Source organism: Pseudomonas sp. FR229a (assembly GCF_030209115.1).
GTDB classification, from domain to species: domain Bacteria; phylum Pseudomonadota; class Gammaproteobacteria; order Pseudomonadales; family Pseudomonadaceae; genus Aquipseudomonas; species Aquipseudomonas moraviensis_A.
In genome coordinates, this window is record NZ_JARVSP010000002.1 from 227,234 (window position 1) to 284,904 (window position 57,671).

The 57,671-nt window shown below is 61.1% G+C and carries 41 protein-coding genes and 1 other RNA gene (2 of these 42 running past the window's edge); 26 read left to right on the forward strand and 16 right to left on the reverse strand.

Annotated features, from left to right (window positions below):
• The 5 genes from prpB to prpD form a co-directional block, all read left to right on the forward strand.
• Positions 1 to 850 carry the 3' portion of a methylisocitrate lyase gene (gene prpB / locus QRN33_RS02425; protein WP_042608455.1) on the forward strand. The gene continues 41 nt to the left of window position 1, outside the view, so the window shows 850 of its 891 coding nt (coding positions 42-891); its start codon lies off the left edge, out of view; it ends in the stop codon at positions 848 to 850.
• 147 nt (positions 851 to 997) lie between these two features.
• Positions 998 to 2,125 carry a bifunctional 2-methylcitrate synthase/citrate synthase gene (gene prpC / locus QRN33_RS02430; protein WP_285406640.1) on the forward strand — a complete coding sequence of 376 codons (1,128 nt, stop codon included), beginning with the start codon at positions 998 to 1,000 and terminating at the stop codon, positions 2,123 to 2,125.
• Between the two features lie 204 nt (positions 2,126 to 2,329).
• Complete coding sequence (gene acnD / locus QRN33_RS02435; RefSeq protein WP_285406642.1) at positions 2,330 to 4,924, forward strand: Fe/S-dependent 2-methylisocitrate dehydratase AcnD; 2,595 nt, start codon at positions 2,330 to 2,332, stop codon at positions 4,922 to 4,924.
• Positions 4,925 to 4,979: 55 nt separating this feature from the next.
• On the forward strand, positions 4,980 to 6,170 hold the full coding sequence (prpF, locus tag QRN33_RS02440; protein ID WP_285406644.1) for a 2-methylaconitate cis-trans isomerase PrpF: 1,191 nt from the start codon (positions 4,980 to 4,982) through the stop codon (positions 6,168 to 6,170).
• A gap of 371 nt (positions 6,171 to 6,541) precedes the next feature.
• Positions 6,542 to 8,026: a 2-methylcitrate dehydratase gene (prpD, locus tag QRN33_RS02445; RefSeq protein WP_285406646.1), complete on the forward strand. Its 1,485-nt coding sequence runs from the start codon at positions 6,542 to 6,544 to the stop codon at positions 8,024 to 8,026.
• A 102-nt stretch (positions 8,027 to 8,128) separates the two neighbouring features.
• On the opposite strand, the gene ppsR is transcribed toward prpD, so the two are convergent.
• Positions 8,129 to 8,947: a posphoenolpyruvate synthetase regulatory kinase/phosphorylase PpsR gene (ppsR, locus tag QRN33_RS02450; RefSeq protein WP_016773826.1), complete on the reverse strand. Its 819-nt coding sequence runs from the start codon at positions 8,945 to 8,947 to the stop codon at positions 8,129 to 8,131.
• Positions 8,948 to 9,121: 174 nt separating this feature from the next.
• Here ppsR and ppsA point away from each other — a divergent pair, with 174 nt between their 5' ends.
• The 8 genes from ppsA to QRN33_RS02490 all read left to right on the forward strand — a co-directional run bounded on the left by ppsA (position 9,122) and on the right by QRN33_RS02490 (position 17,353).
• A complete protein-coding gene (ppsA, locus tag QRN33_RS02455) occupies positions 9,122 to 11,497 on the forward strand; it encodes a phosphoenolpyruvate synthase (RefSeq protein ID WP_285406650.1) in 2,376 nt (791 codons plus the stop codon).
• Positions 11,498 to 11,682: 185 nt separating this feature from the next.
• Complete coding sequence (locus QRN33_RS02460) at positions 11,683 to 12,672, forward strand: alpha/beta fold hydrolase (RefSeq protein ID WP_285406653.1); 990 nt, start codon at positions 11,683 to 11,685, stop codon at positions 12,670 to 12,672.
• Positions 12,673 to 12,882: 210 nt separating this feature from the next.
• Positions 12,883 to 13,374: a ribonuclease E activity regulator RraA gene (gene rraA / locus QRN33_RS02465; RefSeq protein WP_123418698.1), complete on the forward strand. Its 492-nt coding sequence runs from the start codon at positions 12,883 to 12,885 to the stop codon at positions 13,372 to 13,374.
• Positions 13,375 to 13,395: 21 nt separating this feature from the next.
• Positions 13,396 to 14,391: a divalent cation transporter CmaX gene (gene cmaX, locus QRN33_RS02470; RefSeq protein ID WP_065614908.1), complete on the forward strand. Its 996-nt coding sequence runs from the start codon at positions 13,396 to 13,398 to the stop codon at positions 14,389 to 14,391.
• A gap of 63 nt (positions 14,392 to 14,454) precedes the next feature.
• Complete coding sequence (locus QRN33_RS02475) at positions 14,455 to 14,703, forward strand: hypothetical protein (RefSeq protein ID WP_003223293.1); 249 nt, start codon at positions 14,455 to 14,457, stop codon at positions 14,701 to 14,703.
• 2 nt (positions 14,704 to 14,705) lie between these two features.
• The gene (locus QRN33_RS02480) at positions 14,706 to 15,530 is read left to right on the forward strand and encodes a mechanosensitive ion channel family protein (protein ID WP_016773831.1); all 825 of its coding nucleotides are present in this window, start codon (positions 14,706 to 14,708) and stop codon (positions 15,528 to 15,530) included.
• Positions 15,531 to 15,620: 90 nt separating this feature from the next.
• Positions 15,621 to 16,211, forward strand: a complete 591-nt coding sequence (gene sigX / locus QRN33_RS02485) for an RNA polymerase sigma factor SigX (RefSeq protein ID WP_016773832.1) — start codon at positions 15,621 to 15,623, stop codon at positions 16,209 to 16,211.
• Positions 16,212 to 16,318: 107 nt separating this feature from the next.
• Positions 16,319 to 17,353, forward strand: coding sequence for an OmpA family protein (locus QRN33_RS02490; RefSeq protein WP_016773833.1), 1,035 nt, complete (start codon positions 16,319 to 16,321; stop codon positions 17,351 to 17,353).
• A 69-nt stretch (positions 17,354 to 17,422) separates the two neighbouring features.
• Here the strand turns inward: QRN33_RS02490 and cobA are convergent, their stop codons facing one another.
• The 8 genes from cobA to QRN33_RS02530 all read right to left on the reverse strand — a co-directional run bounded on the left by cobA (position 17,423) and on the right by QRN33_RS02530 (position 29,216).
• Positions 17,423 to 18,193, reverse strand: a complete 771-nt coding sequence (gene cobA / locus QRN33_RS02495; RefSeq protein ID WP_285406663.1) for a uroporphyrinogen-III C-methyltransferase — start codon at positions 18,191 to 18,193, stop codon at positions 17,423 to 17,425.
• Between the two features lie 10 nt (positions 18,194 to 18,203).
• Positions 18,204 to 20,918, reverse strand: coding sequence for a nitrate reductase (locus tag QRN33_RS02500; RefSeq protein WP_285406666.1), 2,715 nt, complete (start codon positions 20,916 to 20,918; stop codon positions 18,204 to 18,206).
• Complete coding sequence (nirD, locus tag QRN33_RS02505) at positions 20,918 to 21,235, reverse strand: nitrite reductase small subunit NirD (protein ID WP_016773836.1); 318 nt, start codon at positions 21,233 to 21,235, stop codon at positions 20,918 to 20,920. Before nirD ends, QRN33_RS02500 begins: the two co-directional genes overlap by 1 nt.
• Positions 21,232 to 23,685: a nitrite reductase large subunit NirB gene (nirB, locus tag QRN33_RS02510; protein ID WP_285406671.1), complete on the reverse strand. Its 2,454-nt coding sequence runs from the start codon at positions 23,683 to 23,685 to the stop codon at positions 21,232 to 21,234. Before nirB ends, nirD begins: the two co-directional genes overlap by 4 nt.
• A 410-nt stretch (positions 23,686 to 24,095) precedes the next feature.
• Positions 24,096 to 25,766, reverse strand: a complete 1,671-nt coding sequence (locus QRN33_RS02515; RefSeq protein ID WP_285406674.1) for a bifunctional protein-serine/threonine kinase/phosphatase — start codon at positions 25,764 to 25,766, stop codon at positions 24,096 to 24,098.
• A gap of 7 nt (positions 25,767 to 25,773) precedes the next feature.
• Positions 25,774 to 26,985, reverse strand: coding sequence for a nitrate/nitrite transporter (locus QRN33_RS02520; RefSeq protein ID WP_065614911.1), 1,212 nt, complete (start codon positions 26,983 to 26,985; stop codon positions 25,774 to 25,776).
• Positions 26,986 to 27,414: 429 nt separating this feature from the next.
• Positions 27,415 to 27,990, reverse strand: coding sequence for an ANTAR domain-containing response regulator (locus tag QRN33_RS02525; RefSeq protein WP_192564117.1), 576 nt, complete (start codon positions 27,988 to 27,990; stop codon positions 27,415 to 27,417).
• A 14-nt stretch (positions 27,991 to 28,004) separates the two neighbouring features.
• Positions 28,005 to 29,216 (reverse strand): CmpA/NrtA family ABC transporter substrate-binding protein, encoded by a 1,212-nt coding sequence (locus tag QRN33_RS02530; RefSeq protein WP_252874146.1) that lies wholly within the window; start codon positions 29,214 to 29,216, stop codon positions 28,005 to 28,007.
• Positions 29,217 to 29,434: 218 nt separating this feature from the next.
• On the opposite strand from QRN33_RS02530, the gene QRN33_RS02535 reads away from it, so the two are divergent.
• Entirely contained in the window at positions 29,435 to 30,454 is a 1,020-nt protein-coding gene (locus QRN33_RS02535; RefSeq protein ID WP_285406686.1) for a quinone-dependent dihydroorotate dehydrogenase, read from the forward strand.
• A 256-nt stretch (positions 30,455 to 30,710) separates the two neighbouring features.
• Here the strand turns inward: QRN33_RS02535 and rmf are convergent, their stop codons facing one another.
• Positions 30,711 to 30,926, reverse strand: a complete 216-nt coding sequence (gene rmf, locus QRN33_RS02540) for a ribosome modulation factor (protein WP_003223300.1) — start codon at positions 30,924 to 30,926, stop codon at positions 30,711 to 30,713.
• A 530-nt stretch (positions 30,927 to 31,456) separates the two neighbouring features.
• Between rmf and rlmKL the strand changes: the two genes are divergently transcribed.
• The gene (rlmKL, locus tag QRN33_RS02545; RefSeq protein ID WP_285406689.1) at positions 31,457 to 33,727 is read left to right on the forward strand and encodes a bifunctional 23S rRNA (guanine(2069)-N(7))-methyltransferase RlmK/23S rRNA (guanine(2445)-N(2))-methyltransferase RlmL; all 2,271 of its coding nucleotides are present in this window, start codon (positions 31,457 to 31,459) and stop codon (positions 33,725 to 33,727) included.
• Between the two features lie 145 nt (positions 33,728 to 33,872).
• A complete protein-coding gene (locus QRN33_RS02550) occupies positions 33,873 to 36,257 on the forward strand; it encodes a sensor domain-containing diguanylate cyclase (protein WP_285406692.1) in 2,385 nt (794 codons plus the stop codon).
• A gap of 122 nt (positions 36,258 to 36,379) precedes the next feature.
• On the opposite strand, the gene dacB is transcribed toward QRN33_RS02550, so the two are convergent.
• The gene (dacB, locus tag QRN33_RS02555) at positions 36,380 to 37,840 is read right to left on the reverse strand and encodes a D-alanyl-D-alanine carboxypeptidase/D-alanyl-D-alanine endopeptidase (protein WP_039763007.1); all 1,461 of its coding nucleotides are present in this window, start codon (positions 37,838 to 37,840) and stop codon (positions 36,380 to 36,382) included.
• A gap of 234 nt (positions 37,841 to 38,074) precedes the next feature.
• On the opposite strand from dacB, the gene QRN33_RS02560 reads away from it, so the two are divergent.
• On the forward strand, positions 38,075 to 38,419 hold the full coding sequence (locus QRN33_RS02560) for a YggL family protein (protein ID WP_016773843.1): 345 nt from the start codon (positions 38,075 to 38,077) through the stop codon (positions 38,417 to 38,419).
• 240 nt (positions 38,420 to 38,659) lie between these two features.
• On the opposite strand, the gene QRN33_RS02565 is transcribed toward QRN33_RS02560, so the two are convergent.
• Entirely contained in the window at positions 38,660 to 39,850 is a 1,191-nt protein-coding gene (locus QRN33_RS02565; RefSeq protein WP_285406697.1) for a benzoate/H(+) symporter BenE family transporter, read from the reverse strand.
• 357 nt (positions 39,851 to 40,207) lie between these two features.
• Between QRN33_RS02565 and QRN33_RS02570 the strand changes: the two genes are divergently transcribed.
• Entirely contained in the window at positions 40,208 to 40,972 is a 765-nt protein-coding gene (locus QRN33_RS02570; RefSeq protein WP_039763010.1) for a GntR family transcriptional regulator, read from the forward strand.
• A 156-nt stretch (positions 40,973 to 41,128) separates the two neighbouring features.
• On the opposite strand, the gene guaD is transcribed toward QRN33_RS02570, so the two are convergent.
• From guaD to xdhA, 4 genes are all read right to left on the reverse strand, one after another.
• On the reverse strand, positions 41,129 to 42,433 hold the full coding sequence (guaD, locus tag QRN33_RS02575; RefSeq protein ID WP_285406701.1) for a guanine deaminase: 1,305 nt from the start codon (positions 42,431 to 42,433) through the stop codon (positions 41,129 to 41,131).
• A 13-nt stretch (positions 42,434 to 42,446) separates the two neighbouring features.
• Positions 42,447 to 43,304, reverse strand: a complete 858-nt coding sequence (xdhC, locus tag QRN33_RS02580; protein WP_042608435.1) for a xanthine dehydrogenase accessory protein XdhC — start codon at positions 43,302 to 43,304, stop codon at positions 42,447 to 42,449.
• Positions 43,305 to 43,422: 118 nt separating this feature from the next.
• A complete protein-coding gene (gene xdhB, locus QRN33_RS02585) occupies positions 43,423 to 45,822 on the reverse strand; it encodes a xanthine dehydrogenase molybdopterin binding subunit (protein ID WP_285406702.1) in 2,400 nt (799 codons plus the stop codon).
• Positions 45,815 to 47,269 (reverse strand): xanthine dehydrogenase small subunit, encoded by a 1,455-nt coding sequence (xdhA, locus tag QRN33_RS02590; protein WP_285406705.1) that lies wholly within the window; start codon positions 47,267 to 47,269, stop codon positions 45,815 to 45,817. Before xdhA ends, xdhB begins: the two co-directional genes overlap by 8 nt.
• A 268-nt stretch (positions 47,270 to 47,537) precedes the next feature.
• Between xdhA and QRN33_RS02595 the strand changes: the two genes are divergently transcribed.
• The 8 genes from QRN33_RS02595 to QRN33_RS02630 form a co-directional block, all read left to right on the forward strand.
• Positions 47,538 to 48,197, forward strand: coding sequence for a GntR family transcriptional regulator (locus QRN33_RS02595; RefSeq protein ID WP_039763015.1), 660 nt, complete (start codon positions 47,538 to 47,540; stop codon positions 48,195 to 48,197).
• Between the two features lie 2 nt (positions 48,198 to 48,199).
• Positions 48,200 to 51,688, forward strand: a complete 3,489-nt coding sequence (gene smc / locus QRN33_RS02600) for a chromosome segregation protein SMC (protein ID WP_285406710.1) — start codon at positions 48,200 to 48,202, stop codon at positions 51,686 to 51,688.
• A gap of 225 nt (positions 51,689 to 51,913) precedes the next feature.
• Positions 51,914 to 52,777 (forward strand): cell division protein ZipA, encoded by an 864-nt coding sequence (zipA, locus tag QRN33_RS02605; RefSeq protein ID WP_116658610.1) that lies wholly within the window; start codon positions 51,914 to 51,916, stop codon positions 52,775 to 52,777.
• Between the two features lie 183 nt (positions 52,778 to 52,960).
• Positions 52,961 to 55,318: an NAD-dependent DNA ligase LigA gene (gene ligA, locus QRN33_RS02610; RefSeq protein ID WP_285406713.1), complete on the forward strand. Its 2,358-nt coding sequence runs from the start codon at positions 52,961 to 52,963 to the stop codon at positions 55,316 to 55,318.
• A gap of 213 nt (positions 55,319 to 55,531) precedes the next feature.
• Positions 55,532 to 56,695, forward strand: coding sequence for a zinc-binding metallopeptidase family protein (locus QRN33_RS02615; RefSeq protein WP_042608430.1), 1,164 nt, complete (start codon positions 55,532 to 55,534; stop codon positions 56,693 to 56,695).
• Between the two features lie 134 nt (positions 56,696 to 56,829).
• Positions 56,830 to 56,926: signal recognition particle sRNA small type (gene ffs / locus QRN33_RS02620), an RNA gene on the forward strand.
• A 205-nt stretch (positions 56,927 to 57,131) separates the two neighbouring features.
• A complete protein-coding gene (locus QRN33_RS02625) occupies positions 57,132 to 57,617 on the forward strand; it encodes a hypothetical protein (RefSeq protein ID WP_285406716.1) in 486 nt (161 codons plus the stop codon).
• Between the two features lie 36 nt (positions 57,618 to 57,653).
• Positions 57,654 to 57,671, forward strand: partial view of a hypothetical protein gene (locus QRN33_RS02630; RefSeq protein WP_285406719.1) — the beginning only. 1,944 nt of this gene lie beyond the right edge of the window; the window shows 18 of its 1,962 coding nt (coding positions 1-18); its start codon is at positions 57,654 to 57,656; its stop codon lies off the right edge, out of view.

The following is a 57,671-nucleotide window of genomic DNA, read 5'->3' on the forward strand; positions in this document are numbered from 1 at the left end:
TGCGGTCGCCAGCGAGCATCCTTTGCAAGTGGTCGGCGCGATCAACGCCAACCACGCGCTGCTGGCCAAACGCGCCGGTTTCAAGGCGATCTACCTGTCCGGTGGCGGCGTGGCCGCGGGATCTCTTGGCGTGCCGGACCTGGGCATCACCGGGCTGGATGACGTGCTGACCGACGTGCGGCGGATCACCGATGTCTGCGACCTGCCGCTGCTGGTGGACGTGGATACCGGCTTCGGTTCATCGGCGTTCAACGTGGCTCGAACGGTCAAGTCGATGATCAAGTTCGGCGCGGCGGCGATTCACATCGAGGATCAGGTCGGCGCCAAGCGTTGCGGCCATCGCCCCAATAAAGAAATTGTCAGCCAGCAGGAAATGGTCGATCGCATCAAGGCGGCAGTCGATGCGCGCACCGACGACAGCTTCGTGATCATGGCGCGTACCGATGCGCTGGCGGTGGAAGGGCTGGAGTCGGCGCTCGATCGCGCGGCCGCGTGCATCGAGGCCGGCGCTGACATGATTTTCCCGGAAGCCATCACCGAACTGGACATGTACAAGCTGTTCGCCAACCGCGTGAAAGCGCCGATCCTCGCCAACATCACCGAGTTCGGTGCGACCCCGCTGTACACCACCGAGCAACTGGCCGGCGCCGATGTTTCCCTGGTGCTGTACCCGCTGTCGGCGTTCCGCGCGATGAACAAGGCAGCGGAAAATGTCTACACGGCGATCCGCCGCGATGGCACGCAACAGAATGTCATCGACACCATGCAGACTCGCATGGAGCTCTACGATCGTATCGATTACCACACGTTCGAGCAGAAGCTCGATGCGTTGTTTGCTGCGAAAAAATGATTGAAAGATCAAAAGATCGCAGCCTCGTTTCACTCGACAGCTCCTACAGGAACGCGGTCGATGTAGGAGCTGCCGAAGGCTGCGATCTTTTGCGAACGACACCGTAATTGCAGATTCCCTAACAAATTCAAAAAATTGGAGATAGCAATGGCCGAAGCAAAAGTACTCAGTGGCGCCGGACTCCGGGGCCAGGTTGCCGGGCAAACCGCTTTGTCCACCGTGGGCCAGGCCGGTGCCGGGCTGACCTACCGCGGCTACGACGTGCGTGAACTGGCCGCCGACGCGCAATTTGAAGAAGTCGCCTATCTGCTGCTGTACGGCGAGCTGCCGACAAAAGCGCAACTGGCCGACTACCAGAGCAAGCTGAGCAAGCTGCGCGACCTGCCGCAGGCGCTGAAAGAAGTGCTTGAACGCATTCCCGCCGACGCGCATCCGATGGATGTGATGCGCACCGGTTGCTCGTTCCTCGGCAACATCGAGCCAGAGAAAGACTTCTCCGAGCAGCGCGACAAGACCGACCGTCTGCTCGCCGCGTTCCCGGCGATCATGTGCTACTGGTATCGCTTCAGCCACGACGGCAAACGCATCGATTGCGTCAGCGACGAGCCGACCATTGGCGGCCACTTCCTGCATTTGCTGCACGACAGGAAACCGAGCGAACTGCACGTCAAAGTCATGAACGTGTCGCTGATCCTCTACGCCGAGCACGAATTCAACGCCTCGACGTTCACCGCGCGCGTTTGCGCCTCGACGTTGTCGGATCTGTACTCGTGCGTCACGGCGGCGATCGGTTCGCTGCGTGGCCCGTTGCACGGCGGCGCCAACGAAGCGGCGATGGAAATGATCGAGCGCTTCTCGTCGCCGGAAGAGGCGATCAAGGGCACCCTCGGCATGCTCGAGCGCAAGGACAAGATCATGGGCTTCGGCCACGCGATCTATAAAGACAGCGATCCGCGCAACGAGGTGATCAAGGGCTGGTCGAAAAAACTCGCCGACGAGGTCGGTGACAAGGTGTTGTTTGCGGTTTCCGAAGCCATCGACAAGACCATGTGGGAACAGAAGAAGCTGTTCCCGAATGCCGATTTCTACCATGCCTCGGCGTATCACTTCATGGGCATCCCGACCAAGCTGTTCACACCGATCTTCGTCTGCTCGCGCCTGACCGGCTGGGCTGCGCACGTGTTCGAACAGCGTGCCAACAACCGCATCATCCGTCCAAGCGCCGAGTACACCGGCGTCGAACAGCGCAAGTTCGTGCCAATCGAACGTCGCTGACCGGTGGGCTGACCCGATCCTTGAAACCACCGCAAATCCCTGTAGGAGTGAGCCTGCTCGCGATGACGGACTGACATTCAATATTGATGTCGACTGATCTACCGATATCGCGAGCAGGCTCACTCCTACAGGGGGACGGTGTGGATCTCAAGGTTGATGTCAGACCCCACCCTTTGAAACTACCGTGACCCGAGTCCTGACCCGATGAACACAGAATTCCGCAAAAACCTTCCCGGCACGCCGCTGGATTACTTCGACACCCGTGCGGCGGTCGAGGCGATTGCGCCCGGCAGCTATGACACCCTGCCGTACACCTCCCGCGTGCTGGCGGAAAACCTCGTGCGTCGCTGCGACCCGAGCACGCTGACCGCTTCGCTCAAGCAACTGATCGAACGCAAGCGCGATCTCGATTTCCCGTGGTTTCCGGCGCGGGTGGTCTGCCATGACATCCTCGGCCAGACCGCACTGGTCGACCTCGCCGGCCTGCGTGACGCCATCGCTCTGCAGGGTGGTGATCCGGCGCAGGTCAACCCGGTGGTGCCGACGCAACTGATCGTCGACCACTCGCTGGCCGTCGAGGCGGGCGGTTTCGATGCCCAGGCTTTCGAGAAGAACCGCGCCATCGAAGACCGTCGCAACGAAGACCGTTTTCACTTCATCAACTGGACCAAAAAGGCCTTCAAGAACGTTGATGTGATCCCGCCGGGCAACGGCATCATGCACCAGATCAACCTGGAGAAAATGTCGCCGGTGATTCAGGTGCGCGAAGGCGTGGCGTTCCCCGACACGTGCGTCGGTACTGACAGCCACACCCCGCACGTCGATGCGCTGGGTGTGATCGCCATCGGCGTCGGCGGCCTCGAAGCCGAGAGCGTGATGCTCGGCCGCGCGTCGTGGATGCGCCTGCCAGAAAGCGTCGGCGTCGAACTGACCGGCAAGCTGCAACCGGGCATCACCGCCACCGACATGGTCCTGGCCCTGACCGAGTACCTGCGCAAACAGAAAGTCGTTGGTGCGTGGCTGGAGTTCTTCGGGGAAGGCGCGGCAGCGCTGACCCTCGGCGACCGCGCGACCATCTCCAACATGGCCCCGGAATACGGCGCCACGGCGGCGATGTTCTACATCGACCAGCAGACCATCGATTACCTGAAACTGACCGGTCGTGAAGACCAGCAAGTGCAGCTGGTCGAGCAATACGCCAAATTGACCGGGCTGTGGGCCGACAGTCTGAAAGGCGCGCAATACGAGCGTGGCCTGACCTTCGACCTGTCCTCGGTGGTGCGCAACATGGCCGGCCCGAGCAATCCGCACGCCCGCGTTGCGGTCTCGGATCTGGCGGCCAAAGGCATCTCCGGCCAGTGGGATGATGTGCCTGGGCAAATGCCCGACGGCGCGGTGATCATCGCCGCCATCACCAGTTGCACCAACACTAGCAACCCACGCAACGTCATTGCTGCCGGCCTCTTGGCGCGCAACGCCAACAAGCTCGGGCTGACGCGCAAGCCGTGGGTCAAATCCTCGCTGGCGCCGGGTTCGAAAACCGTAGCGCTGTACCTCGACGAAGCGGGGCTGACCACCGAACTGGAGCAGCTCGGCTTCGGCGTTGTCGCGTTTGCCTGCACCACCTGCAATGGCATGTCCGGCGCCCTCGACCCGCTGATCCAGCAAGAGATCATCGACCGCGATCTGTATGCGACCGCCGTGCTGTCCGGCAACCGCAATTTCGACGGGCGCATTCACCCGTACGCCAAACAAGCGTTTCTCGCCTCGCCGCCGCTGGTGGTTGCTTACGCGATCGCCGGGACCATCCGTTTCGATATCGAGAAGGATGTGCTGGGCGTGGTCGATGGTCGGGAAATTCGCCTCAAGGACATCTGGCCGAGCGACGAAGAAATCGATGCGGTGGTGAAGTCGTCGGTCAAGCCTGAGCAGTTCCGTCAGGTCTATATCCCGATGTTCGCCGTGCATGAAGACACCGGGCCGAAAGTCGCGCCGCTGTACGACTGGCGCGAAATGAGCACCTACATCCGCCGTCCGCCGTACTGGGAAGGCGCACTGGCCGGCGCCCGCCCATTGAAAGGCATGCGCCCGCTGGCGGTGCTGCCGGACAACATCACCACCGATCACCTGTCGCCATCCAACGCGATCATGCTCGACAGCGCTGCCGGCGAATACTTGGCGAAAATGGGCTTGCCGGAGGAGGACTTCAACTCCTACGCCACCCACCGTGGTGACCACTTGACGGCCCAGCGTGCAACGTTCGCCAACCCGAAACTGTTCAATGAAATGGTCGTGGAAAACGGCAAGGTCAAGCAGGGTTCGCTGGCCCGCGTCGAGCCGGAAGGCAAAGTGATGCGCATGTGGGAAGCCATCGAAACCTACATGGAACGCAAGCAGCCACTGATCATCATCGCCGGCGCCGATTACGGTCAGGGTTCGTCCCGCGACTGGGCGGCGAAGGGCGTACGTCTGGCCGGTGTCGAGGCGATTGCCGCCGAAGGGTTCGAGCGTATTCACCGCACCAACCTGGTGGGCATGGGCGTGTTGCCGCTGGAATTCAAACCCGGCACCAACCGCCACACCCTGGCCATCGATGGCAGCGAAACCTACGACGTGATCGGTGCGCGCAAACCGCGTGCGGACCTGACGCTGGTGATTCATCGCAAGAACGGCGAGCGCGTGGAAGTGCCGGTGACCTGCCGTCTTGATACCGCTGAAGAAGTGTCGATCTACGAGGCGGGCGGCGTGTTGCAGCGCTTCGCTCAGGACTTCCTCGAAGGGTCGGCGGTAGCCGTTTAAACAGGTTCAGCGGCCAATGGGTGATCAGTCCCTTGGCCGCTTCAAAGGAGCAATCATGGCTCACGCACCACAGATCAAAATCCCTGCCACCTATATGCGCGGCGGCACCAGCAAAGGCGTGTTTTTCAGCCTCACTGATCTGCCCGAAGCCGCGCAGGTGCCCGGCCCGGCCCGCGATGCGTTGCTGCTGCGGGTGATCGGCAGCCCCGACCCGTACGACAAGCAGATCGACGGCATGGGCGGCGCGACGTCCAGTACCAGCAAAACCGTAATCCTGTCGAAGAGCACCCGCGCCGATCACGACGTCGATTACCTGTTTGGCCAAGTGTCCATCGACAAACCGTTCGTGGACTGGAGCGGCAACTGCGGCAACCTCTCGGCCGCAGTCGGCTCGTTCGCCATCAGCAATGGTCTGGTCGACGCCAGCCGCATTCCGCACAACGGCGTGGCGGTGGTGCGCGTGTGGCAGGCCAACATCGGCAAGACCATCATCGCCCACGTGCCGATCACCAACGGCGAAGTGCAGGAAACCGGTGATTTCGAACTTGACGGCGTGACCTTTCCGGCGGCCGAAGTGCAGGTCGAATTCATGGATCCGGCGGCAGAGGAAGAGGGCGGCGGTGGCTCGATGTTCCCCACCGGCAATCTCGTCGATGAGCTGGAAGTGCCGGGTGTCGGCACGTTCAAGGCGACCATGATCAATGCCGGGATCCCGACAATTTTCGTCAACGCCGAAGACATCGGCTACACCGGCACCGAGCTGCAAGGCGCGATCAACGGCGATCCGAAAGCGCTGCTGATGTTCGAGACGATTCGTGCCTATGGCGCGTTGCGCATGGGCCTGATTTCCAATCTGGAAGAGGCAGCGAAACGGCAGCACACGCCGAAAGTCGCTTTTGTCGCCAAGCCTGCGGATTACGTGGCGTCGAGCGGTAAAGCGATTGCCGCGGGTGATGTGGATCTGCTGGTACGCGCGTTGTCGATGGGCAAACTGCACCACGCGATGATGGGCACGGCCGCGGTGGCGATCGGCACAGCGGCGGCGATTTCCGGCACGTTGGTCAATCTTGCTGCGGGTGGGATTGAACGCACTGCCGTGCGTTTCGGCCATCCGTCGGGAACGCTGCGTGTGGGCGCTGAGGCGACGCTGGAAAACGGCGAGTGGGTGGTGAAGAAGGCCATCATGAGCCGCACTGCACGGGTGCTCATGGAAGGTTACGTCCGAGTGCCTGCTGACTCGTTCTGACTCGACATTTTACCCTCACCCCAGCCCTCTCCCAGAGGGAGAGGGGGCCGACCGAGGTGTCTTGCGTGGTACATCGACCTGAAAGACCGAGGCGATTATGGATTCAGCAGGAATCGGCGATCTGGGGCGAGGAAGAAGTATCTACTGTGATTCGTCGACCACGCAGGTTGGCGATTATGGATTCAGCGATGGACTTTCAGGCCGGTGAACCTCCACAGCATCCCCCAATCGGTCCCCTCTCCTTCGGGAGAGGGCTAGGGTGAGGGGCTACCCTCTGACACAACACATAGAAACCAGACATCACCAACCATAAACCAGCCAAGCCCTTGAGGAAGACCCAACCACTCATTTCCCCGAACAGGAGAACCACCATGAGCGCCAACGTCGACCTGAACAACCGCCCCGACTACGACCGTGTCCTGCAGGACATCGCCGATTACGTCCTCACCTTCAAGCCCGAATCCGCCGAAGCGCTGAACACCGCGCGCAACTGCCTGATCGACACGCTGGGCTGCGGTCTGCTGGCCCTGCGTTTTCCCGAATGCACCAAGCATCTTGGACCCATTGTCGAAGGCACGATCGTGCCGTTCGGTGCGCGAGTGCCCGGCACCAGTTATCGTCTCGATCCGGTCAAAGCTGCGTGGGACATCGGCTGCATCGTCCGCTGGCTCGATTACAACGACACCTGGCTCGCCGCCGAATGGGGCCATCCGTCGGACAACCTCGGTGCCATCCTCGCCGTTGCCGATCACCTGTCGCAGCAACGCATCGCCAACGGTGAAGCACCACTGACCCTTCGCGATGTGCTGGAAGCGATGATCATGGCCCACGAGATTCAAGGCGTGATCGCCCTGGAAAACTCTTTCAACCGCGTAGGACTCGATCACGTCATGCTGGTGAAAGTCGCCTCAACCGCCGTCAGCGCCAGACTGATGGGAGCCAATCGCGAGCAGCTGTTGGCGGCGCTGTCCCATGCCTTCGCCGACGGTCAGGCGCTGCGCACCTATCGGCATGCGCCCAACGCCGGCTCGCGGAAATCCTGGGCGGCGGGGGATGCGGCGAGTCGCGGTGTAAGGCTGGCCGACATCGCCATGCGCGGTGAGATGGGTATTCCCGGGGTGCTGAGCGCGAAGCAATGGGGCTTTTATGACGTATCGTTCAGCCACACCAACAACGATCTGGCGCTGAAGCCTGAGGGCAAACGCGCTTTCAGCTTTTCCCGGCCGTTCGGCAGTTACGTGATGGAAAACGTCCTGTTCAAGATCAGCTTCCCCGCCGAATTCCATGCGCAGACCGCCTGCGAGGCGGCGGTGACCTTGCATCCGCAGGTGCGCAATCGCCTGCACGAGATCGACCGCATCGTCATCACCACTCACGAATCGGCGATCCGCATCATTTCCAAGGTCGGCCCGCTGGCCAACGCTGCCGACCGCGATCATTGTCTGCAATACATGACCGCCGTGCCGCTGGCATTTGGCAACCTGGTGGCCGAGCACTACGAAGACGACTTCCACAAGGCGCACCCGATCATTGATGTGTTGCGCGAGAAAATGGTCATCGTCGAAGAACCACGGTTCACCCGCGAATACCTCGAAGCCGACAAACGCTCGATTGCCAATGCCGTGCAGGTGTTTTTCAAGGACGGCAGCAGCACCGAAAACGTGGTGGTGGAATACCCGATCGGCCATCGCCGCCGTCGCGCCGAAGGCATTCCGTTGCTGGAGTACAAGTTCAAGGCCAACCTCGCCACGCGTTTCGCTGGCCAGCGCTGCGCTGAGATTTTTGCGCTGTGCGAGGATCAGGCGCGGCTTGAAGCCACGCCGGTGAATCGATTCATCGACCTGTTTGTGCTCTGACAGACCTCGTTATCGTTCATCGCGAGCAGGCTCGCTCTCACAGTCGTTACGATGCAGGTCCATTGTGGGAGCGAGCCTGCTCGCGAAGGCGGCGACGCCGGACTACTTGAACCGCCGCTCAACCCCTTTCTCCACGAGAATCTTCGCCGAAATCTCTTCCACGGAAAAATGCGTGGAATTGATGTGCGGGATGTTCTCGCGACGGAACAGGTTTTCCACTTCGCGCACTTCGAATTCGCACTGGGCGTAGCTCGAATAGCGGCTGTTGGGCTTGCGCTCGTTGCGGATCGCGGTGAGGCGATCAGGGTCGATGGTCAGCCCGAACAGCTTGTGCTGGTGGGCGCGCAGGGCGGTTGGCAGGGTCAGGCGCTCCATGTCGTCTTCGGTGAGCGGATAGTTGGCCGCGCGGATGCCGAACTGCATGGCCATGTACAGACACGTCGGGGTTTTGCCGCATCGCGACACGCCCACTAGTATCAGATCGGCTTTGTCGTAATAGTGGGTGCGTGCGCCGTCATCGTTGTCGAGGGCGAAGTTCACCGCCTCGATACGCTCCATGTAATTGGAGTTGTGCCCGATGGAGTGGGACTTGCCCACGGTGTAGGAAGAGTGCTCGGTGAGCTCCTGTTCGAGCGGCGCGAGGAAGGTCGAGAAAATGTCGATCATGAAACCATTGGACGTTGCGAGAATCTCACGAATGTCCTGATTGACGATGGTGTCGAAGATGATCGGCCGAAAGCCGTCGGTTTCAGCGGCTTTGTTGATTTGTTGTACCATGGCCCGCGCTTTTTCCACGCTGTCGATGTAGGGCCGCGTGAACTTGCTGAAGGTAATGTTTTCGAACTGCGCCAAGAGGCTTTGACCCAGGGTTTCGGCGGTAATGCCGGTGCCATCGGAGATGAAGAAAGCAGATCGTTTCATTTGCACCTTGGGCCTTAGACTAATGAGCATTCTTGGATATGATAGGCGCGATTTGCCGGCCGCCATTGGCCCGCATTCTCACTTATTTTCCAGGTCCAGGCCATACAACCGGCCGAGGCTCCCCCGGGCCGCCGGTTTCTGAGCTTTTCCAACACAGTTAGTGGAGAGATCACCTTGGTAGAGTACGTAGTTTCCCTCGATAAGCTCGGCAAACACGATGTTGAGCATGTGGGGGGCAAGAACGCATCCCTGGGCGAGATGATCAGTAACCTGGCAGGCGCCGGTGTTTCGGTCCCCGGCGGCTTCGCCACGACGGCTCAGGCCTATCGTGACTTCCTCGAACTGAGCGGCCTGAACGAGCAGATCCACAAGGCCCTCGACGCGCTCGACGTCGACGACGTCAATGCCCTGGCCAAGACCGGCGCACAGATCCGCCAATGGATCATGGACGCCGAGTTCCCGGAAAAACTCAACACCCAGATCCGCACCGCGTTCGCCGCGCTGTCGGCCGGTAACCCTGACGTGGCCGTGGCCGTGCGTTCTTCCGCCACCGCCGAAGATTTGCCGGACGCTTCCTTCGCCGGTCAGCAGGAAACCTTCCTGAACATCCGTGGTGTGGAAAACGTTATCCGCGCCGCCAAAGAGGTGTTCGCTTCGCTGTTCAACGACCGTGCGATTTCCTACCGCGTGCACCAGGGCTTCGACCATAAACTGGTCGCCCTGTCCGCTGGCGTGCAGCGCATGGTACGTTCGGAAACCGGCACCGCCGGCGTAATGTTCACCCTCGATACCGAATCGGGTTTCCGTGACGTGGTGTTCATCACCGGCGCCTACGGCCTGGGCGAAACCGTCGTACAAGGCGCGGTCAACCCGGATGAATTCTATGTGCACAAGGGCACGCTGGAGGCCGGTCGTCCGGCCATCCTGCGGCGCAACCTGGGCAGCAAAGCCATCAAGATGATCTACGGCGACGAGGCCAAGGCCGGTCGTTCGGTCAAGACCGTCGACGTCGACAAGGCCGAACGCGCGCGTTTCTGCCTGACCGACGCCGAAGTCAGCGAGCTGGCCAAACAGGCGATGATCATCGAGAAGCACTACGGCTGCCCGATGGACATCGAGTGGGCCAAGGACGGTGACGACGGCAAGCTGTACATCGTCCAGGCGCGTCCGGAAACCGTGAAAAGCCGCACCCAGGCCAACGTCATGGAACGTTACCTGCTGAAAGAAACCGGCACTGTGCTGGTGGAAGGTCGCGCGATCGGCCAGCGCATCGGCGCCGGCAAAGTGCGGATCATCAAAGACGTTTCCGAGATGGACAAGGTCCAGCCGGGCGACGTGCTGGTCTCCGACATGACCGACCCGGACTGGGAACCGGTGATGAAGCGCGCCAGCGCCATCGTGACCAACCGTGGCGGGCGTACCTGCCACGCGGCGATCATCGCTCGCGAGCTGGGCATTCCGGCGGTGGTCGGTTGCGGCAACGCCACTCAACTGCTGAAGGATGGCCAGGGCGTGACCGTGTCCTGCGCCGAAGGCGATACCGGTTACATCTTCGAAGGCGAGTTGGGCTTCGACATCAAGAAGAACTCCGTCGATGCCATGCCGGAGCTGCCGTTCAAGATCATGATGAACGTCGGCAACCCGGATCGCGCTTTCGACTTCGCGCAGCTGCCAAACGCCGGCGTCGGTCTGGCGCGTCTGGAATTCATCATCAACCGCATGATCGGCGTGCACCCGAAAGCGCTGTTGAACTACGACGGCCTGCCGCAGGACATCAAGGACAGCGTCGACAAGCGCATCGCCGGTTACAGCGACCCGGTCGACTTCTATGTCGACAAACTGGTGGAAGGCATCAGCACCCTGGCTGCTGCGTTCACGCCGAAAAAAGTCATCGTGCGCTTGTCGGACTTCAAGTCCAACGAATACGCCAACCTGATCGGCGGCAAGCTCTACGAGCCGGAAGAAGAAAACCCGATGCTCGGCTTCCGTGGCGCTTCGCGTTACATCAGCGAATCGTTCCGCGACTGCTTCGAACTTGAATGCCGCGCGCTGAAGCGTGTGCGCAACGAGATGGGCCTGACCAACGTGGAAATCATGGTGCCGTTCGTCCGGACTCTCGGCGAAGCCAGCCAGGTGGTCGATCTGCTCGCCGAAAACGGCTTGAAGCGCGGCGAGAATGGTCTGCGCGTGATCATGATGTGCGAACTGCCATCCAACGCGATTCTGGCTGAGGAGTTCCTTGAATTCTTCGACGGTTTCTCGATCGGCTCCAACGACCTGACCCAGCTCACTTTGGGTCTGGACCGCGACTCGGGGATCATCGCTCACTTGTTCGACGAGCGTAATCCGGCGGTGAAGAAGCTGTTGGCCAACGCCATTCAGGCGTGCAACAAGGCCGGCAAGTACATCGGCATCTGCGGTCAGGGTCCTTCCGACCATCCGGATCTGGCCAAGTGGCTGATGGAACAGGGCATCGAAAGCGTGTCGCTGAACCCGGACACCGTGCTGGAAACCTGGTTCTTCCTCGCCGAAGGTCAGGCGCAGGCTTGATCAACATGTGAACGGGCCGCGTCCTCTGTAGGAGTGAGCCTGCTCGCGATAGCGTCATGACAGTCAGCAGTGATTCGAATGACACACCGCCATCGCGGGCAGGCTCACTCCTACAAGGGGCCGGGCCTTGAGATTGAAGTAGGGCGGGCTCCATTGGATGCCGCCCTTTTTTGTGCAAGAGCATTATGCAAAGCAGCAGCAACCTGTTTCCTGTCGCGCTGATCAGCGCCGAGCGGCGCGGCGATCTGAGCGAAGACGTCTATCGATTGAAACCCGGCAATAGTCCGGACTGGTCCGTGGAGATTGCTGTCACCCGCCTGGGCATGGCCGATGACTCGGCGCCACGCGGCGTGCCGGTGATCCTGTTGCATGGCAGCTTTTCCAATCGGCGCTTCTGGTTTTCCCCCAAAGGCCTCGGGCTCGGCGCGTATCTGACGCGGCTGGGCTTCGACGTGTGGATCCCGGAAATGCGCGGTCACGGCCTGTCTCAGCGTAACGAAGACTACCGGCGCAACCGCGTTGCCGATTATGCCCGCTACGACCTGCCGGCAATTGCCGCGTTTGTTCGCGAGCAGAGCGGACAGATCCCGCACTGGATCGGCCATTCTCTGGGTGGCATCACTCTGGCGGCCGCACTCGGTGGCGAATACCTTGGCGAACCGGCAGTGGCCTCGGCGGTGTTTTTCGGCACGCAGGTCAGCCGCACCTATTGGCCACTGAAGATTCCACCGGTGGAGTGGGGCGGGCGCTTTATTCTCAAGCGCTTCGCGCAATTGTCCGGCTCACGCCTCAAACGTGGCCCGGAAGATGAGCCGATCGGTCTGGCCATCGAAAGCATGCGCTGGTACGGCTTGTTCGGCCGCTTTGGCGACAAGGACAAGGATTGGTGGGCCGGGCTCGCCGAGGTTCAGGTGCCGGTGCTGGCCGTGACGGCAGCGGGGGATCATCAGGATCCGGCGTGGGCCTGCCGCAAGCTGTTCGAGCAGATCGGCTCCGAGCACAAGCAGTTCATCAACCTGGGCCGTGAGCAAGGCTTCTCGGATAATTTCGGCCACGTCGAAATGCTGGTAAGCAAAGCAGCGCAGGCTGAGGTGTGGCCGCTGGTGGCGCGCTGGCTGAGCGATCAGCAGACACTGTTGCCGGGGCAGGCAGCGAATCTGGCCGCTGCCGTCTGAGGGGCGTTCCGTTCGGCCTGGCTTGCGGCTAAGATATGACGCATTGTGCGGTTCCGGTCATATTTCGTGACTGTTTAGCGATTACGTTTCAGGGTTTGTTCAGGTTGCGTCAGCGACCATGGCATGGACTAAGGTAAACAGCGACCGCCGGAACTCGTCTCATCAGCATGCGGCATCCTTGATCGTCTTCCTTTTTACAGGAGTTTTTCGATGGAACATTACCTTACGCCTGATCTGTGCGACGCCTACCCGGAGCTGGTGCAGGTGCTGGAACCGATGTTCAGCAATTTCGGCGGCCGTGATTCCTTCGGCGGCGAAATCGTGACCATCAAGTGCTTCGAAGACAACTCGCTGGTCAAGGCGCAGGCCGAACTCAACGGTAAAGGCAAAGTGCTGGTGGTTGATGGCGGCGGTTCGCTGCGCCGCGCCCTGTTGGGCGACATGATCGCCGCCAAGGCCGCGCAGAACGGTTGGGAAGGGCTGGTCATCTACGGTTGCATCCGTGATGTCGACGTCATTGCGCAGACCGATCTCGGCGTGCAGGCGCTGGCCAGCCACCCGATGAAAACCGACAAGCGCGGCATTGGCGACCTCAACGTCCCGGTGACATTCGCCGGCGTGACGTTTCACCCGGGCCAGTACATTTATGCGGACAACAACGGCGTGATCGTTTCGCCGAGCCCGCTGAAAATGCCTGAATAAGATTTTCGACAAGGGATGCGGATGTTCGAGGAAGAAAACGCGCAGTGGGGGCTGGTGCATGCCCTGGTGCTGGACGGTAAGGGCGGTGCGCGTTCGATAGCCCGGACTGAACTCGACGATTTGCAACTGCAGGCCCATGAAAGCCTGTGGCTGCACTGGGATCGCAGCCATCCGCAGACCCGGACCTGGCTGCGCAAATCCAGCGGGCTCAATGAATTCACCTGTGATCTGCTGCTGGAAGAGAACACCCGGCCGCGGCTTTTGCCATTGCCGGACTCCGAGCTGCTGCTGTTTCTGCGCGGGGTCAATCTCAACCCGGGCGCCGAGCCGGAAGACATGGTCTCGGTGCGGATTTTTGCCTCCGCTCAGCGCGTGATTTCCCTGCGCTTGCGTCCGTTGCGCGCTACAGATGAGTTGCTGGCGCTGCTGGGGGAGGGCAAAGGGCCGAAAACGTCTTCTGAATTGATGCTGTATCTGGCGCAGTTCCTCACCAATAAAGTGCAGGATCTGGTCACGTGCCTGTCGGAAGTGGTCGATGAAGAGGAAGAAAAACTCGACGCCGACGAACGGTATACGCCCGAGCACGGGGCGATTTTGCACATCCGCCGCAGAGCGGCCGGGCTGAAGCGTTTTCTTGCGCCACAGCGGGATATTTTCGGACAGCTGACGCGGATAAAATTGCCGTGGTTCGTCGAAGACGACGCCGACTACTGGAACGAATTGAACAACAGCCTGACCCGCTATCTGGAAGAGCTCGAATTGACCCGAGAGCGCGTGGGGCTTGTGCTGGAGGCCGAAGACCGGCGTTTGAGCGTGCACATGAATCGCACCATGTACCGCTTCGGCATCATTACCTGCATCTTTTTGCCGATGAGTTTCATCACCGGTCTGCTGGGTATCAATGTCGGCGGTATTCCGTTCGCCGAAAGCCCTTATGGTTTCCTGATTGCCTGCCTGACGGTGCTCGCCCTGGCGTTCGGCCAGTGGTGGTTGTTCCGCCGTTTGCGCTGGGTGTGAACATGGCGCATGTGACCCGAGCAAATCTGCCCGCGTCTTTCACAGACATCACGAGAGGTGCGTATGCACGATCCGTTTGAACAGTCTCTACGCGACATGCTCAACGCTTCGCCGTCCAGCCGCGACGACGATGCGTGCCTGGGCCGCGTACTCAAAACCGCCAACCGCCAGGTCGGCGCCGGTGATCTGTTCAGCCTGCTGGGCCGCTGGCTGCCCGCGCTGATGATCGCCCTGAACAATGGCTCGGCGCATGTCTCGCCGGTTTCCCGTCTTCGTAAAACCACTGCTCGCACTGCTGATAAGGCTGATTGAATATGGAACTTGATCTCTGGACTCAGAGCCTCGTCACTGCAATGACTGCGTTGTGGACCAAAGTCGCTAATTTCATTCCGAACCTGTTCGGCGCACTGGTCGTGCTGCTGCTGGGTTTCGTCGTGGCCAAACTGCTCGACACCTTGCTCTCGAAATTGCTCGCCAAACTGGGCCTCGATCGCCTGATGGGCGGCACCGGATTGACCAAATTGATGTCGCGCGCCGGGCTGCAGGTGCCAATCTCGACATTGATCGGTAAAATCGTCTACTGGTTCGTTCTGCTGATTTTTCTGGTTTCCGCGGCAGAATCCCTTGGCCTTGAGCGAGTTTCAGCTACGCTGGACATGCTGGCGTTGTATCTGCCTAAGGTTTTCGGCGCCGCGCTGGTGCTGCTGGTCGGTGTCCTGCTGGCGCAATTGGCCAACGGACTGGTGCGCGGGGCGGCAGAAGGCGTAGGCCTGGACTACGCTTCCGGGCTGGGACGCATTGCGCAGGGGCTGGTGATCATCATCAGTATCTCGGTTGCGATCAGTCAGCTTGAGGTCAAGACTGACCTGCTGAACCATGTCATTGTCATCGTATTGATTACCGTTGGTCTGGCAGTTGCGCTGGCCATGGGATTGGGAAGCCGGGAAATCGCCGGTCAGATTCTTGCGGGAATCTATGTGCGTGAGCTGTACGAGGTTGGGCAACAAGTGCGTGTTGGCGAGGTCGAAGGCCAGATCGAAGAGATCGGCACGGTTAAAACCACATTGCTGACCGATGAGGGTGAGCTAGTCTCTCTCTCCAATCGGATCCTGCTGGAACAGCATGTGAGTAGCCGCTAAACCGGCAAACCCTGCTAATGTATGCCGCCGCAAAATGCCAGCCGAGGCTGGTTGTGGCGGACATTGACCTGACTGTCGGCACGACTTGTTTTGAATAAAGCCCAACCGCTATCCACGCGCTACGACCCCCGCGAGCTCTCTGATGAGGAGTTGGTCGCGCGCTCGCATACCGAGCTGTTTCACGTAACGCGCGCCTACGAAGAGTTGATGCGGCGTTACCAGCGAACATTATTTAACGTCTGCGCGAGATATCTTGGGAACGATCGCGACGCAGACGATGTCTGTCAGGAAGTGATGCTGAAGGTGCTGTACGGCCTGAAGAACTTCGAGGGGAAATCGAAGTTCAAAACCTGGCTTTACAGCATCACTTACAACGAATGCATCACGCAGTATCGGAAGGAACGGCGTAAGCGTCGCTTGATGGACGCTCTCAGTCTGGACCCTCTTGAAGAAGCGTCTGAAGAAAAGGCGCCGAAGCCGGAGGAGAAGGGTGGGCTTGATCGCTGGCTGGTGTATGTGAATCCGATTGACCGCGAAATTCTGGTGCTACGATTTGTCGCAGAGCTGGAGTTTCAGGAGATCGCAGACATCATGCACATGGGTTTGAGTGCGACAAAAATGCGTTACAAACGCGCTCTAGATAAATTGCGTGAGAAATTTGCAGGCATTGCTGAAACTTAGTTCAGCGCAAATATCTCTTACGTGTAGGCAAGTTCTGATAGACTTGCCGCCGAGTTGTCCCCCGGTTTGCGGGACTGCTTCACAATCACCAGATGGGGATTTAACGGATGAAACTGAAAAACACCTTGGGCTTGGCCATTGGTTCTCTGATTGCCGCCACTTCGTTCGGCGCTCTGGCACAAGGCCAAGGCGCAGTTGAAATCGAAGGCTTCGCTAAGAAAGAACAATTCGACAGCGCTCGTAACTTCAAGAACAACGGCAACCTGTTCGGCGGTTCGATCGGTTACTTCCTGACCGACGACGTTGAACTGCGTCTGGGCTACGACGAAGTGCACAACGTACGTGCCGACGATGGCAAGAACGTCAAAGGCGCTAACACCGCTCTGGACGCTCTGTACCACTTCAACAACCCAGGCGACATGATTCGTCCATACGTTTCGGCCGGTTTCTCTGACCAGAGCATCGACCAGAACGGTTCGAACGGTCGTAACCGTTCCACTTTCGCCAACGTTGGCGGCGGTGCCAAGCTGTACTTCACCGAGAACTTCTACGCCCGTGCCGGCGTTGAAGCTCAGTACAACATCGACCAGGGCGACACCGAGTGGGCTCCTAGCGTCGGTATCGGTGTGAACTTCGGTGGCGGCTCCAAACCAGCTGCTGCTCCAGTTCCAGCACCTGCTGAAGTCTGCTCCGACAGCGACAACGATGGCGTTTGCGACAACGTTGACAAGTGCCCGGACACCCCAGCCAACGTAACCGTTGACGCTGATGGCTGCCCAGCAGTTGCTGAAGTTGTTCGTGTTGAGCTGGACGTGAAATTCGACTTCGACAAGTCGGTAGTCAAGCCTAACAGCTACGGCGACATCAAAAACCTGGCTGACTTCATGAAGCAGTACCCATCCACCACCACTACTGTTGAAGGTCACACTGACTCCGTCGGTCCTGACGCTTACAACCAGAAACTGTCCGAGCGTCGTGCAAACGCCGTTAAGCAGGTTCTGACCAACCAGTACGGTGTTGAATCGTCCCGCGTTCAGTCTGTTGGCTACGGCGAATCCCGCCCAGTTGCTGACAACAAAACTGACGCTGGCCGCGCTGTAAACCGTCGCGTAGAAGCGCAGGTTGAAGCTCAAGCTAAGTAATTAGCTGCCGCTGATGGAAAAGCCCGGCTCAGGCCGGGCTTTTCTTTGTCTGCGATTTGGCTTGGACGATTAGAGCGCGTGCGCGCCGTACGCCGTGCAGGAGCTGCCGCAGGCTGCGATCTTTTGCTCTTGGGCAACAGCCGCCACAGCGCCGATGACGAGAATGGCTGGGCTTTTGAGTTCAAACCGGTAAGCATCCTCAGCCATCGCGCTCAGATCACTGCGACACTCCCGCTGATGCGCCAACGAGGCATTTTCGATCATCGCCACCGGCGTATCCGCCGCCATCCCCCCCGCCAACAGCTGGTCGCGAATCTCGCCCAGTTTGGCCACCCCCATATAGATCACCAGCGTCGTCCCGCCTTGCGCCAATGCCTGCCAGTTCAACTGGCTGTCATCCTGGGTGTGCGCGGTCACCAACGTCACCCCGCGCGCCACGCCCCGCAACGTCAGCGGAATATCGCACTGTGTCGCCCCGGCCAGCCCAGCGGTGATGCCGTTGACCAGTTCCACTTCAACACCGCGCTCGCGCAACCACTGCGCTTCTTCACCACCCCGACCGAAAATGCACGGGTCGCCGCCCTTGAGCCGCACCACGCATTTACCCTGACGGGCATAACGCAGCATCAACCGATGGATAAATGCCTGCGGTGTCGAGCGGCAGCCGCCGCGTTTGCCGACGGCAATGACCCGTGCACCGGGGCAGTGCTCGAGCACGGCCTCGTTGACCAGATCATCGATCATCACCACATCGGCTTCGCGCAGCGCGCGCACTGCCTTGAGCGTCAGCAATTCCGGATCGCCAGGGCCTGCGCCCACCAGCCAGACTTTCGCATTCATGGTGTTGTCCTCATTGAATGACCGCGACCGGCCGCGCTTCGGCAGCCAGCAGACGCTTGATTTCCGGCACGCAGGAACCGCATTGCGTACCGCATCGGAGAGTTTTTTTCAGGCCTTGTAGATCCAGGCCCTGGCGGATGCCGGCGCAGACTGCGTTGAGGCTGACGTTTTCGCAATTGCACAGCGTCTTGTCAGTCGCGATGGCGCCGACAATGCCCGGCGGTGCGCTCATCGGCGCGAGGAGCCAGCGCCGCAGTTGCTGGTCGGCGCGGCCCTCCAGCCAAAGGCTCTGCAGCCAGTGCTGCGCAAGGGTTTCGCCGGCCAGGCGAATGGCGGTGATACGGCCATTTTCGATGCGCACCCGCTTGCCAATGGCGCGACGCGGATCGTCGTAAGCCAGAACCGGGCCATCCAGCAGCGACAGGCACCGGTCGATCTCGCCCAGCAACAGTGGATCGGGCGCCTCGGCGTGTGCCGCGCGTATCAGCAACGCCGGCCGCTCCCGACCGACAAGGCTGAGGCTGACGTAGGAAAACGCCTCGCACAGCGGTCGTAGCGTCTCGAAATGCCGTTGAACATCACCCTCGATCAGAGCGAACAGTTGCCATGGCAGGTTGACTGCCTCCAGGCGCACGCCGCTGTGCTTGAGTTCGGGTTGCTTGGACAGCGGATCAAACGCCGGCAACGTCAGCTTGTTAACGCCGCCCTTGAGATAACGGTCACCCCAATGCATGGGCAGAAATGCCTGGCCCGGACGCACGCTGTCATCGCTGCCGACCGCGACAACCACGGCACCACGACGGCTTTTCAGATTGACCAGATCGCCGGGCTGCAAACGATGCCGGCGCATCTCGTCCGGGTGCAGGCTCAGCACGGCTTCGCTGACGTGACCGAACAACTGCGCCGCGGTGCCAGTGCGGCTCATGCCGTGCCACTGGTCGCGCAGGCGCCCGGTGATCAGGGTCAGCGGGAAGCGCGCATCGCGTTGTTCCCTGGCGGCGCGATACGGCTCGGCAATGAACTGCGCGCGGCCATTGGCAGTGGGAAAAATGCCGTCGCCGTACAAGCGTGGCGTGCCTTGGCGGGCGCCGGCGGGGAAGGGCCATTGCTGCGGGCCGATCTCGTCGATCAACGCATGACTGATGCCGGAAAGGTCCAGGTCGCGGCCCTGGGTCAGCCATTTGAATTCATCGAACAACTGCGAAGGCTGGTCGAAGGCGAACAGGCTCGGCTGCTGAGGACGCAGACGTTTCTCCAGACGCCGTGCGAAATCCACGGTAATTGCCCAGTCCGGCCGCGCTTCGCCCGGTGCGACAACCGCTTTGCGTACGTGGGAAATGCGCCGCTCGGAGTTGGTCACCGAACCTTCCTTCTCGCCCCAACTGGCGGCGGGCAATAACAGGTCGGCGAACGCGGCGGTCTCGGTGGTGCGAAAGGCTTCCTGCAATACCACAAAGGGACAGGCCGCAAGCGCTGCGCGAACTGCGTTCTGATCCGGCATCGATTGCGCCGGGTTGGTACAGGCAATCCACAGCGCCTTGATCTTGCCGCTGCGCAGGTTTTCGAACAGTTCGATGGCGCTCAGCCCCGGCGCCTCAGGCAAGCTTTCCACGCCCCAATATGCCGCCACCTCGGCGCGATGTTCGGGGTTGGCGGCGTCGCGATGGCCCGGTAGCAGGTTGGACAGACTGCCGGTTTCCCGCCCACCCATGGCGTTTGGCTGACCGGTGAGAGAGAAAGGTCCTGCACCGGGACGGCCGATTTGCCCGGTGGCCAGGTGCAGGTTGATCAGCGCGCTGTTTTTCGCGCTGCCGGCGCTGGACTGGTTCAGGCCCATGCACCACAGCGACAGGAAGCTCGGCGCGGTGCCGACCCATTCCGCGCATTGCTGCAACTGCTCGATGCTGATGCCGCACAGCTGCGAAACCATCTGCGGGGTGTAGTCGCGGACCAGCGTTTTAAGTTCGCCGAGGCCTTCGGTGTGCGCCTTGATGAAATCGCGATCGACCCAGTCTTCCCACAGCAGCAGGTGCAAAATCCCATGGAACAAAGCGACATCGGTGCCCGGAAGAATCGCCAGATGCAGGTCAGCCAAATCGCAGGTGTCGGTGCGACGCGGGTCAATGACGATGACTTTCATCTGCGGACGACGGGATTTGGCTTCTTCCAGTCGACGGAAAAGTACCGGATGGGCGTAGGCCATGTTACTGCCGACGATCATCACGCAGTCGCTCAGTTCCAGATCTTCGTAACTGCATGGCGGTGCGTCAGCGCCGAGGCTGCGTTTGTAGCCGACCACCGCCGAGGACATGCACAGCCGCGAATTGCTGTCGATATTGTTGGTGCCGACCAGCGCCCGCGCGAGTTTGTTGAAGGCGTAGTAGTCCTCGGTGAGCAACTGCCCGGAAATGTAGAACGCTACGCTGTCCGGGCCGTGTGCGGTGATGGTTTCGGCAAAGACGTTGGCGGCGTGTTCCAGTGCCGTATTCCAGTCAGTGCGGCCGCGCGCCAAGCCTTTGCCCAGACGCAGTTCCGGGTACAAGGCGCGGGCGGCGAGGTCGCCGGTCAGGTGCAGCGTCGAGCCTTTGCTGCACAGTTTGCCGAAGTTGGCCGGGTGCGCCGGATCGCCGCTGACGCCGAGGATGCGCTCGCCGTCATGCTCGATCAGCACGCCGCAGCCGACCCCGCAGTAACAGCAGGTCGAGGCGGTCGTCTGGCGGTTCATCAGATGGCGTCCCGCAGGGCCAGTTGCACCCGACCGTTCTCGACTCGCGCCGGATGGTGGTGGGCACAGCCGATATCCGGTGCCTGGGCTTCGCCGGTTTCGAGGTCGATCTGCCAGTTGTGCAGCGGGCACGCCACACGTTTGCCGTAGATCAGTCCTTGCGACAGCGGCCCGCCCTTGTGCGGGCAACGGTCATCAAGGGCGAAAACCTCATCGTCGCTTGTACGAAAAATCGCGATGTCACCTTTCGGCCCGGCAATGATCCGCGATCCGAGGGCGTTGATCTCTTCCAGCGCGCAGATATCGAGCCAGTTCATGCCGGCACCTCCAGGTTTTTCACAGGGATCACGTCGAATTCTTTCTTCAGTTGCGGCTGTGCCAGGCGTTCTTTCCATGGGTCCTGTTCGAACGACAGGGAGAATTGCAGGCGCTCGTTCAAGGCCTTGCGCCGCTCGGCGTCTTCGAGCACGTTTTTCTTGATGTGCTCCATGCCGACCCGTTGCAGGTAGTGCACGGTGCGCTCGAGGTAGAAGGCCTCTTCGCGATACAGCTGCAAAAAGGCGCCGTTGTATTCGCGGACTTCTTCGGCGGTTTTCAGTTTGACGAAGAACTCGGCGACTTCGGTCTTGATCCCGCCGTTGCCACCGATGTACATCTCCCAGCCGGAGTCGACGCCGATAATTCCTACGTCCTTGATGCCCGCTTCCGAGCAGTTGCGTGGGCAACCGGACACAGCCAGCTTCACTTTGTGCGGCGACCACATGTTGAACAGGTCGTGCTCGAGCTCGATGCCCAGTTGCGTCGAGTTCTGTGTACCGAAGCGGCAGAATTCGCTGCCGACGCAGGTTTTCACCGTGCGGATGGATTTGCCGTAGGCGTGGCCGGACGGCATGTCGAGGTCTTTCCAGACGCCGGGCAGGTCCTGCTTCTTGATCCCCAGCAAGTCAATGCGCTGACCGCCGGTGACCTTGACCATCGGCACGTTGTACTTATCGGCCACATCAGCGATGCGCCGCAGTTCCGACGGGTTGGTCACGCCGCCCCACATGCGTGGCACCACCGAATAGGTGCCGTCCTTCTGGATGTTGGCGTGGGCGCGTTCGTTGATCAGGCGCGATTGCGGATCGTCCTTGGCTTCGCCGGGCCAGGTGGAAATCAGGTAATAGTTGAGCGCCGGGCGGCAGGTCGCGCAGCCGTTCGGTGTGCGCCAGTTGAGGTAGCTCATGGTCTCGGCGATGGTCAGCAGGTGTTCCTGACGAATCGCCTGGCGAATCTGCCCGTGGTTGAGATCGCTGCAACCGCAGATGGCTTTTTCGCTTTTCGGTTTGACGTCCGCCGCGCCACCTACCGTATTGATGAGGATCTGCTCGACCAACCCGGCGCAGGAACCGCAGGAGCTGGCGGCCTTGGTGTGTTTTTTCACTTCATCGACGCTGAACAGACCGTGTTCCTGAATCGCCTTGACGATGGTGCCCTTGCACACACCATTGCAGCCGCAGACTTCGGCGCTGTCGGCCATGACCATGGCTTTGTCCTGGCCCTGATGTCCTACGTCGCCTAAAGCGTTGTCGCCGAACATCAAGTGATCGCGGATCTCACCGATGGCGTGATTCTCACGAATCTGCCGGAAATACCAACCGCCATCTGCCGTATCGCCGTACAGACAAGCGCCGACCAGCACGTCATCCTTGATCACCAGTTTTTTGTACACGCCGCCGATCGGGTCCGAGAGGGTGATGGTCTCGGTGCCTTCGCCGCCCATGAAGTCGCCGGCGGAAAACAGGTCGATACCGGTGACTTTCAATTTGGTCGAAGTCACCGAACCTTGATAGCGAGCGAAGCCGAGTTGAGCGAGGTGGTTGGCGCAGACCTTGGCCTGTTCGAACAACGGCGCAACCAGGCCGTAGGCGATGCCGCGATGGCTGGCGCATTCGCCGATCGCGTAGATGCGCGGGTCGTAGGTTTGCAGGGTGTCGTTGACCAGAATCCCGCGATTGCACGGGATGCCGGCCTTTTCCGCCAGTTCTGTGTTGGGGCGGATGCCAGCGGCCATCACCACCAGATCCGCAGGGATGATGTCACCGTTCTTGAACTGCACCGAGCCGACCCGGCCATTGCCGGCGTCGTGCAGGGCCTGGGTCTGTTCGCACAGGCGGAAATGCAGGCCACGGGATTCCAGCGCTGATTGCAGCAACTGGCCGCTGGTCTTGTCCAGTTGCCGCTCCAGCAGCCATTCGCCGAGGTGCACCACGGTGACGTGCATGCCGCGCAGCATCAGGCCGTTGGCCGCTTCGAGGCCGAGCAGACCGCCGCCGATGACCACGGCGTGTTTGTGGGTCCTGGCGGTGTCGATCATGGCCTGGGTATCGGCGATGTCGCGGTAGCCGATCACGCCCTGCAAAGTGTTGCCGGGGATTGGCAGAATGAACGGGGTCGAGCCGGTGGCGATCAGCAGGCGATCGTATTCGGCCTCGGTGCCGTCCTCGGCGATTACCCGGCGTTTGACCCGGTCGATCTCCACGACTTTGCGGTTGAGCAGCAACTTGATGTTGTTTTCCAGGTACCAGTCGAGGTCGTTGAGGACGATCTCTTCGAATGTCTGCTCACCGGCCAGCACCGGCGACAGCAGGATGCGGTTGTAGTTGGTGTGCGGTTCGGCGCCGAAGACGGTGATGTCGTAGAGTTCGTCGCTCAGCTTGAGCAGTTCTTCCAGGGTACGCACCCCGGCCATCCCGTTGCCGATCATCACCAGTTTGAGTTTTTTCATCAGGTTCTCCGGGAGCTGCGGCTGGCCTCTGGTGGGCCGTCGGGCCTTGCTCGACAAATTTCGCGCAAACAAAAAAAGGCGTCCCGCTAGTTGCCTAGCGAGGACGCCTTTGTCCTGGTCCCGTTCTCTCGGGAAGCGCAGCCTTCGTCGTTGAAGGTTGGGCTTTATGTGTGGTGATTGGGGTAATGCAGTGGTTGTGCCAACTTGGGGATGCGCGGATTTATTGGGCTTTTCCTACAGCTCACGTACGTTTTCTGCACCGAATCGAGGCGTGTTGCTCGTTCGTGGCGCGTTATCTATGGAGGGTTTGCGCTGCCAGGTCTGGCGCCATCGCGAGCAGGCTCACTCCTACAGGGGAACGCATTCCAAATTGTAGGAGTGAGCCTGCTCGCGATCGCCGCAACACGGTCTCAGCCATGAAACAACAAAACCAGCAGCACGATATTCCCCAGCAACGCCACCAAAGCCATGCTCCGCCAGACCTTCAACGGCTCCCGCTCCAGTAAAGGCCGGGGTCGCACACTCAGGCTGCGGCGCTCACCCTGTTCCAGCACCAGCAACCACTCTTCAGCGGTTTCAAAGCGTTGCTGCGGATCGGCTGCGACACCGCGTTCCAGACTCTGCGCCAGCCATTCCGGCAAGTCCGGTCGATAGCGACTGGCACTGACCGGCACGCCAAACCGGGGCCGCTGGAAAGCTTCGATCTCGCCGTAGGGAAAATGCCCGGTGAGCAGGTAATAAAGGGTGACGCCAACTGAATACAAATCCTGCTGTGCATTCGGTGGTTCGCCGCGAAACGCTTCCGGAGCAATGAAGCTTGGCGTTCCCGGCAATGTCGCCGGCGCGTCTTCCGACAAGCCCGGGCAATAAGCCAGGCCGAAATCCAGCAAGCGCAACTCGCCGTCATCACCCAGCAGGAGATTTTCCGGTTTGATATCGCGGTGCAGAATCTGCCGCCGATGCAACAGCCCCACCGCGCGCAGCAGGCGCTCGGCGATGTCCTGCCATTGCGCCAATGGCAGCGGGCCGCCGTGTTGAAACGCTACGGCCAACGTCGTCCCGGCATATTCGCGCATCACGTAGTACAAATGCTGGCGCTGGGTGCAGGCATGGATTTGCGGAAAATGCCGGCCGGCCACGCGCTTGAGGAACCATTCCTCGGACAGCAGCGCTTGCCCGGCCTGTGGATCGTCGGCCAGGCGCGTCGGCAAGGTCTTCAACAGCCACCGCTGGCCGTGGCCATCGAGCACGCGATACAGCAGCGATTGCTGGCTCTGGCCGACGATGCTCTGCACCTGCCAGCCTTCGAACGCTTGTCCGGGTTTCAGCGCTGGCGGCAGCGGCCATTGCTGCAGTTGCACCAGCGCATCGCCGATGTTCGATTCGCCCAGCGCATCCACGCGCACCAGCAGGGCACTGGCGTTGTCCTGACTGCCGGCCAGATGCGCGGCGTTGACCAGAGTGTGCGCCGCGCTGTGCAGATACGGCTGATCACGCAGAACCGCCGCGATTGCGGTATCGCCCAAGGTCGACCAGACGCCGTCGCTAAGCAGCACGAAGCTTTCGCCCTCACGCAGTTCGCCGTCGAGGAAGTCCAGCACCAGATGCTGATCGAGCCCGAGCGCACGTTTGAGCACATGCTGCATGCCCGGTTGCTCCCAGACGTGATCCTCGCTGATGCGCTTCAACCGCTCGGCATGCCAGCGATAGACCCGGCAATCGCCGACATGCGCGAGGGTGAAGCGCCGACCGCGCATCACCAGCGCGCTGACCGTGGTCAGCAGCGGTTGCCCGCCGCCATTGGCCTGCAGCCAGCGGTTTTGCGCGAGCAGCAATCGATCCAGCGCCTGGGCCACGCTCCAGGTTTCCGGCGTGGCGTAGTAGTCCAGCGCCAGCGCCTGCAAGGTCGAACGCGCGGCGAGGCCGCCGTCGGCGCATTGACTGACGCCGTCGGCGATGGCGAACAGAAAACCCTTGCTCAGCGCCAAGGCCGGCGCCGGTGTCACCGAACGCAGGGCGTCCTGATTCTCCGCGCGCGGGCCGATGGCGCTGGCTTCGGCGAAACTCAGTTGCAGGGCCATTGAAGCCTCAGACTCGCGCCGCCGTTACTGCCGCCGAACCCCAAGTGGTTCTCCAGCGACGTTTGACGCCGTGCAGGCCAAACCACGCCAACACACCGAGGCTGGCGAACAACCACAGCGCCAGTTGATAGCTGCCGGTGCTTTGCTTGATCGCGCCCATGCCCGCCGCCAGGGCGAAGCCGCCGATACCGCCGGCCATGCCGATCAGCCCGGTCATCACGCCGATCTCCAGACGAAAACGCTGCGGCACCAGTTGGAAAACCGCACCGTTGCCCGCGCCTAATCCGAGCATGGTGCAGACGAAAAGCGCCAGCGCCGCGTAGGAACTTGGCAGGTTGAAGCCGACCGCGGCGATGCAGATGGCGGCAACGGTGTACATCGCCAGCAAGGTGCGGATACCACCGAAGCGATCGGCCAGCGCACCACCCAACGGCCGCATCAGGCTGCCGCCGAACACGCAGGCCGCGGTGTAGTAGCCGGCGGTCACCGGGCTCAGACCGTATTGATCGTTGAAGTAACCGGGCAGGGCGCTGGCCAGGCCGATGAAGCCGCCGAAGGTGACGCTGTAGAAAAACATGAACCACCAGCTGTCGCGATCACCGAGGGCCTTGAAGTAGTCGGCCATGGCTTTCGCTTTCGGCCGTTGCGGAGCGTTTTTCGCCAGCCAGGCAAACAGCACCAGAGTCAGGACCAGCGGGATCAGGGCAAATCCGAAAACGTTGCTCCAGCCGAACGCTGCAGCAATTACCGGCGCGAGCAGTGCGGCGAACACAGTGCCGGAGTTGCCCGCGCCGGCGATGCCCATGGCTTTGCCCTGATGTTCTGGCGGGTACCATTGCGACGCCAGCGGCAGGGCCACGGCAAACGACGCGCCGGCCATGCCGAGGAACAGGCCGAGGATCAGCGCCTGTTCATAACTGTGGATACCCAGTTTCCACGCGCCGAACAGTGCGCAGATGACGATGACCTGACCGATCAGCCCGGCGGTCTTCGGCGACAGGCGATCGGCGAGCATGCCCATGGCAAAGCGCAACACCGCACCGGCCAGAATCGGCGTAGCGACGACGAGGCCGCGTTGCTGGGTGGTCAGGTGCAGATCGGCGGCAATTTGCACGGCCAGCGGGCCGAGCAGGTACCAGACCATGAAGCTCAGGTCGAAATACAGGAAGGCCGCGAACAGGGTCGGGGTATGGCCGGATTTCCAGAAGCTTGAATTCATCGCGCACCTCGGCTGAAAAGAGTCTCGAAAGGAGTCATGCACAGCAGGTGGAGCGCCTCACGGCCGCACCACCGGCCCCGTTTTCTGGGGCCAAAACGCAAAAACGCCGCTACCTGATTCGCCGGAGGCGAACGGGGTGAGCGACGTCTTTGTCGTAGGTGGGGCAACCGCCGTTGGTTACCTGTGCGGATTACATAGCGAGATTTGTGCCAAAAGCTGAAAAGCAAAAGCCCCTCACCCTAGCCCTCTCCCAGAGGGAGAGGGGACTGACCATGTTGTTCCAACGAATACAGCGACCTGAACGACCGAGGCGATTATGGATTCACAAAAGAAATTGCAGGTCGGCGTATTTCCCGAGCATCCCCCAATCGGTTCCCTCTCCCTCCGGGAGAGGGCTAGGGTGAGGGGCTCTTCAGCGGAGAGAACGCCTCAGCCCAGCAACTCACTCATGGCAATAATCTGCTCCGCCACCTGAATCAGTTTCTGCTGGCGGCTCATGGCCTGGCGGCGCATCAGGGTGTAGGCCTCTTCTTCGTTGCAGTCCTTCATTTTCATCAACAAACCCTTGGCCAGTTCGATGCGCTTGCGCTCGGCCAGTTGCTGGTCACGGGCCTGCAATTGCGCGCGCAAGGCCTGGTCACTCTCGAAGCGTGCCATCGCCACATCGAGAATCGGCTGCAGACGCTGGGCGTGGATGCCTTCGACGATGTAGGCGCTGACCCCGGACTTGATCGCCTGACGCATCACGCCCGGGTCATGTTCGTCGGTAAACATCACGATCGGCCGTGGCTGGTCGCGGCTGACCAGCACCACTTGCTCCATGACATCACGGGTCGGTGACTCGGTATCGATCAGGATCACGTCCGGGCGCACCGTTTCGACGCGCGCCGGCAGGTCGATGGTCAGCCCTGACTCGTCGATCACCTCGAAGCCGGCCTCGGTCAGCGCCGCTTTCAGGCGGCCGACTTTTTTCGCGGTGTCGTTGATCAGCAGAATGCGCAACATGTTGGCGTCTCCTGTCAGCGCTGGGCGAGAAGGGGGGCGGCGTCGTTCAGGGCATGCAGTTTGAAACTGCGCGCATAGCCCGCCGGATCGCTGCCGTCCCAGACCTTGCCGTCGAGCAACTGGCTGCTGCGCAGGTCTGCATGGGCAGCTGCCACACCGACAGCGCTGGCGGCCTCGCGGTACAGATCCAGACGCTGAACCTTCCGGGCGACGGCCAGATAATCCGGATCCTCGCGCAGCAGACCCCAGCGGCGGAACTGGGTCATGAACCACATGCCGTCGGAGAGATACGGCAGATTGACCTCGCCTGCGCCATGAAAGCGCAGCGCGTGCGGGTCCTGCCAGCGATTGCCGAGGCCGTCGGCGTAGTCACCCATGAAGCGCGGTTCGATGCACGCGGCCGGGGTGTCGAGGTATTCGGCGGCACTGAGCAATTGCGCGGTGCTGCGGCGATTCTCCGGGCTTTGTTCGATAAAGCGGCTGGCCTCAAGAATGGCCATGACCAGCGCCCGCGCGGTGTTCGGGTATTGCTCGACGAATTCACGGGTGCAGCCGAGGACTTTTTCCGGGTGGTCGGGCCAGATGCTCTGGCTGGTGGCTAAAGTGAAACCCAGATCCTGCTGCACCGCGCTGGCTGCCCACGGTTCGCCGACGCAAAAACCGTCGATGCGCCCGGCTTGCAGGTGCGCGACCATTTGCGGTGGCGGCACCACCACGCTGTCGACATCCTGCAACGGGTGAATGCCCTGGCTCGCCAGCCAGTAATAAAGCCACATCGCGTGGGTGCCGGTTGGGAAGGTCTGGGCGAAGGTCAGTTTTGCGCGGCTTTGGTGCACATGCCGATCCAGCGCTTCAGGACTGTTCACGCCAGCCTGCTGTAGACCATGCGAGAGGTTGAGGCTCTGGCCATTCTGGTTCAGGCCCATCAGCACTGCCATGTCGGTCGGGGCGATCCCACCGATGCCCAGGTGCACCGCATAAATCAGCCCGTACAGGCTGTGGGCGGCATCCAGTTCGCCGCTGACCAGTTGGTCGCGCAGGTTGGCCCACGACGCCTGCCGCTTGAGGTTCAGCGTCAGCCCGTAGGGCTGGGCGAAGCCCTGGGTGGCGGCGACCACCACCGAGGCGCAGTCGCTCAGTGCCATGAAGCCGAGATTGATCGCGCTCTTTTCCGGCGCATCGCTGCCATTGACCCAGGCCAGATGCCCCATGGACGTTTCGTTCATACGCTACCTCAAAAAAAACGTCGTCCCGGATTCTGCGCAGGCAAAACCCGAGGACGACGCCATTGTCCTGGTCTGCGCGCCGTCATTGGTCGGCAGACTGATGAACAGGGCGGTGCAAGGCATATGCCAGTCACCTGATTCGTGCAGGCGCCTCGCGCCGGGGGACGATGCCCGGCTATAATCGCCGCCTCTTTTCGCCGCCCGAGTCATTGCCGCCCATGTACACCCTGGCCCGTCAGCTGTTGTTCAAACTTTCCCCGGAAACCTCCCACGATCTGTCGCTGGATCTGATCGGCGCGGGCGGACGTTTGGGTCTCAACGGCTTGCTGAGCAAGGCACCGGCGAAGATGCCAGTGACCGTCATGGGGCTCGAGTTCCCGAACCCGGTGGGGCTGGCGGCAGGTCTGGACAAGAATGGCGCGGCCATCGATGGCTTTGCGCAACTGGGTTTCGGTTTCGTCGAAATCGGCACCGTGACCCCGCGTCCGCAGCCGGGTAATCCGAAACCGCGGATCTTCCGCCTGCCGGAAGCCGAGGCGATCATCAACCGCATGGGTTTCAACAACCTCGGTGTGGACAACCTGCTGGCGCGGGTCGCTGCGGCGAAATACCAGGGCGTGCTGGGGATCAACATCGGCAAGAACTTCGACACCCCGGTCGAGCGTGCGGTCGACGACTACCTGATCTGCCTGGACAAGGTCTACGCCCACGCCAGCTACGTCACCGTCAACGTCAGCTCGCCGAACACTCCGGGCCTGCGCAGCCTGCAGTTCGGTGACTCGCTCAAGCAATTGCTTGCGGATCTGGCCACGCGCCGCGCCGAACTGGCGTTGCGTCACGGCAAGCATGTGCCGCTGGCGATCAAGATTGCGCCGGACATGAGCGACGAAGAAACCGCGCAGGTGGCCCAGGCGCTGCTCGAAACCGGGATGGACGCGGTGATCGCCACCAACACCACCCTGAGCCGTGTCGGCGTCGAAGGCATGGAACATGGCGACGAGGCGGGCGGTCTGTCGGGCGCGCCGGTGCGTGAGAAGAGCACCCACACCGTGAAAGTGCTGGCGGGCGAGTTGGCCGGGCGTTTGCCGATCATTGCCGCGGGCGGGATTACCGAAGGCAAGCACGCGGCGGAGAAAATCACTGCCGGCGCGAGCCTGGTGCAGATCTATTCGGGCTTCATCTATAAAGGCCCGGCGCTGATTCGTGAATCAGTGGATGCGATCGCCGCATTGCGCTGATCCATAGACACCACTGTTCCCTTGTAGGAGTGAGCCTGCTCGCGATGGCGGTCTGTCAGTCGCTGATGAAGTGACCGAAAGAAAGCTATCGCGAGCAGGCTCACTCCTACAGGTTATGTGTTCAGCCGGATGATTTTGCGGGCAATAAAAAGGGCTCCTCGAAGGAGCCCCTGGGCCGTAGCCCGCCGTCCGGGAGGGACGTGCGTGGTTAATTCAGTGCAGATTCAGATTGTCGTGTCGGAATAAATGCCCTGTGTCAGCCGACGGCGTGAAGTTCGTTGAGTCTGTGGATTCCCGCAGTGCCGGTCATACCGTCCCAGTTGTCGCCGCGTCCTTCTCGCCAGCCGTTGATCCAGGCTTGACGTACCGACGGTAGAGTAAATGGGCAAAGCTCACGGGATTTGCCACCAACGCCATATTGATATCCGCGCAAAAATGCTCTTTCCAACGGATCACGCTTAAGTCTTCTCATAGGGTGTTTCCCTCACTTGTTGACTGTAGTGTCGCGTTGACCTCAATTGAGGTCTGGCAGAAAAAACCTGCCATCGTTCGGCTCGCTGCCGGCGTGGCGAGCCAAGGTGTTGACGCCGTTGCGACGTCAACCTGTGCTCAGTTCTAACCAATGAGTCACATCGAGGGAATGATCGTTTTGTCATAAGCACGTAACGGAAAGGATGCTATGGCGATAAGTAACCGCGTATTTATTCAACGATCAACGCGCAAACCCCGGTATGATCGGCGCCCCGCTGACCCGGCGGGTTAATCTTCAAGTGAGAATGACCCACGTTTGCGCTTGGGTACTATTCGACGAAGGGTCGCTTTCAGTCTTTTTGTTTCACCAACTTTTTTATCTGTCCCGGCATCTAAGCTCTTTTAACCCGAGCAGCGGGGATGGAACGGCACACCTTCGTGCCACGCGGGCGCTCTTTCAGAAAAGCGCCTGATTGAAAACCGGGTCGGCAATGCGTTGCCGGCCCACTAGCCAAAGGCTCTGGAATTACCATGTCCGATCGTTTCGAACTCTTCCTCACTTGCCCCAAAGGCCTTGAAGGCCTGCTCATCGAGGAAGCCGTCGGGCTTGGCCTTGAAGAAGCGCGCGAGCACACCTCCGCCGTGCGTGGCATGGCAACCATGGAAACCGCCTACCGCCTGTGCCTCTGGTCGCGCCTGGCCAACCGTGTGTTGCTGGTGCTCAAGCGTTTCCCGATGAAGGACGCCGAAGACCTCTACCACGGCGTGCTCGACATCGACTGGCAGGATCACATGCTCAGCGACGGCACCCTGGCCGTCGAATTCAGCGGCCACGGCTCGGGCATCGACAACACCCACTTCGGCGCGCTGAAAGTCAAAGACGCCATCGTCGACAAACTGCGCACGCCGCAGGGCGACCGTCCGTCGATCGACAAACTCAACCCGGACTTGCGCATTCACCTGCGTCTGGATCGCGGCGAAGCGATTCTGTCCCTCGACCTGTCCGGCCACAGCCTGCACCAGCGCGGCTATCGCTTGCAGCAGGGCGCCGCGCCGCTGAAGGAAAACCTCGCCGCCGCCATCCTCATTCGTTCCGGCTGGCCGCGTATTGCCGCCGAGGGCGGCGCGCTGGCTGACCCGATGTGCGGTGTCGGTACGTTTCTCGTTGAAGCCGGGATGATCGCCGCCGACATGGCGCCGAACCTGCGCCGCGAGCAGTGGGGCTTTACCGCGTGGCTCGGCCACGTGCCGGCGCTGTGGAAAAAACTTCACGAAGAAGCCGTCGAGCGCGCTGCTGCCGGTCTGGCCAAGCCACCGTTGTGGATTCGTGGTTATGAAGCCGATCCTCGACTGATTCAGCCGGGTCGCAACAACGTTGAGCGCGCCGGCCTCAGCGAGTGGATCAAGATCTACCAGGGCGAAGTGGCGACCTTCGAGCCGCGTCCGGACCAGAACCAGAAAGGTCTGGTGATCTGCAACCCTCCGTACGGCGAGCGTCTGGGTGATGAAGCCAGTCTGCTGTATCTCTACCAGAACCTCGGCGAGCGTCTGCGTCAGGCCTGCCTTAACTGGGAAGCGGCGGTGTTCACCGGTGCGCCGGATCTGGGCAAGCGCATGGGCATTCGCAGCCACAAACAGTATTCGTTCTGGAACGGCGCGCTGCCGTGCAAGCTGTTGCTGATCAAGGTCCTGCCGGATCAGTTCGTCACTGGCGAGCGGCGCACCCCGGAACAGCGTCAGGCCGAGCGCGAGCAAGCGGCCTACGACCAGACCCCGGACGAGCCGCAGGAACGCAAGTTCAACAAGAACGGCAACCCGATCAAGCCGACCCCAGCCCCGGCGCCGGTGATCGAGCAACCGCGCCTGAGCGAAGGCGGGCAGATGTTTGCCAACCGTCTGCAAAAGAATCTCAAGGCGATGGGCAAGTGGGTCAAGCGCGAAGGCATCGATTGCTACCGCGTTTACGATGCCGATATGCCGGAATACGCGATGGCCATCGACCTGTACCACGACTGGGTGCACGTTCAGGAATACGCCGCGCCGAAATCCATCGACCCGGAAAAAGCCTCGGCGCGTATGTTCGATGCGCTGGCGGCCATTCCGCAGGCGTTGAACGTCGACAAGAATCGCGTAGTGGTCAAGCGCCGCGAGCGGCAGAGCGGCACCAAGCAGTACGAGCGTCAGGCCGCCCAGGGCAAGTTCGTCGAGGTCAATGAAGGCGGCGTGAAGTTGCTGGTCAATCTCACCGACTACCTCGACACCGGCCTGTTCCTCGATCACCGTCCGATGCGCATGCGCATTCAGAAAGAGGCCGCCGGCAAGCGCTTTCTCAATCTGTTCTGCTACACCGCGACCGCCAGCGTGCACGCGGCCAAGGGCGGTGCGCGCAGCACCACCAGCGTCGATCTGTCGAAAACCTATCTGGACTGGGCTCGTCGCAACCTGTCGCTGAACGGGTTCTCGGACAAGAACCGCCTGGAGCAGCGCGATGTGATGGCCTGGCTGGAAAGCAGCCGCGACGAATACGACCTGATCTTCATCGACCCGCCAACGTTCTCCAACTCCAAGCGCATGGAGGGCATCTTCGACGTCCAGCGCGATCAGGTGCAGCTGATCGACCTGGCGATGGCGCGTCTGGCACCGGGTGGCGTGCTGTATTTCTCCAACAACTTCCGCAAGTTCCAGCTGGAAGAGAACCTCGCCGAGCGCTATGCGGTGGAGGAAATCAGCGCGCAGACCATTGATCCGGATTTCGCCCGCAATACCAAGATCCATCGCGCCTGGAAAATCACGGCTCGTTGACGTTTTGTCCCATTGGATCCACAGAGCCTTGATTTTTAAAGGCTCCGTGGATCCTGCGGTGCTGGCTAAATTAGTGGCTAATAGCTATAACTCACACACCGCCAATGGGGTTTTTCCCGGGAATCTGGCGTAGTGAGTTGTGCTTATGCCGTTGCACCCCGTGCGCCCGAAAATTCTCGGTTTTATCAGCGAAGACGTCTCAGCCTGGCTGGTCGCTTTGCTGGTATTGCTTGCCGGCGGGATTCTCACCGGGTTGCTTGCCTGGGGCACCCACAATCAGTTCCAGCAACAATCGCGTCAGCGCTTTCAGCTGCTGGCCAACGAACGCTACAGCCGCATCGCCGAACGCTTTCAGGACCAGGAGCAACGTCTCGATGGCCTGCGCCGGTTCTTTACCAACTCCGAATCGGTGTCCCGCGCCGAATTCGACGGTTACTCCCGACCTTTATTACTGCGCACCCAAGCCTATACCTACGCACCGAAAATCAGCGGCGCTGAGCGGGAGGCGTTCGAACAGCGTGTGCGTGACGAAGGCCTGAGCAATTTCACCATCCGCGAGCTGGACGCCAAGGGTGATCTGCAGCTGGCAGCACCACGCGACGCATACGTGCCGGTGCTGTACACACAGACTCAGAGTCGACTGGCGCCGCCGCTGGGCTACGACTTGCTCGCCCAACCCTTGCGCCGTGAAACCCTTGAACGCGCCGACCGTCTCGGCAACCTGGTCGTGTCGCAACCGATGCATCTGGTCGGGATCGAGCCGGCCTATGCGCGTGGGGTGTTGTTGCTGGCGCCGGTCAATCGATCAGGCGAGTCACAGCCATTCGGCTATGTGATGGCGGTGATCAGCATGCGCCAGTTGCTTGCCGACGGTCTGCCCGATGCCCTGCACGATTACCTGTCGGTGCGCATTCTGGATATGTCGACCCCTGATCAACATGAGGAACTGTTCGAATCGACCAACGAGGCGGTGCCCGGCGATCTGGCGGCGACGCGTTTGCTGCGCATGGCCGATCACGACTATCAGGTCGATATCCTGCCAAGCTACGCGTTCATGCAGGCCAACCATTCTTCGGTGGGCAGTGTGATCATTCTGGGCGGCTTGCTCAGCGCGCTGCTCAGTGCCTTGCTATACGTGCTGGTCAGCCAGCGTCAGCGCGCGGTGCGTCTGGTCGAGGTGCGCACCCAGGAATTGCATGAGCGCGAGCAGGAACTGCGCGGCACCCATGGGCAGTTGCGCGGCGTGCTGAATGCCGCCACCCAGGTCGCGATCATCGCCACCGATCTGCGCGGAGTGATCAACACCTTCAACCCCGGCGCTGAACAGATGCTCGGCTACAGCAGCGCCGAAGTGGTCGGACGCATGACCCTGGAAAACCTGCATTTGCCCCGAGAGCTGGCGGCGCGTTCGGCGGAGCTGAGCGCGCGCTACGGCAAAAGCATTCCGACCTGCCACGCGATGCTGGTCGAGGGCGGCGAAGTCGGCGGTCATGAAGCACGCGAATGGACGCTGGTGCGCAGCGATGGCAGTCATCTGCCGGTCAACATGCTCGCCACCCCGGTGCTCGACGAGCAGGGCTTGTGGGTCGGCCATCTGGCAATCTGTATCGACATCACCGAGCGCAAGCGCGTGCACGAAGTGCTGGCAGCACGCGACACGTTGCTGAAGAAGCTCAGCGCCCATGTTCCCGGTGGCATCTACCAATTCAAGATGGAATTCGATGGGCGCTTCAGTGTGATCTACGCCAGCGATGGCATCCGCGAGATCTATGAACTGGAGCCGGATGTCCTGCTGCTCGACTCCGAGGCGATTTTCAGCCGCATCCACCCGCAGGACGCGATTCGCGTGCGCTCATCGATCCGCGAATCGGCGGAGAATCTCAGCCCGTGGCGCGAGGAATACCGCGTGCAACTGCCTGAGCGCGGCCTGCGCTGGGTGCGCGGCGAGGCGACACCGGAGGAGCTACCGGGTGGCGGGGTGCTGTGGCACGGCTACATCTCGGACATTTCCGACCTCAAGCGCGTGGAAGAAGAATTGCGTGCGTTGTCGATCACCGATTCGCTGACCGGCATTCACAACCGCCGCTATTTCCAGGAGCGCCTGACCACGGAAATGGCCCGGGTCGAGCGGGGCGGCGGCGAGTTGTCGGTGATCATGCTCGACATCGACCACTTCAAACGCATCAACGATCATTACGGCCACGCCGTCGGCGACCGGGTGCTGCAAGCGGTGTGCGAGCGCATTGGCCATCGCCTGCGCCGCACCGATGTGTTCTGCCGCTTGGGCGGCGAAGAGTTCATGGTGCTGTGCCCGGACATCGACGGCGAGCACGCGTACATGCTGGCAATGGAATTGTGGGAAGGCCTGCGCAGTACGCCGGTGGACGTGGTTGGCGTGGTCACCGCCAGTTTCGGCATCGCCAGCTGGCGCCCGGGGGAGGGCGCGGATGCGTTGCTGCTGCGTGCGGACTCAGGGGTTTATGCGGCCAAGCAGAATGGCCGGGATCGGGTTGAGCGGGAGATGAGCTGAGTCGTCACATCGATCCCTTGTAGGAGTGAGCCTGCTCGCGATAGCGTCCGTCCAGACACATGTCAGCGTCTGATACACCGCTATCGCGAGCAGGCTCACTCCTACAGGGGTTTCAGCGTCGGTCAGAGGACCGAAGCGGTCTGCGGCAATTTCGGCTGTTTGTACAGATCCAGCAGCACCTGATCGAGCACCGACGAAGCACCGAATGGGGCCTTGTCGTTGAGGATCGCCACCACCGCCCAGGTATTGCCGTTGACGTCACGGCTGAAACCGGCGATTGCGCGCACGGTGTTCAGAGTACCGGTCTTGACGTGGGCTTCGCCGCGCATCGCCGTGGTTTTCAGACGTTTGCGCATGGTGCCGTCGGTACCGGCAATCGGCAGCGAGCTGATGTATTCGGCGGCGTACGGGCTGTGCCAGGCGGCCTGAAGCATATTGGCCATCTCCCGCGCACTGACTCGCTCGGCCCGCGACAGACCAGAGCCGTTCTCCATCACCAGATGCGGCGCGGTGATGCCTTTCTTCGCCAGCCATTGACGGACCACGCGCTGCGCCGCCCGCGCGTCATCACCGTCGGCGTCGTTGCGGAAACGCTGGCCAAGGCTGAGGAACAGCTGCTGAGCCATGGTGTTGTTACTGTATTTATTGATGTCGCGGATGATCTCGGCCAGATCCGGCGAGTAAGCGCGGGCGAGCAACTTGGCGCTGCTCGGCGTCGGCGCCAGACGGTCCTTGCCCTGAATGCTGCCACCCAGCTCCTTCCAGATCGCGCGCACGGCGCCGGCGGTGTAGGTGGCGTGGTCGAGCAGCGACAGGTAGGTCTGCGAGCTGCAACCTTCACCCAACTGGCCGCCAACGGTCACGGTCACGCTGCCATCGGCCTGCGGCACCGGGTTGTAGCGCACGCCGCCGGTGCATTGCTTGGAGGGCAGCGCCTTGACGGTGTTTTCGATACGAATGCTGGCAATCGGCGGCTCCACCGAAATCAACACGCGGCCACCATCATTGCGTGCAACGAAGCGCAGGGCCTTGAGGTTGACCAGCAACGAATCGGGCTTGACCAGGAACGGCTTGTTGTCGTCGTTGCCGTCATCGTTGAATTCCGGCAATTGCGGCTGCACGAAGAAGTTGCGGTCGAGGATCAGGTCGCCGGTGATCTGTGTGACGCCGTTGGCGCGCAGGTCGCGCATCAGCAGCCAGAGTTTCTCCATGTTCAGCTTCGGGTCACCGCCACCCTTGAGGTAGAGATTGCCGTTGAGAATGCCGCCGCTGAGGTCGCCATCGGTGTAGAACTCGGTTTTCCACTGATGGTTGGGGCCGAGCATTTCCAGCGCCGCGTAGGTGGTGACCAGTTTCATCGTCGAGGCCGGGTTGACCGACACATCGGCGTTGAACACGGTCGGCGTGCCCGGACCGTCGAGCGGCACCATCACCAGCGACAGCGCGGTAGGCTGCAGCTTGCTGGCCTTGAGGGCTTTTTCAACGTTCGGGGTGAGGGAAGTGTTGATGGTGGCAGCGGAAACGGGCAGGGCCAAAGGCAGAAGAAGGCCAGCGAGAAACAGTGGACGCAACGATTTGATCATATGCAATAAAACCCTGCTGAAGAGGGGGAAAAAGACGAGGACATGGATGAAAAGGCCCTCAGTGGTCATGAAAGTGTCGGCATTATGCCCCAAGCTGTAACAGCTTGTGCCGTGTCAGGGCCGGCCAAGGGGTTATTTTTTTACAGGCGGTCGGCCGCAGCGGCCAGAGAGTCGGGCAATCGCCGGCTTAAACTGGTAAAGTGCCGGCCGTTATTACTTAAGAGGATTGTTCCAATGGCGACTAACCGTTCCCAGCGTCTGCGCAAAAAACTGTGCGTTGATGAATTTCAAGAGCTGGGTTTCGAACTGAACCTGGACTTCAAAGAAGACTTGTCCGAAGAAGCCATTGACGCTTTCCTCGAAGCATTCATCAAAGAAGCCATGGAAGCCAACGGTCTGGGTTATGTAGGCGGCGACGACTTCGGTCTGGTATGCCTGCAGAAGCGTGGCTCGGTCAACGAAGAGCAGCGCGCTGCCGTTGAAGCCTGGCTGAAAAACCGCTCCGAGCTGACCAAGTACGAAGTCAGCCCGCTGCTGGACGTGTGGTATCCGGAAAAGCCGATCAACGCGGCCAAGTGATACTGAAAAAACGGCGACCTTCGGGTCGCCGTTTTTTTTCGTCTGGGGTTTGGGTGTTCGACTTGGATTCAGTGGTGGATTCACCCCTCACCCCAGCCCTCTCCCGAGGGAGAGGGAGCCGATTTTTGGGCTTTTCAAGATGTGAGTTCGACTCGGTACCTCATGTGGCGCACCTCTTCCACACACCACGGTCAGTTCCCTCTCCCTCCGGGAGAGGGCTAGGGTGAGGGGCTTTTGATCTTAAGCTTTACGCCAATTCAAAATCACCAGCGTCACCACCCCCGCAACAATCCCCCAGAACGCCGAGCCAATGGAAAACAGCGTCAGCCCCGACGCGGTGACCATAAAGGTGATCAGTGCAGCTTCCCGTTCCTTCGCCTCGCTCATGGCGATGCTCAAACCATTGATGATCGAGCCGAACAGCGCCAGTGCGGCAATCGACAGCACCAGTTCTTTCGGCAATGCGGCAAACAGGGCCGCCAATGTGGCGCCGAACACCCCGGCAATCCCGTAGAACACCCCGCACCACACCGCGGCGGTGTAGCGTTTGTTGCGGTCTTCGTGGGCATGCGGGCCAGTGCAGATCGCCGCGCTGATCGCCGCGAGGTTGATGCCGTGGGAGCCGAACGGCGCCAGTAACAACGAGGCGATGCCGGTGGTGGTGATCAGTGGCGAGGCCGGGACGTTATAGCCATCGGCACGCAGCACCGCGATGCCGGGCATGTTCTGCGAGGTCATCGCCACCACGAACAGTGGAATGCCGATGCTGATGGTCGCCGCAAGAGAGAAATGCGGCGTAGTCCAGACTGGCGTCGCCACTTCCAGATGAAAGCCGCTGAAATCCAGCAGCCCCATGAAGCCCGACAGCGCGGTGCCGATCAGCAGCGCAACGAGCACGGCATAACGCGGCGACAGGCGTTTGACCAGCAGATAGGTGAAGAACATCCCCAGCACCAGCCCGGTGCGGTGTTGCGCGGCGACAAAGATTTCGCTGCCGATCTTGAACAGAATCCCGGCGAGCAATGCCGCCGCCAGGGAAGCCGGGATCTTTTTCACCAGCCGTTCGAAGCTGCCGGTCAGGCCGCAAATCGTCACCAGTAACGCGCAGGTAATGTAGGCGCCGATCGCCTCGCCGTAGCTGACACCGCCCAGGCTGGTGATCAGCAACGCCGCGCCGGGGGTCGACCAGGCGATGGTGATCGGAGTGCGATAGCGCAGCGACAGGCCGATCGAGCACACCGCCATGCCGATCGAGATCGCCCAGATCCACGAGGAAATCTGCCCGCTGCTCAGCCCGGCCGCTTGCCCGGCCTGGAACATCAGCACCAGCGAACTGGTGTAGCCGGTCATCATCGCGATGAAACCGGCGACGATGGCGGAAGGCGAAGTATCGGCCAGCGGGCGCAGGCGGGCGTGGGTGGCGTCGGTCATGACGGCGGTGTTCCTTATACCAATGGAGAGGTCCCCTTCGACGCAATCCCCCTGTAGGAGTGAGCCTGCTCGCGATGGCGGTGTGTCAGTCGAATTATCTCTGAATGACACACCGCCATCGCGAGCAGGCTCACTCCTACAGGGGATAGTGCGTAGAAGGCGGATTCTGCGATCAAGCCTAAACTCAAACGTAACCTGCCGTTGCAATACAGCCGATGTCGCAAACAGCCGTACAGTCGTGTTGCCACCATTCATTGTGTACAATCGCGCTGTTTTTTACGCGATACTTGCCAGCGACCTACTGTGCCGTATTACAGTCACGGTCTATTCGCCGCAGTTTTCCCGACTCGAGTGCCCATGAACGAACAGTTGCAACCCCTCAAGAAACAACCGCGAGCAGGCAAAGCCGGCCGCAGCGGGACCCAGGACGATATTGTCTACGCGCATATCTTCGAGGCCATCCTCGAACAGCGTCTGGCGCCCGGCACGAAATTGAGCGAAGAAGCGCTGGGGGAAATCTTCGGGGTCAGCCGCACCATCATTCGCCGCGCGCTGTCGCGTCTGGCCCATGAAGGCGTGGTGCTGTTGCGGCCAAACCGTGGCGCGGTGGTCGCCAGCCCGAGCGTTGAAGAGGCGCGTCAGGTTTTCCTCGCCCGGCGTCTGGTCGAACGCGCCATTACCGAATTGGCCGTGCAACACGCCACCGCCGAGCAGATCGCCGAACTGCGGCAGATGGTCAATGACGAACGCGACAGTTTCTCCCGTGGCGATCGCGGCGCCGGTATTCGTCTGTCGGGCGAATTCCACCTGAAACTGGCGGAAGCGGCGATGAACGCACCGTTGATCAGCTTCCAGCGCAGCCTGGTTTCGCAGACTTCGCTGATCATTGCCCAGTATGAAAGCGGCAACCGTTCGCACTGCTCGTATGACGAACACACTCAACTGATCGACGCGATCGAGAAGCGCGACGGCGAGTTGGCGGTGAACCTGATGATGCATCACATGGATCACATCGACAGCAAGCTCAATCTCGACGAGGAAGGTGCGTCGGATGACCTGCATGCGGTGTTCTCGCATTTGTTGCAGACCAAGAAGCCGGGTCGCTCGAGCGCCAAGCTCTGATCTGAAACCGAGTCGCGGCTTTCGCGAGCAGGCTCGCTCCCACAGGGGAATGCATTTCAAAGGTGGGAGCGAGCCCGCTCGCGAAGACAATCTGACCGCCAACAAAAATCCCCCGGGGCGTCCACCACCGGGGGATTTTTTATGCTTTGAAAAAACTCAGCGCTGATGCACCAACGCCCCCGCCGCATACGTCTGCGCAACCGTGCGGTCATCCCCCAGCGTCATCAACACGAACAACGTTTCGGCAATGTTCTTGGACTGCTTCAAGCGATAGCTGAGCAGCGGCGTGGCGTTGTAATCCAGCACCAGGAAGTCGGCATCCGAGCCCGGCCGCAGATTGCCAATCCTGTCTTCCAGACGCAGCGCCCGCGCGCCACCCAGGGTCGCCAGATACAGCGACTTGAACGGACTCAGCCGTGCGCCCTGCAGTTGCATCACCTTGTAGGCTTCGTTGAGGGTTTGCAGCAGCGAGAAACTGGTGCCGCCGCCGACGTCGGTGCCGAGGCCGACATTGAGCTTGTGCTTTTCGGCCATCGGCAGGTTGAACAGGCCGCTGCCGAGGAACAGGTTCGAGGTCGGGCAGAACGAGATCGCCGAGCCGGTTTCCGCCAGTCGCGCGCATTCGTCGTCACACAGGTGCACGCCATGGGCGAACACCGAGCGCTCGCCGAGCAACTGGTAGTGATCGTAGACGTCGAGGTAGCCCTTGCGCTCCGGGAACAGCTCCTTGACCCATTCGATTTCCTTGAGGTTTTCGCTGATGTGGGTCTGCATGTACATATCCGGATACTCCGTCAGCAGTTGCCCGGCGAGGGTCAGTTGTTCCGGGGTGCTGGTGGGGGCGAAGCGCGGCGTCACTGCGTAATGCAAACGGCCCTTGCCATGCCAGCGCTCGATCAGCGCCTTGCTGTCGACGTAGCTGGATTCGGCAGTGTCGACCAGATAGTCCGGGGCATTGCGGTCCATCATGACCTTGCCGGCGATCATGCGCAGGTCAAGCTTCTCGGCGGCTTCGAAAAACGAATTCACCGATTGCGGATGCACGCTGCCGAACACCAGCGCCGTGGTGGTGCCATTGCGCAGCAGTTCCTTGATGAAAATATCCGCCACTTCGTCGGCGTGGGCCTTGTCGCCAAACTGGCTCTCGCAGGGGAAGGTGTACGTGTTCAGCCAGTCGAGCAGTTGCTCGCCATAGGCGCCGACCATGCCGGTTTGCGGCAGGTGAATGTGCGTGTCGATAAAGCCCGGGGTGATCAGCGCATCCTGATAATGGTTGATCTCGATATCCGTCGGCAGGGTTGGCAGCAGTTCGCTGGCGTGGCCGACGGCGCTGATCTTGCCGTCATCGACCACCAGCAGGCCATCCTCGAAATATTCATAGGAGGCTTCGATGCCGACCTCGGCAGGGTCGGCAATGCTGTGCAGGATGGCGGCGCGGTAGGCTTTGCGAGTCAGAGGCATGAGGGTTCTCTAATCAGTTTGAGGCTTTGAGTTTGGCCGCCTGACTGCGGCGCGAGGCGGGCAGCAGTCGGGCAATCGGTTCGGCGCGGGCACTGTGCTGGCCGAAACTGGCGTTGTAGGTGGCGATGATTTCGCCGGCGATGGAGATGGCGATTTCCACAGGCAATTTGCCTTTGACTTCGCCGATGCCCATCGGGCAACGCATGCGTTGCACCACGCTCGGGTCGAAACCACGATCACGCAGGCGGTGTTCGAATTTGGCGCGCTTGGTTTTCGAACCGATCAGGCCGAACCAGGTGAAATCGTTGCGCTTGAGAATCGCCGCTGTCAGCTCCAGATCGAGCTGATGGTTGTGGGTCATGACGATGCAGTAGCTGCCGGCAGGCAGGTCATCGATTTCATCCACCGGCTCTTCGCTGACGATTTTACGCACGCCGTGGGGGATGTGTTCGGGGAACTCGGCCTCGCGCGAGTCAATCCAGCGCACCCGGCAGGGCAGGCTGGCGAGCAGCGGCACGAGGGCGCGGCCGACGTGGCCGGCGCCGAACACGGCAATCTGCGCCTGCACCTGGCCCATCGGTTCGAACAGCAACACCGTGGCGCCGCCGCAGCATTGACCGAGGCTGGCGCCGAGGCTGAAGCGCTCCAGATGCGTGTCCTGCTTGCCGCTGGCGAGCATCTCGCGGGCGATCTGCATGGCTTTGAATTCCAGATGCCCGCCACCGATGGTGTCAAACAGGCGGTCGGCGCTGACGACCATTTTCGAGCCGGCGTTGCGTGGCGTCGAGCCGAGTTCTTCGATGATCGTCACCAGCACACAGGGCTCGCCCTGGTTCTGCAGGTCGGCGAGGGCGTCGATCCAGTTGTACATATGTCACCCCTACAACATCGTTGTCTGTTCGGGCCTCTTCGCGAGCAGGCTTGCTCCCACATTGGCAATGCATATCCCTGTGGGAGCGAGCCTGCTCGCGAATGGCCGCGCCTCGGTACTAGAGCGGAGCCAGCTCGGTCTCAGCTTCTACAGCCTTTACCGCCTTCAACTGACGCATCTGCTCGCATCCCCACAACACTCGCTCCGGCGTGGCCGGTGCGTCGATTTTCGGCTGATGCTGATAATCACCGAGGCTCGCCACCGCATCCTTGATCGCGCACCACGCGGCGATGCCGAGCATGAACGGCGGTTCACCGACAGCCTTGGAATGGAACACCGTGTCTTCCGGGTTCTTGCGGTTTTCCACCAGTTTCACCCGCAGATCGAGCGGCATGTCCGCCACGGCCGGGATCTTGTAGCTGGCCGGGCCGTTGGTCATCAGCTTGCCCTTGTTGTTCCAGACCAGCTCTTCCATGGTCAGCCAGCCCATGCCTTGAATGAAGCCACCCTCGACCTGACCGATATCGATCGACGGGTTCAGCGAGGCGCCGACGTCATGCAGGATGTCGGTGCGCAGCATCTTGTATTCGCCGGTCAGGGTGTCGACGATCACTTCGCAGCAGGCTGCGCCGAAAGCGAAGTAATAGAACGGACGGCCACGTGCCTGACTGCGGTCGTAGTAGATTTTCGGCGTCTTGTAGAACCCGGTGCTCGACAGCGAGACCTGATTGAAATACGCCTGCTGGATCAGCGCTTCGAACGTCAGGATCTGCTCGCGCACACGCACGTGGCCGTTGCGGAATTCGACGTCTTCTTCGCTGACCTTGTAGTGCCGCGCGGCGAACTCGACCAAGCGTTGCTTGATGGTCTGCGCTGCGTTCTGCGCAGCTTTGCCGTTCAGGTCGGCTCCGCTGGAGGCAGCGGTCGGCGAAGTGTTCGGCACCTTGTCGGTGTTGGTCGCGGTGATCTGCACACGGTCGATTTCCACCTGGAACACTTCCGCCACGACCTGGGCGACTTTTGTATTCAGGCCCTGGCCCATTTCCGTGCCGCCATGATTCAGGTGGATGCTGCCGTCGGTGTAAATGTGGATCAGCGCACCGGCCTGATTGAGGAAACTCGCCGTGAAGGAAATCCCGAATTTCACCGGAGTCAGCGCCAGGCCTTTCTTCAGGATCGGGCTGTTGGCGTTGTAGCGACGGATCGCTTCGCGCCGCTCGGCGTACTGGCTGCTTTCTTCCAGTTCGGCGGTCATCTCTTCGAGCATGTTGTGCTCGACGGTCTGGTAGTAGTGGGTGACATTGCGCTCGGTCTTGCCGTAATAGTTGGCCTTGCGCACCGCCAGCGGGTCGAGCTTCAAGTGACGGGCAATCGCGTCCATCACTTCCTCGATGGCGACCATGCCCTGCGGGCCACCGAAACCGCGATAAGCAGTGTTCGACGCGGTGTTGGTCTTGCAACGGTGACCGTTGATGGTGGCATCGCCGAGGTAGTACGAGTTGTCCGAGTGGAACATCGCCCGGTCAACGATCGACGCGGACAGATCCGGCGAGCAGCCGCAGTTGCCGGCCAGCTCCATATTGATCCCGTGCAGACGGCCGCTGCTGTCGAAACCAACGTCGTACTCGACGTAGAACGGGTGACGTTTGCCGGTCATCAGCATGTCTTCGACCCGTGGCAGACGCATTTTGGTCGGCTGGCCGGTGAGGTGCGCCACCACTGCGCACAGGCAGGCCGGGCTCGCGGCCTGGGTTTCCTTGCCGCCGAAACCACCGCCCATGCGGCGCATGTCGACGACAATTTTGTTCATCGACACGTCGAGCACTTCGGCGACCAGTTTCTGTACTTCGGTGGGGTTCTGCGTCGAGCAATAGACGATCATGCCGCCGTCTTCGGTGGGCATGACTGAGGAGATTTGCGTCTCCAGGTAGAAGTGTTCCTGGCCGCCGATGTGCAACGTGCCTTGAATGCGATGCTCTGCGGTGGCCAGCGCCGAGGCCGAATCGCCGCGCTGGTGGGTGTGGCTGTCGAGCACGAAGTGACGTTTGCGCAGGGCTTCGACGACATCCAGCACCGGTTCGAGATCTTCGTATTCGATGATCGCCGCCATCGCCGCTTTGCGTGCGGTTTCCAGGTCTCTCGCCGCGACCGCCAGCACCGGCTGGCCGACGAACTGCACATCATCGATGGCCAGCAACGGATCGCCCGGCATCAGCGGGCCGATGTCTTTCAGGCCCGGCACGTCTTCGTGGGTAATGACGATGCGCACGCCTTCGAAGGCGTAGCAGGGCTGCGTGTCGATGCTGAGGATTTTCGCGTGGGCGCGGTCCGACAGGCGTGCATACAGGTGCAACTGGTTGGGGAATTCCAGGCGATCATCGATGTACTGCGCTTCACCGGACACATGCTTGGCGGCGCTGTCGTGCTTGACGCTGCGGCCGACACCGGTGGTCAGGTCCTGGGCGAACAATTCGGCCAGCTCAGCCTGGGTCTTCTCTACGGCGTGATGGTTAGACATAAGCGGTCACCCGAGTCTCGATGTGCGGTGTTTGCAGTTCGATGAAGTATTTGCGCAGCAGATTCTGCGCGCTGAGCAGGCGATATTCCTTGCTGGCGCGGAAGTCCGAGAGCGGTGTGAAATCTTCGGCCAGCGCGGCGCAGGCACGCTCGATCACCGCGTTGGTGAACGGCGCGCCTTGCAGCACGGCTTCGCAATGCGCGGCGCGTTTGGGGGTCGCCGCCATGCCGCCGAAGGCCACGCGCGCGTCGGCGATCACCCCGTTTTCCACGCGCAGGTTGAACGCGGCGCAGACGGCGGAGATATCGTCGTCGAGACGCTTCGACACTTTATAGGCGCGGAACAACTGCTCGGCGCTGGCGCGCGGGACGATGATTTTTTCGATGAATTCGCTTTCCTGGCGCGCGGTGACGCGGTAGTCGATGAAGTAATCTTCCAGGTTCAAGGTGCGGCGGGTTTCGCCTTTGCACAGCACGATCTGCGCGCCGAGGGCAATCAGCAGCGGTGGCGAGTCACCGATCGGCGAGGCGTTGCCGATGTTGCCGCCGAGGGTGCCCTGGTTGCGGATCTGCAACGAGGCGAAGCGGTGCAGCAGTTCGCCAAAGTCCGGATACTCGGCGTTCAACGCTTCGTAGCAGTCGGAGAGGGCAGTGGCGGCGCCGATTTCGATGCGGTCGGCGAAGGTCTCGATGCGCTTCATTTCGGCGACGTTGCCGACGTAGATCATCACCGGCAGGGTGCGGTGGAACTGGGTGACTTCCAGCGCCAGATCGGTGCCGCCAGCGAGCAGCCGGGCTTGTGGGTAAGCATCATAGAGATCGGCCAGATCGGCCACGGTCAGCGGCACCAGGCAACGCTTGTCGCCGCTGTTGAGTTCTCCGATATCGGTCGGCGCGATGGACTTGAGGCGGGCGATGGTTTCGGCTTCGCGGGCGTCGAACTGATCCGCTGGTTTGGCGCAGCAGGATTGTTCGGCGGCGGCGAGGATTGGCCGGTAGCCGGTGCAGCGGCAGAGGTTGCCGGCCAGTGCTTCGTGGGCCTTGGCCTGGTCCGGTGCATCGCTGTTCTTTTGCAGGGCGAACAGCGACATGACGAAGCCGGGAGTGCAGAAACCGCACTGCGAGCCGTGGCACTCGATCATGGCTTTCTGCACGCTGTGTAGCTCGCCCTTGTGCTTGAGGTCTTCGACGCTGATCAGTTGTTTGCCGTGCAAGGACGAGACGAAAGTCAGGCACGAATTGAGGCTGCGATAGCGGATGTGTTCACGCCCCGTGTCATCGGTCTGCAACTCGCCAACCACCACGGTGCAGGCGCCGCAGTCGCCGCTGGCGCAACCTTCTTTGGTGCCGGGCTTGCCCACGTGTTCGCGCAGGTAGTTGAGCACAGTCAGATTCGGGTCCAGGGCGTGCTCGCTACGGAGTTCCTGGTTAAGTAAAAACTGGATCACGGAAGGCCTCGCAGACTCATTATTGTTGTTAACCGACGTGGACCGAATTTAGCAGGTCTGACTTTTCGGTCAATGGTTTTCTGACTTAAAGGTCAGGAAAATCCGTTTCGTCGATCACCAGCGTGTCTATTCAGTATTGACCTTCATCGGTCACCGCGCTTTTTTGCGGGATTCGTGCCAAAAACCGCTGAGTGGGCACTCCGCCATGACCGTGCATTTGCGCTACACTGCGCCGCTTGTGCAGATCGATAGAGTTTGAAGGACAACCATGACGTTCAAGGCGCCGGACAGCCTCGCCGAGCAAATCGCTCACCACCTCGCCGAACGCATCATTCGTGGCGAAATGAAGCCGGGAGAGCGCATCCAGGAACAGAAGGTCACGCTGGCGCTCAACGTCAGCCGCGGTTCGGTCCGCGAAGCCTTGCTGATCCTCGAGCGCCGTCACCTGATCGCGATCCTGCCGCGTCGTGGCGCCCACGTTACCGAGCTGACGCCGCACAAGGTGCAGAGCCTGTGCACGCTGATGAGCGAGCTGTACATCCTGCTCGGCAATTCCGTGGCCAACGGCTGGCAAGTGCAGTCGGACATGGCGCCGTTCGTACAGATCCAGCAGCGCCTGACCGCCAATTACGAGCGCGGCGATATCCGCAGCTTCGTCGACGACAGCTTCGCGGTGATGCGCGCCGCCTATCCGTTTGCCAACAATCCGTATCTGCAGGAAACCGTCGAGAACCTCCAGCCGGCGATGAGCCGCGCCTACTTTCTCGCCCTCGAACAGCGCAAAGCGGAAATGAGCGAGTTCCTCGAGCTGTTCGAACGCTTGCTCGCTGCCGTGCTCGCCCGAGATTTGCCGCAGATCCGCATCGTGCTCACGGCGTACGCCCAGCGCAGCTGCGATCTGGTGGTGTCTGCGCTGACGGTTGCCTGAGCGTGCGGCTAAAGTGCATCAAACTGGCGGGGTTCAAGTCCTTCGTCGACCCGACCACGGTGAACTTCCCCAGTAACATGGCGGCGGTCGTCGGGCCGAACGGTTGCGGCAAGTCGAACATCATCGACGCCGTGCGCTGGGTGATGGGCGAAAGTTCGGCGAAGAACCTCCGTGGCGAGTCGATGACCGACGTCATCTTCAACGGCTCGACCAGCCGCAAACCGGTGAGTCAGGCGAGCATCGAGCTGGTGTTCGATAACTCCGACGGCACGCTGCTCGGCGAATACGCCGCCTACGCGGAGATTTCCATCCGCCGCAAAGTCACCCGCGACAGCCAGACCACTTATTACCTCAACGGCACCAAGTGCCGTCGGCGCGACATCACCGATATCTTCCTCGGCACCGGCCTCGGCCCGCGCAGCTACTCGATCATCGAACAGGGGATGATCTCCAAGCTGATCGAGTCCAAGCCTGAAGACCTGCGTAACTTCATCGAAGAAGCCGCCGGCATCTCGAAATATAAAGAGCGCCGCCGCGAAACCGAAAACCGCATCCGCCGCACCCACGAGAACCTCGCACGCCTGACCGACCTGCGCGAAGAGCTGGAGCGCCAGCTCGAACGTCTGCACCGTCAGGCCGAGGCGGCGAAAAAGTACCAGGAGCTCAAGGCCGAAGAGCGTCAGCTCAAGGCGCAACTGTCGGCCCTGCGCTGGCAGGATCTCAACGAGCAGGTCGGCCAGCGCGAGTCGATCATTGGCAACCAGGAAGTCAGCTTCGAAGCGTTGGTCGCCGAGCAGCGTAACGCCGATGCGGCCATCGAACGCCTGCGCGACGGCCACCACGACCTGTCCGAGCGCTTCAATCTGGTGCAGGGCCGCTTCTATTCGGTCGGCGGCGACATCGCCCGGGTCGAGCAGAGCATTCAGCACGGCCAGCAGCGTTTGCGCCAGTTGCAGGACGATCTGAAAGAAGCCGAGCGCGCGCGTCTGGAAACCGAATCGCACCTGGGCCACGACCGCACCTTGCTGCTGACCCTCGGTGAAGAGCTGGACATGCTCACCCCCGAGCAGGAAGTCACCAGCGCCGCCGCCGAAGAAGCCGCCGCTGCGCTTGAAGAAGCCGAAACCACCATGCACGGCTGGCAGGAGCAGTGGGACGCCTTCAACCTGACGGCTGCCGAACCGCGCCGTCAGGCCGAAGTGCAACAGTCGCGGATCCAGCAGTTGGAAAGCAGCATGGAGCGCCTGGCCGACCGGCAGAAACGCCTCGGCGAAGAACGTGCGTTGCTTTCAGCCGATCCGGAAGATGCGGCGATCATGGCGCTCAACGAGCAGCTCGCCGAGTCCGAAGCGACCCTGGAAGATTTGCAGACCAGCGAAGAAGCGCAGGTCGAAAAGCTCGAACAACTGCGTCAGGAATTGCAGCAGGCCTTGACCGCCCAGCAGCAGGCGCAGGGCGATCTGCAGCGGCTCAACGGGCGTTTGGCGTCGCTGGAAGCCTTGCAGCAGGCCGCGCTCGATCCCGGCACCGGCACTGCTGAGTGGTTGAAGGAACACAACCTCGCCGAGCGTCCGCGTCTGGCCGAGGGCCTGAAGGTCGAGGCCGGTTGGGAGCTGGCGGTGGAAACCGTGCTTGGTGCCGATCTGCAAGCGGTGCTGGTCGACGATTTCAGCGGCTTCGATCTGTCCGGTTTCACCCAAGGCGATTTGCGCCTGCTCAGCCCGGCCAGCGATGGCGTGCGGGTGGCGGGCAGCCTGTTGGATAAAGTCGAGGCGCAGATCGATCTGTCGCCGTGGCTTGGTCAGGTCAAACCGGTCGACAGCCTTGAACAGGCGCTGGCGTTGCGCGGTCAGTTGAGCACCGGGCAAAGCCTGATCAGCCGCGACGGCTATTGGGTCGGACGACACTTTTTACGCGTACGTCGCGCCAGCGAAGCGGAAAGCGGCATGCTCGCCCGTGGCCAGGAAATCGAAGACTTGCAGCTTGAACGCGAAGAGCGCGAAGCCACGGTCGAGGCCATGGAAACCCGTCTGCAAACCTTGCGTGCGCAACAGCGCCAGCAGGAAAACGGCCGCGAACATCTGCGTCGCTTGCTGCAAGACGAAGCGCGCCAGCAAGGCGAATTGAAAGCGCAGCTGTCCGCCGGCAAAGCCAAGGCCGAACAGCTGACATTGCGTCGCACCCGTCTTGATGAAGAACTGGTCGAACTCGCCGAACAGCGCGAGCTTGAGCACGAACAGGTCGGCGAGGCGCGCATGCAATTGCAGGAAGCACTGGATGCCATGGCGCTCGACACCGAGCAGCGCGAGTTACTGCTGGCCCAGCGCGACAGCCTGCGCGAGCGCCTTGATCGCGTGCGTCAGGAAGCGCGGCAGCACAAGGATCACGCCCATCAACTGGCCGTGCGTCTCGGCTCGTTGCGCGCCCAGCATGACTCCACGCGGCAGGCGTTGGAGCGTCTGGAAATGCAGGCCGAACGCCTGACTGAAAAGCGCGAACAGTTGAGTCTGAATCTGGAGGAGGGCGAGGCGCCGCTGGAAGAGTTACGCCTCAAGCTCGAAGAGTTGCTCGACAAGCGCATGACCGTTGACGAAGAACTCAAGACTGCGCAGATCGCCCTGGAAGACGCCGATCGCGAATTGCGCGATGCGGAAAAACGCCGGACCCAGGCCGAACAGCAATCGCAGCTGATTCGCGGCCAGCTCGAACAGCAGCGCATGGAGTGGCAAGCCCTGACCGTGCGCCGCAAGGCCTTGCAGGACCAATTGCTTGAAGATGGCTACGATCTCAACGGCGTGCTCGCGACATTGACGGCGCAAGCCAGTGAACGCGAAGCCGAAGAAGAACTCGAACGCATCAACGCGCGGATTCAGCGCCTGGGCGCGATCAACCTCGCGGCCATCGATGAATACACGCAACAATCGGAGCGTAAACGTTATCTGGATGCGCAGGACGCCGATCTGGTCGAGGCGCTGGAGACGCTGGAAAACGTCATTCGCAAGATCGACAAGGAAACCCGCAATCGTTTCAAAGATACCTTTGATCAGATCAATGGCGGTTTACAGGCACTTTTTCCAAAAGTTTTCGGCGGTGGACGGGCGTATTTGGAACTGACGGGCGAAGATCTACTCGATACAGGGGTGACGATCATGGCGCAGCCGCCCGGGAAGAAGAACAGCACCATCCATTTGCTCTCCGGTGGCGAAAAAGCCCTGACTGCATTGGCCCTGGTTTTTGCCATCTTCAAGTTGAACCCGGCGCCGTTCTGCATGCTCGACGAAGTTGACGCGCCACTGGATGACGCTAACGTTGGACGCTACGCACGGCTGGTCAAAGAGATGTCCCAGACCGTGCAGTTCATCTACATCACCCACAACAAGATCGCCATGGAAATGGCCGAGCAATTGATGGGCGTGACCATGCATGAACCGGGTTGTTCGCGGCTGGTGGCGGTGGATGTCGAGGAGGCGATGGCGATGGTGGACGCCTAGCGGCGGTGCTGCAAGTGACAAGCTCCAGGCTGCAGGTGGACGGCTTGTGGCTTGGCGCTTAAAGCTTGTAGCTGCGAAGCCTTTGATCGTGCTAGTTTAATGTCAATTTTTCGTATACGTGGGCAAAACGCCTGTCAGAACATAGAGTTGGCGCCACGTTTTAAAGCGGTTTACGCAGTGTAAACCCCTTATTTTTCAGCATTTTTTATAGAGGCACGGGATTACATGGAAATCGGTCTGCGCGAGTGGCTGATCGTCATCGGCATCATTGTGATAGCCGGTATTCTTTTCGATGGCTGGCGCCGTATGCGCGGCGGCAAGGGAAAGCTGAAATTCCGTCTCGACCGGAGCCTGTCCAATCTGCCGGACGAGGACACCAGCGCCGAGCTGTTGGGCCCGGCCCGCGTGCTGGACACGCACAAGGAGCCGCAACTGGACGAGCACGATCTGCCGTCGGTGAGCATGCCCAACCGCGAAGCCCGCGAGCCGCGTGAATCCGGCTCGAAACGTGGCAAGCGCGGCAGCAATGGCCCGGCGCAGGGCGACCTGAACCTCGACCTCGATCTGGACGGCGGTCCGAGCTTCAGCAGCCGTGACGACGATTTCGCCGAAGACAGCAAGCCTGCACCGACCGTGGCGGAAAAAGATCAGCCGCAAGCCGAAGAGGTCCTGGTGATCAGCGTAATCTGCCGCGACCCGGCTGGCTTCAAGGGCCCGGCGCTGCTGCAGAACATTCTCGAAAGCGGTCTGCGTTTTGGCGAGATGGATATTTTCCACCGCCACGAAAGCATGGCCGGCAACGGTGAAGTGCTGTTCTCCATGGCCAACGCGGTCAAGCCGGGCATTTTCGATCTGGACGACATCGACCATTTCAGCACCCCGGCGGTGAGCTTCTTCCTCGGTCTGCCAGGCCCGCGTCATCCGAAACAGGCTTTCGACGTGATGGTCGCGGCAGCACGCAAGCTGTCCCAGGAGCTGAACGGCGAACTGAAAGATGATCAGCGCAGCGTGCTGACCGCGCAGACGATCGAGCACTACCGTCAGCGCATCGTCGAGTTCGAACGCCGCGCGCTGACCCAGAAGCGCTAAGGCCAGAGCGCAGTTGTGGCGAGGGAGCTTGCTCCCGCTGGGTTGCGAAGCGACCCCAAATTTACGGCGGCTTCGCCACCGAGCGGGAGCAAGCTCCCTCGCCACAAGGTCTACCACCTTGAGCGACTATGATTAGACACTGGAGCAGCCTCGGCTGCTCTTTTGCTTTGTGAGAGAACACCCATGACCGCCGCCAAAACCCGCATTCTAGAGCTGCGCGCTGAGCTGGATCAGCACAACTATCGCTACCATGTTCTCGACGAACCGAGCATTCCGGACGCCGAGTACGACCGCTTGTTCCACGAGCTCAAGGCACTGGAAGCAGCCAACCCGGAACTGATCACCAGCGACTCGCCGACCCAGCGCGTCGGCAGCATGGCGCTGACTGCGTTCACTCAGGTGCGTCACGAAATCCCGATGCTCAGCCTCGGCAACGCCTTCGAAGAATCCGACATGCGCGAGTTCGATCGCCGGGTCAACGAAGGTCTCGACGTGCCGGCCGGCGATCTGTTCGGTGGTGGCGCGGCGGTGGAATACAGCTGCGAGCCGAAGCTCGATGGCCTGGCGGTCAGCCTGCTGTATCAGGACGGTCTGCTGGTACGTGGCGCCACCCGAGGCGATGGCACCACTGGCGAAGACATCAGTGTCAACGTGCGCACCGTGCGCAACATTCCTCTTAAGCTGCACGGCGAAGGCTGGCCGGCGACGCTGGAAGTGCGCGGTGAAGTGTTCATGTCCAAGGCCGGTTTCGAGCGACTCAACGCCTCGCAACTGGAGATCGGCGGCAAGACCTTCGCCAACCCGCGCAACGCTGCTGCGGGCAGTCTGCGCCAGCTCGATTCGAAGATCACCGCCAACCGGCCGCTGGAATTCTGCTGCTACGGCATCGGTCAGGTATCCCACGACATTTCCGACACCCACATCGGCAACCTCAAGCAGTTGCAGAAGTGGGGCATGCCGATCAGTCACGAACTGAAGCTGGCCAAGGGCATCGACGAGTGCCTGGAGTACTACCACGACATCGGCGCACGGCGTAATGCACTCGCTTATGAGATCGACGGTGTGGTGTTCAAGGTCAACAGCATTGCCGACCAGCGTGAACTGGGCTTCCGCGCCCGCGAACCGCGCTGGGCGATCGCGCATAAATTCCCGGCGATGGAAGAACTCACCGAGCTGCTCGACGTTGAATTCCAGGTCGGCCGCACCGGTGCGGTGACCCCGGTGGCGCGTCTGAAGCCGGTGAAAGTCGCCGGCGTCACCGTGGCCAACGCCACCTTGCACAACATGGACGAAGTGGCACGTCTGGGCCTGATGATCGGCGACACGGTGATCATTCGCCGCGCCGGCGATGTGATTCCGCAAGTGGTGCAGGTGGTCACCGAGCGTCGTCCTGATAACGCGCGCCCGGTCGCCATCCCTGAAAGCTGCCCGGTGTGCGGCTCGCATGTCGAACGCACGCAACTGGTCAAGCGCAGCAAGGGCAAGGAAACCTTCAGCGAAGGCGCGGTGTATCGCTGCGTCGGCCGATTGGCCTGTGGCGCGCAACTCAAGCAGGCGATCATTCACTTCGTTTCGCGCCGGGCCATGGACATCGAAGGTCTGGGCGACAAGAGCGTCGAGCAACTGGTCGACGAAGGTCTGGTCAGTTCGCCAGCCGATCTGTATGCGCTGAAGTTCGATGACATCGTCGATCTGGAAGGCTTTGCCGAAGTCTCAAGCAACAAGTTGTTGAAAGCCATCGAAGACAGCAAGCAACCGAGCCTGGCACGTTTCATCTACGCCCTCGGCATTCCTGATGTCGGCGAGGAAACAGCCAAGGTGCTGGCACGGTCGCTGGGTTCGCTGGAGCGCGTGCAACAGGCCTTGCCGCACGTCCTGACCTACCTGCCGGATGTCGGCCTGGAAGTGGCGCACGAGATTCACAGCTTCTTCGAGGATGCGCACAACCAGCAGGTCATCAGCGAATTGCTCGGCCACGGCTTGCAGATTCAGGACCAAGGGGAGCTGGGCGCGGAGTTCGCCGCCAGTACCACGCTGGGCGGCTTGCTCGACAAGCTGCACATTCCTTTCGTCGGCCCCGGTGGTGCACAGAAACTGGCGGACCGCTTTGGCTCGCTGGAAGAGGTGATGAACGCTGACTGGCTGGACATGCGTCAGGCGCTGCCGGAGAAGCAGGCCAACTCGGTGCGCGAGTTCTTCGCCTCGCCCGAGAATCGCCAACTCGCCGAGCAGTCTGAGCAACAACTGCGCAATTTCGGCATGCATTGGCAGAGCGAGAAGAAAGTCGTTGAAGGTTTGCCATTGTCCGGCGAAACCTGGGTGCTGACCGGCAAGGTCGAACTGATGAGCCGGGATGTGGCCAAGGATCATCTGGAAAGCCTTGGTGCCAAGGTTGCCGGTTCCGTGTCGGCGAAAACCCATTGCGTGGTCGCAGGCCCCGGTGCCGGCTCGAAACTGACCAAGGCCAATGAACTCGGGGTCAAGGTCATGGACGAAGAAGCGTTTATCGCCTTCCTCAAAACCCACGGCGTCACCGTGTAAGGGATGTGCCGCTCTTGTGGCGAGGGAGCTTGCTCCCGCTGGGCTGCGGAGCAGCCCCAAACCCTTGCAGGCAAACCGCGGATGCTGGATTTGCGACCGAGCGGGAGCGAGCTCCCTCGCCCAATGGCGGTGTCATCGGGTAGCGCGCGGTATTCGGGAACGATGTTGTCTTGAGGATGATCTAGTCTTGGCCAGTCCCAGGGAGAGATCGCCATGCACCGCTTTTTCGAGCAGCTCAGTTCCCGCATCATCGCGCCGTTCGTGGCCGGATCCTCACGCAACAGCAAAGTCTGGCCGTGCCGTTGTGGCCAGTCGCTGTTCTTTCGCAACAGCCAGTGCCTGGCCTGTAACGCCTTGCTCGGTTATCAACCTGAACAAAGTCGCCTGACCTCGCTGCAGCCTGGGCCGGAAGAGGGCACCTGGACACTCGACGTCGATCCCGACGCCGGCCTGTTCCGCCGCTGCGCCAACCTCGACATGCCCGCCGCCTGCAACTGGCTGCTGCCGGCCAACGATCACGACACCTTGTGCATCGCTTGCAGCCTCAACCGCACCATCCCCGACCTGTCCGTCCCGGAAAACCCCGAGCGCTGGCGCAAGGTCGAGATCGCCAAGCGTCGACTGGTCGCGCAATTGATCACCCTCGGCCTGCCGGTGATCGCGAAAACCGTGGATGAAGAAACCGGGCTGGCGTTCGACTTCATCGGAGTCGACCTGCAAGGCAACGCACCAATGACCGGTCATGCCAACGGTCTGATCACTCTCGACATCCAGGAAGCCGACGATGCCCATCGCGAGCAGGTCAGGGCGCAAATGCACGAGCCCTATCGCACGCTGCTCGGGCATTTTCGCCATGAGGTCGGGCACTATTACTGGGATCGCCTGATCGCCAACGGCCCCTGGCTCGGCGCATTCCGCAACCTGTTCGGCGACGAACGCGCCAGTTACGCCGAGGCGCTGGACCGGCATTATCAGCAAGGCGCACCGCTGGACTGGCCGCAGCATTACGTCAGTGCCTACGCGACCATGCACCCGTGGGAAGACTGGGCGGAAACCTGGGCGCATTACCTGCACATGATGGACGCCGTAGACACTGCGCTGGGTTTCGGCATGAGCGCGCGGGAAATGGACTTCGATTACCAGCCGTTTCCGACCAGCACCCTGTACGACCCGGAGCACCCCGGCGGGAGCGCGTTCCTGTCATTCGTCAACGCATGGATCGAACTGGCCGGCATGCTCAACGAACTGTCGCGCAGCATGGGCCAGCCGGATTTCTATCCGTTCGTACTGCCGGCAGCGGCGATCGCCAAGCTGCACTTCATTCATCTGGTGATCCAGCAGGCGGGCGGTCGTGCAGACGAAGTTCTGGCCCTGTAGGAGCCGCCGAAGGCTGCGATCTTTATGTCCTTGAACCCGTTCATATTTTTTATCTGCAACCAACGGTTGTAACTTCATCTCAGACAGGTACAATGGCGCGGCTCGCCGACAGGCAAGCGTCGTTATGGTGACCCCATCGGTCCCCCCGCAACGATTACCCGTGAACCTGGTCAGATCCGGAAGGAAGCAGCCACAGCGGGAACATTGTGTGCCGGGGTGTGGCTGGTGGGGGCACCACCTTAACGAACCATCGAAGGCTTCAGACAGAACTGCATGGGTTTCGCCCACTGCGGTTTTTTTATGCCTGTGATTTGGCTTTTGGCGTTGATCTGCTATCAGAAACGCTCAGATCAGCAGCGTAGCGTCCCGTTGGCCGTGCGGCTGTCGAAGCTGAACAGTGGCATACTCCCTCGCCTGGCATCGAGAGGTAAGGCAAGTGGGTGAAATTGACGATCTGACTCGGGAAAAACTGCGCGAATGGCAGTTGCGTCGTCTGGAAGTCAAGGAACAGATGCGGGAACAGCCCGAGCGAACCCTGGAGCTGTCGCGCTTGCTCGACCTGATGGATGAAGAGCACGCCGCGATCCTGGCGGCTTCGACCGTGTTCAACGCGGTTGAAGAAACGGCGCAGCCGGTCGCGGTGCAGGACCAGCCCGCCGCTCAACCGAGGGCCGGCCAGTACGACCTGCAATTGCACGCCAGCGCTCAAAGCCCTGAACACTTGCGCAAACTGCTCGAAATGGCGCTCTACGAAGTGCAGGCACAGATCGATGCGGGCTCGATGACCGACTGCGCAGCTCGACGCGGCATGTCCGGCACGCTGGGCGACTACTCCTTCGAGCTGCGGATCCACCCCGAGACCGGCAATGAGGGATGCTTGCCGCCCACCCATGAACTGCGCGACGAGAATGACCAGGACTGATCTGGTGTTGTGTCAAAGCCCAGGCGGCGAGGTTGTATGCACCCGGAACATTTT

Excerpts from the sequence above, each read along its gene's own strand:
- QRN33_RS02560 (WP_016773843.1), top strand. The coding sequence starts at position 38,075 with ATGGCGACTAACCGTTCCCAGCGTCTGCGCAAAAAACTGTGCGTTGAT.
- rlmKL (WP_285406689.1), top strand. The coding sequence starts at position 31,457 with ATGTCCGATCGTTTCGAACTCTTCCTCACTTGCCCCAAAGGCCTTGAA.
- QRN33_RS02520 (WP_065614911.1), bottom strand. The coding sequence starts at position 26,985 with ATGAATTCAAGCTTCTGGAAATCCGGCCATACCCCGACCCTGTTCGCG.
- QRN33_RS02595 (WP_039763015.1), top strand. The coding sequence starts at position 47,538 with ATGACGTTCAAGGCGCCGGACAGCCTCGCCGAGCAAATCGCTCACCAC.
- QRN33_RS02615 (WP_042608430.1), top strand. The coding sequence starts at position 55,532 with ATGCACCGCTTTTTCGAGCAGCTCAGTTCCCGCATCATCGCGCCGTTC.
- dacB (WP_039763007.1), bottom strand. The coding sequence starts at position 37,840 with ATGATCAAATCGTTGCGTCCACTGTTTCTCGCTGGCCTTCTTCTGCCT.
- QRN33_RS02525 (WP_192564117.1), bottom strand. The coding sequence starts at position 27,990 with ATGTTGCGCATTCTGCTGATCAACGACACCGCGAAAAAAGTCGGCCGC.
- QRN33_RS02530 (WP_252874146.1), bottom strand. The coding sequence starts at position 29,216 with ATGAACGAAACGTCCATGGGGCATCTGGCCTGGGTCAATGGCAGCGAT.
- QRN33_RS02475 (WP_003223293.1), top strand. The coding sequence starts at position 14,455 with ATGCACGATCCGTTTGAACAGTCTCTACGCGACATGCTCAACGCTTCG.
- QRN33_RS02570 (WP_039763010.1), top strand. The coding sequence starts at position 40,208 with ATGAACGAACAGTTGCAACCCCTCAAGAAACAACCGCGAGCAGGCAAA.
- cobA (WP_285406663.1), bottom strand. The coding sequence starts at position 18,193 with ATGAATGCGAAAGTCTGGCTGGTGGGCGCAGGCCCTGGCGATCCGGAA.
- QRN33_RS02480 (WP_016773831.1), top strand. The coding sequence starts at position 14,706 with ATGGAACTTGATCTCTGGACTCAGAGCCTCGTCACTGCAATGACTGCG.
- guaD (WP_285406701.1), bottom strand. The coding sequence starts at position 42,433 with ATGCCTCTGACTCGCAAAGCCTACCGCGCCGCCATCCTGCACAGCATT.
- prpC (WP_285406640.1), top strand. The coding sequence starts at position 998 with ATGGCCGAAGCAAAAGTACTCAGTGGCGCCGGACTCCGGGGCCAGGTT.
- QRN33_RS02565 (WP_285406697.1), bottom strand. The coding sequence starts at position 39,850 with ATGACCGACGCCACCCACGCCCGCCTGCGCCCGCTGGCCGATACTTCG.
- acnD (WP_285406642.1), top strand. The coding sequence starts at position 2,330 with ATGAACACAGAATTCCGCAAAAACCTTCCCGGCACGCCGCTGGATTAC.
- ppsR (WP_016773826.1), bottom strand. The coding sequence starts at position 8,947 with ATGAAACGATCTGCTTTCTTCATCTCCGATGGCACCGGCATTACCGCC.
- QRN33_RS02500 (WP_285406666.1), bottom strand. The coding sequence starts at position 20,918 with ATGAACCGCCAGACGACCGCCTCGACCTGCTGTTACTGCGGGGTCGGC.
- xdhC (WP_042608435.1), bottom strand. The coding sequence starts at position 43,304 with ATGTACAACTGGATCGACGCCCTCGCCGACCTGCAGAACCAGGGCGAG.
- prpF (WP_285406644.1), top strand. The coding sequence starts at position 4,980 with ATGGCTCACGCACCACAGATCAAAATCCCTGCCACCTATATGCGCGGC.
- prpD (WP_285406646.1), top strand. The coding sequence starts at position 6,542 with ATGAGCGCCAACGTCGACCTGAACAACCGCCCCGACTACGACCGTGTC.
- QRN33_RS02460 (WP_285406653.1), top strand. The coding sequence starts at position 11,683 with ATGCAAAGCAGCAGCAACCTGTTTCCTGTCGCGCTGATCAGCGCCGAG.
- cmaX (WP_065614908.1), top strand. The coding sequence starts at position 13,396 with ATGTTCGAGGAAGAAAACGCGCAGTGGGGGCTGGTGCATGCCCTGGTG.
- QRN33_RS02535 (WP_285406686.1), top strand. The coding sequence starts at position 29,435 with ATGTACACCCTGGCCCGTCAGCTGTTGTTCAAACTTTCCCCGGAAACC.
- QRN33_RS02490 (WP_016773833.1), top strand. The coding sequence starts at position 16,319 with ATGAAACTGAAAAACACCTTGGGCTTGGCCATTGGTTCTCTGATTGCC.
- QRN33_RS02515 (WP_285406674.1), bottom strand. The coding sequence starts at position 25,766 with ATGGCCCTGCAACTGAGTTTCGCCGAAGCCAGCGCCATCGGCCCGCGC.
- QRN33_RS02550 (WP_285406692.1), top strand. The coding sequence starts at position 33,873 with ATGCCGTTGCACCCCGTGCGCCCGAAAATTCTCGGTTTTATCAGCGAA.
- nirD (WP_016773836.1), bottom strand. The coding sequence starts at position 21,235 with ATGAACTGGCTCGATATCTGCGCGCTGGAAGAGATCAACGCCCTCGGA.
- xdhB (WP_285406702.1), bottom strand. The coding sequence starts at position 45,822 with ATGTCTAACCATCACGCCGTAGAGAAGACCCAGGCTGAGCTGGCCGAA.
- nirB (WP_285406671.1), bottom strand. The coding sequence starts at position 23,685 with ATGAAAAAACTCAAACTGGTGATGATCGGCAACGGGATGGCCGGGGTG.
- rmf (WP_003223300.1), bottom strand. The coding sequence starts at position 30,926 with ATGAGAAGACTTAAGCGTGATCCGTTGGAAAGAGCATTTTTGCGCGGA.
- rraA (WP_123418698.1), top strand. The coding sequence starts at position 12,883 with ATGGAACATTACCTTACGCCTGATCTGTGCGACGCCTACCCGGAGCTG.
- ligA (WP_285406713.1), top strand. The coding sequence starts at position 52,961 with ATGACCGCCGCCAAAACCCGCATTCTAGAGCTGCGCGCTGAGCTGGAT.
- zipA (WP_116658610.1), top strand. The coding sequence starts at position 51,914 with ATGGAAATCGGTCTGCGCGAGTGGCTGATCGTCATCGGCATCATTGTG.